A 56,805-nucleotide genomic window follows, 5' to 3' on the forward strand; every position below is an offset into this window, starting at 1 on the left:
TGGAAGAGCGCGATGAATCAATTTGCGATTCTGTACGGAGATCGATTTATCAGGCCAACCTGGTAAAGATAGGGCCTGCCTGACGGCAGGCCGTAACCGGCCCGAACACAAAAAATCTGACACTCTCGCAAAGAGCCGAGTTCCAAATGTGGCTCTTTTGCAAAAGTGACCCGTCGTAAGGACGGAACCCCTACCCGCCATCACCCAAATAACGGACATACACCCAATCAAGCCAACCGAGCCCGCATCACATCCCCCCACCGCCGCACCAGATAATTATGCTCATCCATCACCGAATTCCACACCGCGATATGCCCCATGCGCTGCTCATAACCGCCTCCATCACGCAGCTCCCCCACCTCGATCAGGGGCAGCCCGTCACTCCCCGGCAACTGCTCCCGCGCCGGCTTGCCGGCATACCAGTAATCCCACTCCGCCGCGCTCAAATGATCACGGCTGCGCGCCGGATTGCCAATGTAATACCCCTGCCGCGCCATCACCGCACCCGGCCAGCCCGACAACCACCAGTTGAGGTACGCATACGCCGCATCCAGCACCGGCCCCTGGGCGTGGCGCGACAGGGACAAACCGCCGAACCACGCGCGATAACCTTCACGCGGCACCGCCAGCCGGTACTTCACGCCGGCGCGGTGCAGGCGCATCAGGGTCGGCGACCACAGGCTCTGGATATCCACATTCGGGCTGAGCATCAATTGCGCCGCTTCTTCGTCGTCCGACCAGAACGCCGCAAAGTGCCCTGCCTTCTGTTTGCGCACGAGGATGTCAGCCAGCACATCGATCTCTTCGATGCTCATATTGCCAATGTCCTTGAAGTGCGCCAGGCCCGCGCCCTGCACCGCCAGCGCCGCGTCCAGCGCGCCGATGGCGGCATCGCTTTGCAGCGCGGTGCGCGCGCCCCAGGCCGGGTCGAGCAACCAGCCCCAGCTTTCATTGCCGTGACTGAACCCTTCGGGCACGCGCTCGGGGCGGTAGGCGAAACTGTCGGCATTGTGGGTCAGGGGCAGCATGCTGATGCGCTCGGTCACGCTGCTGCCCAGGCTGCCGTCGTGCTGCACGAACAGGCGCTCGCTGGGCACGCTGCCGCTGCCGAGACGATCGTCGGGCGACAGGCGACCGCGCTTGGGCAGGTCGTTGATCTCGTGCCACAGCGCGATGCGCCGCGTGTCGATGGGCTGGATCGCCCGCGCCGGCCACACGAAATCGACGTTGTGGAACCACTGGTCATACAGGTCGTAGCTGTCGGGCTGCATCACCGCGATGCGCTGCGCCTGGGCAACGTCGTGCACCTGGTACACCAGGCGAATACCCAGTTCCTGCTCCGCCCTCACCCGCAGGCATTCGAGCAGGGTCACCGACGTGCCGAGCACGCGCAGGGTGATCATGCCGCGAAGCGCCGCGAGAACACATCGAAGGAACGGCGCAGTTGCGCAGGGTCCAGGCCACGCAGGATAAACACCAGTCGCGACTGGCGGTCGCTGCCCGGCCACGCGGGCAGGTGCACCGGGGCATGCAGGCAGTGCTGCACGCCATGAATGACAATGGGGGCCGAGCTTGCGTTCACGTTGAGCAGTCCTTTGACGCGAAGGATTCGTTCGCCGTGGCATCTTAGCAGCATCGATAACCACACCCCGAAACCGACCCAGTCGAGCGGCTGCTCAAACGTGAGGCAGCACACTTGCGCGTCGCCATGGGTGACGGTGGTGGCCTGATGCAGTTGCCAGCGGCGCACTTCCACCGCCGGTTCAGCGCTGCGCAGGCCTTCGCCGAGCAGCAACTGGTCGCCGCTGTGGATCGTGTAGGTGTCGAGGATCGGCGTGCCGGCATTGAGCGCCTGCAGGTGCGCGCGCAGCGGTGCGCAGTCGTCCACCAGGTCGGTCTTGCTCAGCAGCAGACGGTCGGCCGCCGCCACCTGGGCCAGCCATTCCGGGTGCAGGCGTTCCTGCAGGGCGGCGTGGCTGGCGTCGACCAGGGTGATCACCAAACCAATATGAAAACGCCCGCGCAGTTGCACGTCGTTGTTCAGGGTGGCGAGGATCGGCGCCGGGTCGGCCAGGCCCGTGGTTTCCAGGATCACCCGCTTGAACGGCGGAATGTCCCCGCGCTCGCGACGTTGCAGCAGGCCGAGCAGCGCGTCTTTCAACTCGCCGCGAATCGAGCAGCACACGCAGCCACTGGGCAGCAGCACGGTGTCCGGCGCGACTTCTTCCACCAGCAGGTGGTCAATGCCCACATCGCCGAATTCGTTGATCAGCAGGGCGGTGTCGCCGAGGCTTTCACCTTGCAGCAGGCGCGTGAGCAAGGTGGTCTTGCCGCTGCCGAGAAAACCGGTGATGACGTTAAGGGCAATGCTCATGCTGACTCCAGATGGTCGAGCAGGCGTGGATCAAGCGGGTCCAGCGCTCGTCCGAGCATGGCCTCGGCCGCTTGCCACAATTGATCCAGACCGCTCGCCAGTTCCTGTTTGCCGGTGGCCCCCAGCAGCAGGTACGACGCGCCCTGGAAGTCTTCGACCTTGAGCCTGAACACCGCCAGCACCTGGTTGATCGCCGCGATCCGGCGCAGGCGTTCGCGGCGCCGGGGCACTTCGTCGCCCAGGGGGTCGCTCCAGTGCAGGTCTTCGCCGAGCAGTCCGCAGAGTCCGCACATGCTTACACCCCGCTCATGGCATGACGTCGCCGGAGTTCGGCCCGAGGGTCTGGCCGACGAACAGATTGCCACCCGGCTCGCTGGCCAGCAGCACGGCGGTGGGCGCCACTTCGTCGGCCAGGCCGAAGCGCCCCAGCGGCAGCTCGGCGGCCTTGGCGCGTTTCCAATCGGCGCTGATGCCGCCCACCAGCGGCGTTTCAATCGGCCCCGGGGCGATGGCGTTGACCAGCACGTTGTCCTTGGCCACTTCCAGCGCCAGGGACTTGGTGAAACCGATCACTCCGGCCTTGGCCGCCGCGTAGTGGGTCAACTCGGCGCCGCCCTTGATGCCCAACTGCGAGGCGACGTTGATAATCCGCCCCCAACGCTGCGCGAGCATGTGCGGCAGGGCGCGCTGGCTGGCGATGAACACGCTGGTGAGGTCGACGCGCAGCATGTCGTTCCACTGCTCGATGGACAGGTCGACGCAGCGCGCCTGGGTGAGCATGCCGGCGTTGTTGACCAGAATATCGATGCCACCGAAATGTTCGACGCAGCGGTCGACGCTGGCCTGGGCGCCTTCGACGGTGCCCACATCGGCCAGGCACTCGACCACTTCGGCGCCGAGGTTGCGGCAGGTGATCGCGGTTTCAGCGAGGCTCGCGGCGTTGCGGTCGGCCAGCAGCAGACGCGCGCCTTCGGCAGCATAAGCGCGCGCGATGGCGGCCCCGATGCCGCTGCCGGCGCCCGTGATGACGGCGCGGCGATTAGAGAGAGCGAGCATGTAAATTCTCCTCAAACAAACACAGGCCCCATGTGGGAGGGGGCTTGCCCCCTCCCACACTTGGATTGAGTACATCCCTCAGTCGGGCCAGCGCACGGTTAAACCGCCGTCGATGACGATGCTTTGCCCGGTCAGGTAGCTCGACGCTTCACTGGTGAGAAACTGCACCAACGACGCCACTTCATCCGCGCGCCCCACCCGCCCCAGCGGAATCGCCCGCGCCGCCCTGGCCAACCCCTCCAGCCCCAGCGAGTTCTTCGCGTCCAGCGATTGCGGCGTTTCGATCAACCCCGGAATCACCGCATTGCAGCGAATGCCCAGCGGCGCCAACTCCACCGCCAGCGACCGGCACAACCCCGGCACTCCCGCCTTGGCCGCAGCGTAATGGCTGTGGTCCTGCCAGCCATACACGCCGCCGGCAATCGAAGAAATCGCCACCAGCGCGCCGCCCTCCTTCATGTGGCGGGTGGCCGCGCGAAAGGTGCGCATCACCCCTGTCAGGTCGACATTGAGCATCTCGTTCCACAGCGCATCGGTCATTTCCAGCAACGGTGCGCGACGCAGCAGGCCGGCATTGGCCACCGCGTAATCAAGACGGCCGAAATGCTGCACCGCCTGCTCGGCCAGGGCGTCGACCGAAGCGGTGTTGCCCACGTCCAACGGCAGCATCAGGCACTCGCCGCCAGCCTCTTCCACCAGGGACACGGTCACGCCCGGGTCATGGGGATCAGCCGGATAATACCCGCCAACCACCGCCACCCCAACGCGGGCATAGGCCACCGCGAGCGCCTGGCCGATGCCGCTGGCGGCACCGGTAATCACAGCCACTTTGCGACTCATCGATCACTCCTTACTGAACGGTTTCCGGGCGCACATGGCGTGCGGCAAACATCAGCACACCGGACAAAAAGCACGGCACGGCGCCAAACCACAGGGCGGCGGTCTGCCAGTCGCTGCCGGCGGACAACACTTGTGTGGCGCCAAACCCTGCGACCACGGCTCCAATGGGCCCCATTGCGTGGATGATCGCGCCGCCGGTGGCGCGGATGCTGGTGGGGAAACTTTCACTGATAAAGAACAATGCCGCCGAATACGGCCCGATCAGGAAGAACAGGCCCAGGCTGTACAGCCCCACCACGGTCGGCATGTTGCTCGGGCCGTACAGCATGCCGGCGAACGACAGCCCGCCGAGCATCCAGCCCAGGCCGATCACGTTGCGCCGGCCAATCTTGTCGCCCATCCAACCGTGAGTCAGGTAGCCGCAGTACCCCACCAGATTCGACAGCACGAGGATGATCAGCGAGTTCTCGAACGAAACCTTGTGCACGCTGACAATGACCGAAGTCCCCAGCACGCTGAACACCTGGATCGCGGCCCAGTTGAGCAGCAGCGCAGCGCCGATCACCAGGGTGGCGCGACGGGCCGGACCACGGAAGGCGGCTTTGAGACCGGCCTTGCTGTGTTCGTCGTAGTCCACGCCGTAGGTGACGGCGACGTTTTGCGCCTCGGTCACCTGGCCGCTTTTGCGCAATTGGCTGATGCGCTGGTGAATCTGGAACTGCGGACTCTCCTTGAGTTTGCGCGCCATGATCGCAATGACGACGGCCGGGATGGCGGCGAAGACGAAGCAGCCCTGCCAGCCGATGACCGGCAGCAACAGCGCGGTCAATCCCGCCGCGATCAACGCCCCCACCGGCCAGCCACCCTGTACCAGGCTGTAGATAAAGCCACGGCGTTTGGTCAGCTTCGGATCCTGCAAGGCACCATACAGTTCGCTCAGGTAGGTGGCGTTGACGGTTTCCTCGGCATAGCCCAGGCCCGCCAGCGAACGGATCAGGATCAGCGGCGACTTGCCCCACGCGCCGCCGATGGCGGTGAGCGCCGAGCACAAGGCCGAGCCCGCCACGGTCAGGATGATGCCTTTGCGCCGGCCCAATTTGTCGACCACCGGGCCGACGGCAAAGGCCACCACCGCCGTGCCCACCGCCACCCAGGTCGCGATTTGCGCTTGCTCCACTTCACTCCAGCCAAAGTGCCGGCCGATCTCCGGCAGCAAGGTGCCGAACAGGATGAAGTCATACACCGCAAACACCCAGGCGAAAAACGCGATCCAGGTGGCGAAACGTACTTCCTGGGACGACAGTTGCCGGGGTTTCCAGCCAGTCAGGTCAAGCTTGTTGTAGATGGACATGGGTCGCGCCTCAAGGGTGGGGTGAAATCAGGTTCGGGGTTGGCGGCGGATAAAGTCGTCGGCGATTTCATCGAAGGTGACGAAGCGCACGCCGGCATGGCTCTGGATGTGTTCGATCAGGCGCTCGAGCATCAACAGCACTTGCGGGCGACCGGACACGTCGGGGTGGATGGTCATGGTGAACACCGCGTGTTCGTGTTCGCGGTAGACCCAGTCGAACTGGTCGCGCCACATTTCTTCGAGGTGACGCGGGTTGACGAAGCCGTGGCTGTTGGGGGCTTTTTTGATGAACATCATTGGCGGCAGGTCGTCGAGGTACCAGTTGGCGGGGATTTCCACCAGGTCGGTTTCTTCGCCGCGCACCAGGGGCTTCATCCAGGTATCGGGGTGCTGGCTGTAATCGATCCTGGTCCAGCTGTCGCCCTTGCGCACGTAGTACGGATGAAAGTCGTTGTGCATCAGGCTGTGGTCGTACTTGATGCCTTTTTTCAGCAGCAGCTCGTTGGTCACCTTGCTGAATTCCCACCACGGCGCCACGTAGCCGGTGGGGCGTTTGCCGGTGACCCGGGTGATCAGCTCGATGGATTTATCCAGCACGATTTCTTCCTGCTCGGCGGTCATCGCGATGGGGTTCTCGTGGCTGTAGCCGTGCACGCCGATTTCATGGCCGGCGTCGGCCACCGCTTTCATTTGCTCGGGAAAGGTTTCCATCGAGTGGCCGGGGATGAACCAGGTGGTGCGCAGGCCGTAGCGCTCGAACAGTTTGAGCAGGCGCGGCGCGCCGATTTCGCCGGCAAACAGGCCGCGGGAGATATCGTCCGGCGAGTCTTCACCGCCGTAGGAACCGAGCCAGCCGGCGACGGCATCAACGTCGACGCCAAATGCACAGAGGATGTCTTTAGCCATGGTGTGTCTCCTTAAACATTCAGTACGGATTCAACGGATAACGCGGCGCGCAACAGGCGTGCGTCTTCGCCGCTGGGGGCGCTGAGCAGCAGCCCGGTGGGCAGGCCCTGGGCATCGCGGCCGCTGGGCAAATTAACGCCGGGCATGTCGAGCAGGCTGCCGGGCATGGTCAGGCGCAAGATGGCGAGGTTGGTCTTGACGAACAACGCGTCGTCGGCTTCCAGCGCGGCCAACGGCGGCGCGACATGGGCCACGGTGGGGGTGATAAGGACGGCGCCGTCGAGGTCGTCGAGCAGTTGCTGTTGCAGTTGGCGGCGCGCGTCGGTCAGGTGGATCAATTGGCTGGCGGGCAGTGCACGCGCGGCTTCCAGGCGCCGGCGTACGCGGGGGTCGAGCTGTTCGGCGTCGGGGCTGTCGAGCAGCGCCTGGTGCAGGGCGAAGGCTTCGAAGGCGCCGAGCCAGCCGTGGTGTTTGATCAGGTCGAGCGTTGCCTGGAAGGGCGGGCATTCGCGCTCTTCGATCAGCGCGCCGCGGGCCTTGAGTTGCTCCATGGCGCGCAGCAGGTTGTTGCCCACGGCCGGTTCGACGTCCTGTGGTGCCAGCACAAAGCGCTGGCCCTTGAGGCTGCGGGCACTGTGCTGCCGAGTGCGGCCATGCAGCAGGTCGTCGAGGGTCAGCGCATCACGCACACTGCGGGTGAGCGGGCCGAGGCTGTCGAGGGTGTGTGCCAGCGGGAACACGCCGTCGCGGCTGTAGCGCCGGCTGCTGCTGCGGTAACCCACCAGACCGTTGAGGGCGGCGGGAATGCGAATCGAGCCTGCCGTGTCGGTGCCCATGGCAATCGGCACGATACCGGCGGCGACGGCCACGCCCGAACCGGACGATGAACCGCCGGGAATGCGCGGCTGATCAAGGCCATGGGGATTGTGCGGCGTACCGAAATGCGGGTTCAGGCCCAGGCCCGAATACGCCAGTTCGCTGAGGTTGGTCTTGCCCAGGCTGACCATCCCCGCGCGGCATAACAGGCCGACCACCGGCGCATCGAGCAGAGCGGCCGGCGCATGGCGACGGTAGGCGGCGCCCGCCGTGGTGACGCTGCCGGCGACGTCGAACAGGTCCTTCCAGGCCAGCGGCACGCCATCGAACCGGCTCAAGGGCTGCCCGGCACGCCAGCGCGCGACGGCGGCTTCGGCTTCGCGGCGCGCGCGCTCGGTGCTCAGGCTGATAAACACCGAGGGCGAGCGGGCGGCTTTTTCGAGCGCTTGTTCGAGGGCTTGCACCGGGTCGTTGCGGCCGCTGGCGAAATCCTCGGCCATTGAAGTGGCGTCTGACATCGGGATCAACCTCATAAACGTACATATTAATAAAATGTACATTTTATAAAGGCAGCTTTCGTGCCAGTCTCTGCGACGGCTTTTGCACTTTCCACACACAGTCACGGGCTAGATGCTTTGCAGTAGGATAAAAATACTGGCGCTGAGCGCCCCGAGGGTCTTGAATGAAATAATGTATCTTTGATTAAAAAGTACATTTTGGTGCAGAAAAGTAACATCGGCTCCAAAACAGCGCCGCCGACGTGGCGCAGAGTGACAGCTGCATCTATGAGAGAATCCGCCGCCCCCGTCCTACAAGGTCTTGAGAAACCGATGAAAGCAGTGTCCGCCCCGGCCTCTCGTTACGCGATGATTCACCAGGTATTGCGTGACTCGATCGTCAACGGCACCGCGCGTCATGGCCTGGTTTTGCTGGAGACGCCGCTGGCCGAACTGTTCGGCACCAGCCGCGTGCCGGTGCGCAAGGCGCTGGACCTGCTGCACGCCGAAGGGCTGATCTGCCGCTTCAACGGCCGGGGCTACCTGATCAACCCCGACGACCTGGCAACAGAGCCGCTGCGCCTGCCCCTGAGCCATGCACACCTGGGCCTCAACGGCGAAGCCGAGTTGGTGGATACACGGCCGCTGGGCGAGCGCATCGTCGAGGACATCGGCGCGGCGCTGTCCACCTGCATCGCCTTCGGCCATTACCGCCTGGATGAACAAGCAGCGGCCGATCATTTCAAGGTCAGCCGCGCGGTGGTGCGCGAAGCCTTGATGCGCCTGCGCGACCGTGGCCTGGTGGAAAAGGAGCCTTACTCGCAGTGGCTGGCCGGCCCGCTGACCGCGCGCGAAGTCACCGAAGACTACGAACTGCGCGCGTGCCTTGAGCCCGAAGCCCTGCGCCAGAGCGCGCCGAACCTCGACCGCGAGGAACTGCAGGCGATGCTGCAACGGGTGCTGGCAGCACAAGACAACCCGCAGTGCAGCCTGCAGGCCATCGAGCAGATCGAGGAGGACTTGCACCAGCGCTGCCTGGCGGGTCTGCAGAACCGCAAGATGGCCGCACTGATTCGCCAGGGCCAGAGCCCGATGATCATCAGCCGGATTTTCCATCGTCTGCTCGGCATCGGCGCCGACCCGGCGATGCTGGCCGAACATCGCCTGATTCTGGAGTTGTTGCTGCACGGCGCGGTGGATGCGGCCGCGTTGAACCTGCGCGAGCACCTGCAACGTGCCAGTCAGCGGATGTTGCAGCGTTTGAAAGTGTTGTCGGTACTGCCGGAACAGCCCCTGCCTGCCTACCTGCACAAAATCAGCTGACGGCGTCACGCCGGTTATTTTATGCAATATGTTGCTATCGCCACCGCGCCATTGAAACCCTCGCTGCCCCGCCCCATCTAAGCACCATACTTCCTTATGCAGGTGCCCCATGAGCGACCAGCAAGATTTCCCTGATGACGACATCAACGATTACGCCGACCCCGAAAACGCTGAATCCGCTTCGTCCAATACCGGGCTGGCGCTGCCTGGACAAAACCTGCCGGACAAGGTCTACATCATCCCGATCCACAACCGCCCGTTCTTCCCGGCGCAAGTGCTGCCAGTGATCGTCAACGAAGAACCGTGGGCCGAAACCCTGGAGCTGGTGAGCAAGTCCGATCACCACTCCCTGGCCCTGTTCTTCATGGAAACCCCGCCAGAAGACCCGCGCCACTTCGACACCTCGGCGTTGCCGCTGTACGGCACGCTGGTCAAGGTGCACCACGCCAGCCGCGAGAACGGCAAGCTGCAATTCGTCGCCCAGGGCCTGACCCGTGTGCGCATCAAGACCTGGCTCAAGCACCACCGCCCGCCCTATCTGGTGGAAGTCGAATACCCGCACCAGCCGAGCGAGCCGACCGATGAGGTCAAGGCTTACGGCATGGCGCTGATCAATGCGATCAAGGAGCTGCTGCCGCTCAACCCGCTGTACAGCGAAGAATTGAAGAACTACCTCAACCGCTTCAGCCCCAATGACCCGTCGCCGCTCACCGACTTTGCCGCCGCGCTCACGTCGGCCACCGGTAACGAGTTGCAGGAAGTGCTGGACTGCGTGCCCATGCTCAAGCGCATGGAAAAAGTGCTGCCGATGCTGCGCAAAGAGGTGGAAGTGGCGCGCTTGCAGAAGGAGCTCTCCGCCGAGGTGAACCGCAAGATCGGCGAGCACCAGCGCGAATTCTTCCTCAAGGAACAGCTCAAGGTCATCCAGCAGGAGCTGGGCCTGACCAAGGACGACCGCAGCGCGGATGTCGAGCAGTTCGAGCAGCGCCTGGAGGGCAAGGTGTTGCCCACCCAGGCAAAAAAACGCATCGATGAAGAACTGAACAAACTGTCGATCCTGGAAACCGGCTCGCCGGAATACGCGGTCACGCGCAACTACCTCGACTGGGCCACCTCGGTGCCGTGGGGCGTGTACGGCAAGGACAAGCTCGACCTCAAGCACGCGCGCAAGGTGCTGGACAAACACCACGCCGGGCTGGACGACATCAAGAGCCGCATCCTTGAGTTCCTCGCGGTGGGCGCCTACAAAGGCGAGGTCGCCGGCTCCATCGTGCTGCTGGTGGGCCCGCCGGGCGTGGGCAAGACCAGCGTCGGCAAGTCCATCGCCGAGTCTCTGGGCCGGCCGTTCTACCGCTTCAGCGTCGGCGGCATGCGCGACGAGGCCGAGATCAAGGGCCACCGCCGCACCTACATTGGCGCCCTGCCGGGCAAGCTGGTGCAGGCGCTCAAGGATGTGGAAGTGATGAACCCGGTGATCATGCTCGACGAGATCGACAAGATGGGCCAGAGCTTCCAGGGCGACCCGGCCTCGGCCCTGCTGGAAACCCTCGACCCGGAACAGAACGTCGAATTCCTCGACCATTACCTCGACCTGCGCCTGGACCTGTCCAAAGTGCTGTTCGTGTGCACCGCCAACACCCTGGATTCGATTCCCGGCCCGTTGCTGGACCGCATGGAAGTGATTCGCCTGTCGGGCTATATCACCGAAGAAAAAGTCGCCATCGCCAAGCGCCACCTGTGGCCCAAGCAGCTGGAAAAAGCCGGCGTGGCGAAAAACAGCCTGACCATCAGCGACGGCGCCCTGCGTGCGTTGATCGACGGCTACGCCCGTGAAGCCGGGGTGCGCCAGTTGGAGAAGCAACTGGGCAAACTGGTGCGCAAGGCGGTGGTCAAGCTGCTGGATGCGCCGGACTCGGTGATCAAGATCGGCAACAAGGACCTGGAAAGCTCACTGGGCATGCCGGTGTTTCGCAATGAGCAAGTGCTGTCCGGCACCGGTGTGATTACTGGCCTCGCCTGGACCAGCATGGGCGGCGCGACCCTGCCGATCGAGGCCACGCGCATCCACACGCTCAACCGTGGCTTCAAGCTCACCGGACAGTTGGGCGACGTGATGAAGGAGTCCGCCGAAATTGCCTACAGCTACATCAGTTCCAACCTGAAGTCGTTTGGCGGTGACCCGAAGTTCTTCGACGAAGCCTTCGTGCACTTGCATGTGCCGGAAGGCGCCACGCCAAAAGACGGCCCGAGCGCGGGCGTGACCATGGCCAGTGCGCTGCTGTCGCTGGCGCGCAACCAGGCGCCGAAAAAAGGCGTGGCCATGACCGGCGAACTGACGCTGACCGGGCACGTGCTGCCGATTGGCGGGGTACGCGAGAAGGTGATCGCGGCGCGGCGCCAGAAGATCCATGAGCTGATCCTGCCCGAGCCCAACCGTGGCAGTTTCGAAGAGTTGCCGGAGTACCTGAAGGAAGGCATGACGGTGCACTTTGCCAAGCGCTTTGCGGATGTGGCCAAAGTACTGTTCTGATCGTTATGCAGTGCCGGTAAGGGCCTCATCGGGAGCAAGCCCCCTCCCACACTTGAAGGTATTCACACTTCAAAATGTGGGAGGGGGCTTGCTCCCGATAGCGCCATCCGCCACACCACACACCTCGCCTGTCACACCTCGCTCCATCTTCGGTTATGCTCGCCCTTCGTCATGTACAACCGGAGCCCCCATGACCGTTGCCCGCCTGTTTCTCCCCTTGAGCCTTGCCTTGTTGTCCGCGTGCGCCAGCGCGCCGAAGCAAAACATCACCGTGGACGACCAGAGCGCCTGCCCGCTGCAGCTCAAATCCGGTCAGAACCTGATCGTCACCCTGCCGAGCAACCCCACCACCGGCTACCGCTGGGCCATTCAGGATTCGGCCGGCGGCGTGTTGCGCGCGTTAAGCCCCGAGGTTTACAGCAGCAGCGAATCTGGCGTGATCGGTGGCGGCGGCCAGTCCACCTGGCGGTTCCAGGCCTTCGCCGCCGGGCAGGGCCGTTTGCGCCTGACCTCCCAGCAACCGTGGGAGCCGGAAGCCGAGCCCATCGACACCTTCGACTGCGCCATTACGGTGAACTAGGCCCCCCATCAGACAACCCGCGCACCGACGGGCCAAGTTGGCTAAAATGCCGGCCCTTCCCTTTCGTCGCCGGAACAACCGTGAGCAAAGAACCCGATCGCCTATTCGCCCAGCCCTTGCCCCAGGTGCCGGACTTCGCCTTTAACGAGGACGTGGTGCGGGTGTTCCCGGACATGATCAAGCGCTCGGTGCCGGGTTACCCGACCATCGTCGAAAACCTCGGCGTACTCGCGGCGCAGTTCGCCCAGCCGAGCAGCGTGCTCTATGACCTGGGCTCATCCCTCGGCGCCGTCACTCAGGCTTTGCGCCGCCATGTGCGCACGGACGGTTGCCGGGTGATCGCGGTGGATAACTCGGCGGCGATGGTCGAGCGTTGCCGTGAATACCTCAATGGCCAGGACTCGATGTTCCAGGAGCTGCTGCCGGTTGAGGTGATCGAAGGCGATATCCTCGCTTTGCAGTTCCAGCCGGCGTCAGTGGTGGCCCTGAATTTCACCCTGCAATTCATCGCCCCGGACGAGCGCCTGGCCTTGCTCGCGCGCATTCGCCAGGCGCTGGTGCCGGGCGGTGCGCTGATCCTCTCGGAAAAGCTGCGCTTCAATGACGCGCAGGAACATGCGCTGCTCACCGACCTGCATATCGCGTTCAAACGCGCCAACGGCTACAGCGAACTGGAAATCGCCCAGAAGCGCAGCGCCATCGAAAACGTCATGAAGCCCGACAGCCTCGAAGAACACCGCGAACGCCTGCTGGCGGCCGGGTTCTCAAGCGTGGTGCCGTGGTTTCAGTGTCTAAACTTTGCCTCGTTGATTGCCTTGCCATGATTGATCTGTCCCCCCTCGCCCGCCACTTGGTCGGCACCCCTCTGGCCGTGTGGGCCCAGGGCCTGCAAGCGCAGCTCGATAGCAAGATGGAAAAAGGCCACGGCGACCTGGAGCGCTGGCAAAGTGCGCTGGATGCGCTGCCGGCCATCCAGCCGAGCACCGTCGACCTGTTGAACGGCCTGACGCTGGACACCGATTGCGACGACCAGACCCGCGCGCAGATGCACACCGCCCTGATGGGCCTGAGCCCGTGGCGCAAAGGGCCGTTCCACCTGTTCGGCGTGCACGTGGACACCGAATGGCGCTCGGACTGGAAATGGTCGCGGGTGGCGCCGCACCTGGACTTGAAAGCTAAACGTATCCTCGATGTGGGCTGCGGCAACGGCTACTACATGTGGCGCATGCTCGGCGCCGGTGCCGACAGCGTGATCGGCGTGGACCCCAACTGGCTGTTTTTCTGCCAGTTCCAGGCGGTGCAACGCTACCTGTCCGAACCCAGGGCCTGGCACCTGCCGTTCCCGTTCGAAGACTTGCCGGCGAACCTCGAAGGCTTCGATACGGTGTTTTCCATGGGCGTGTTCTATCACCGGCGTTCGCCCATCGAGCACCTGCTGGCGTTGAAGGACACCCTGGTCAAGGGCGGCGAACTGGTGCTGGAAACCCTGGTGGTGGACGGCGACCAGCAACAGGTGCTGGTGCCCGAAGACCGCTACGCACAGATGCGCAACGTGTGGTTCCTGCCCTCGGTGCCGGCCCTGATGCTATGGCTGCGCCGCGCCGGGTTCAGCGAGGTGCGCTGCGTGGATGTGAGCGTGACCACGGTGCAGGAGCAGCGCGGGACCGAGTGGATGAAGTACCAGTCGCTGAGTGATTTTCTTGATCCGCAAGATCACAGCAAAACCATCGAAGGGCTGCCGGCGCCGATGCGGGCGGTGATCATCGCCAGGAAATAAACCACAACGTCCCTGACTAATGAACATCACCTGTGGGAGCAGGCAAGCCAGCTCCCACATTGGTTTTCCCGGTGTCAGCCAGGAGAGGGTTTGGCTCGGCGGGCCTTGAAGAACTCGCTCAACACGGCTCCGCATTCCTCGGCCAGCACCCCACCTTCAAACAGCACTCGGTGATTGAGAAAGTCCTGGGTAAAAAACTGCCCCTGACTCTGCACAATCCCGGCCTTGGGCTCCAGCGCGCCATACACCACCCGCGCAACCCGCGAATGCACGATCAAACCCGCGCACATGCTGCACGGCTCCAGGGTCACATACAGCGTGCTGCCCACCAGTCGATAGTTGTTGATGGCCTGGGCTGCCGCGCGAATCGCGACCATCTCGGCGTGGGCGCTGGGGTCATTGCCGCTGATGGGGCAATTGAAGCCCCGGCCGATGATTTCACCGTTTTGCACCAGTACCGCGCCCACCGGCACTTCGCCGAGTGCCGCGCCCTGGGCGGCAAGGGCCAGGGCTTCGCGCATGAAGTGCTGGTCGCGGCTGCGATCAATGATCGCGGCGGGGCGAATCTGGCGCATCACGCCACCTCGATGGCGGCCATCAGGCCGGTTTCCATGTGGTCGATCACATGGCAATGGAACATCCACACCCCGGGGTTATCCGCCACCAACGCCACGCGGGCGCGTTCGTTCTTGCCCAGCAGGTAGGTGTCGGTAAAGTACGGCACCACCTTGTGGCGGTTCGAGGCGATCACCTTGAAGCTCATGCCGTGCAAGTGGATCGGGTGCTGGTACTGGGTCATGTTCTTCAGTTCAAAAATGTAGCTCTTGCCCTTTTCCAGCCTGGCAATCGGGCGGTCGGCGCAGGTCTTGTCGGTGATGTCCCACGCCTTGCCGTTGATCTGCCACAGGCTCGGCGGCTTGCCGTCATCCACCGACACCGTGCCCACCCATTCAAAATTGAAGTTGAGTTTCTCGGCATTGGCCAGGTCCGGCTCGCTGATCGGGTTGGCCGGCAACGCGGGCGGCCATTGGCCGGGCGCATCGGTATTGACCACCGAGCGGAAAGTGCCCAGGCGCACCGGCCCGTTACGGATCGACAGCTCTTCACCCGCTGGCGGCGCCTTGATCGCCAGACAAATGCGCATGCCGGGCCCCAGCCAGTATTCCTTGCCCAGCGGGCGCGGCTCGATGGGATTGCCGTCCAGCGCGTAGATCTGTGCGTCGACGTCCGGGATGTTGATGCGATAGGTCAGAGTGTTGTCGAGGTTGAGCAGGCGCACGCGGGTGATCTGCCCGGCCGGCAGGTCGATCACCGCCTGGGACACCCCGTTGATGGTCGACAGACGCCCCGCCGTACCGCCGCGCGCCGCTTCGCGTGGAATGCTGAACGCGACGAATGCACCGTCTTCGTCCACATGCCAGCTTTTCAGGCTGAGGGTGCGTTCGTGCTTGAAGCCGGTGGGCTCGCGCTCTTCGATGATCAACGGGCCGACCAGGCCACGGCCGAGTTCTTCGCTGCTGTTCACATGGGGGTGGTACCAGTAGCTGCCGGCATCGGGCACGCGGAATTTGTAGTCGAAGTATTCGCCGGGCAATACCGGCAGCTGCGAGACGTAGGGCACGCCGTCCATCTCCAGCGGCAGGCGAATGCCGTGCCAGTGGATGGTGGTGGCCACCGGCAGGTGATTGATGAAGCGCACCCGCAGCCACTCGCCCTGGCGCACCCGCAGCTCGGTGCCGGGCGCCGAGGGACCGAATGCCCAGGCCTGGGTGATATGGCCGGGCACCAGTTCCACGTCCAGAGGCGCCGCGATCAACTCGTAATCGTGCCCCGCCTCGGACTCGGCGACTTTCCCCAGCCAGTAGCGATAGCCGCCCCCGGCGCCGACGCCTACAACGGCCAGGCCTGCAAGACCACCCAGGATTTGTCGACGGGAAAAGGATCGGGACACAACAACCTCGCGTATCAGCCGCAGGCACAGGGCCTGCAAAGGGCGGATACGATACACCTGCGAGGCCTAAACAGTAAGACTTCGCATTGCCGCACAGTTGATTGCGATCAAAATGTGGGAGGGGGCTTGCTCCCGATAGCAGTGTGTCAGCCAGCCAATCCCTGCCTGACCCAGCGCCATCGGGAGCAAGCCCCCTTCCACACTGGATTTTCTGCGTTCTTCAGGCTCTGGAAGCGGCGAGGATCAGCGCCTTCATCTCGGCCACCGCGCCTTTGAAGCCGACGAACAGCGCATGGGCCACCAGCGCGTGGCCGATGTTCAGTTCGTTGATGCCCTTGATCGCGGCCACCGCCTGCACGTTGTGGTAGTGCAGGCCATGGCCGGCGTTGACGATCAGGCCTTGAGCGAGGCCGCAGTTCACACCGTCGATGACGCGCTGCAACTCGTCGGCGACTTCGGTGGGCGTGGTGGCGTCAGCGTAACGGCCGGTGTGCAGTTCGATGGCCGGCGCACCGACACGGCGCGAGGCTTCGATCTGGCGCTCGTCGGCATCGATGAACAGCGAGACTTCGCTGCCGATCTGCGACAGGCGCTCCACCGCAGCCTTGATCCGCGCTTCCTGGCCGGCCACGTCGAGGCCGCCTTCGGTGGTGAGTTCCTGGCGGGTTTCCGGCACCAGGCAGATGTGCGCCGGGCGGATGCGCTCGGCGAACGCCATCATCGCTTCGGTGACGCCCATTTCGAAATTCATGCGGGTTTGCAGCACATCCTTGAGCAGCAGCACATCGCGTTCCTGAATATGACGACGGTCTTCGCGCAGGTGCACGGTGATGCCGTCGGCGCCCGCTTCTTCGGCGTCCAGAGCAGCCTTGACCGGGTCCGGGTAGCGGGTGCCGCGGGCCTGACGCAGGGTGGCAACGTGGTCGATATTGACGCCAAGAAGAATGCGATTGCTGGTGCTCACGAAAGCGCTCCTGAAAGGGGAAAGAATCGGTGCACAGCATACACGGGGATGTCAGGGCTTTCGAAACAACTCGCGACTGACCAGCGGCTTGCCGCCCAGGTGCACCGCGAGGGCCTGTCGCATCAGGCGTTTGGCAGCGGACAGCGCGCCGGGCGCGGTCCAGTCCGCCTCGCTCATGGCCAGCAACTCGGCGCCCTGGAACAGACCCGGCTGCAGCAGGTAGACGCGCTCCAGGCCGGCATCGACCTGCAGCCGGTACATGCCGTCGGCGGCGACAGGCTCGCCGTGCACGTCGTTGCTCAGTTCGAAGCCGTAGCCCAGATCGTCCAGCAGGCGCCATTCGAACGCGCGCAGCAACGGCTCCAGCGGACGGCCTTCGGCGAGGGCGAGCAAGGTGGCGGCGTAGTGATCGAACACGCCGGGGTGCGGGTCTTCGGCGGGCAGCAGGCGGATCAGCAGTTCATTGAGGTAGAGGCCACTGAACAGCGCATCGCCATTGAGCCAGGCGGAGGTGCCGACGCTTTCCAGGCGGCCGACGTTCTTCAGCTCGCCCTTGCCACGAAACTCCACGTCCAGCGCCACGAACGGCCGGGCCAGTGTGCCGGCCTTGCCGCGCGCGCTGCGCAATACCGCGCGCAGCCGGCCCTGGGGCGTGAGGAAGTCCACCAGGGCGCTGGTCTCGCGGTAGGCGCGGCTGTGCAGGACGTAGGCGAGTTGGCTCAGAGGTGGGGATTGGGACATGGGGTCTCTATCTTGAAAACAACACAAACCTAATGTGGGAGGGGGCTTGCTCCCGATAGCGGTGGTTCAGTCACTTATCTATCAACTGACCCACCGCTATCGGGAGCAAGCCCCCTCCCACATTTTTGCCCTGCGGTGTCTTTACAGGTCGCCGTAGCCGAGGGAGCGCAGTGCACGCTCATCGTCAGACCAGCCGCCCTTCACCTTCACCCACAGGTTGAGCATGATCTTGGAGTCGAACAGCAGCTCCATGTCCTTGCGCGCTTCGGTACCGATGCGCTTGATGCGCTCGCCCTTGTCGCCAATGATGATTTTCTTCTGGCCGTCACGCTCGACGAGAATCAGCGCGTGGATGTGCAAGGTCTTGCCCTGCTGCTTGAACTCTTCGATTTCCACGGTGATCTGGTACGGCAGCTCGGCGCCCATCTGGCGCATGATTTTCTCGCGCACCAGCTCAGCAGCGAGAAAGCGGCTGCTGCGGTCGGTGATCTGGTCTTCCGGAAAAAAGTGCTCGTTTTCCGGCAGGTAGCCGGCAATCACGCGCTCCAGGGCTTCGAGGTTATGACCGTGCTGGGCCGAGATCGGCATGATCTGCGCGTTCGGCAGTTGCTCCTGTAGCCAGGTCAAGTGCGGCATCAGCTCGGCTTTGTCTTCGATGCGGTCGGTCTTGTTCAGCGCCACGATCAACGGGCCGGTGACGTACTGCACGCGCTCCAGGACCATCTGGTCTTCATCGGTCCACTTGGTGCGGTCAACCACGAAGATGACCACGTCGACGTCTTTCAACGCCGCCGAGGCGGTCTTGTTCATGTAGCGGTTGAGGGCTTTCTCGCCGCCCTTGTGCATGCCCGGCGTGTCGACGTACACCGCTTGCACCGTGCCTTCGGTCTTGATACCGAGCATGTTGTGCCGGGTGGTCTGCGGCTTGCGCGAGGTGATCGCAAGCTTCTGGCCGAGGATGTGGTTGAGCAGCGTGGACTTGCCCACGTTGGGGCGGCCGACGATGGCAACATAGCCACAGCGTGTTGCGGTTGAATCAGTCATGGCCATTCTCCACGCCCAGGGCAATCAGTGCTGCAGCGGCCGCTACCTGTTCGGCAATACGACGGCTCACACCCTGACCTCGGCTTTTTTCGTTCAATAAAGTGATTTCACATTCCACGAAGAACACGCGGCAATGGGGCTCACCCTGGATATCCACCACTTCGTAGCGTGGCAGTTCGCACCCGCGCGACTGCAGGTATTCCTGCAGGCGGGTCTTGGGATCCTTGTTGGTGTCGACCAGGGTCAGGCTCTCGATCTCCGAGGCCAGCCAGGCGACCACACGCTCTTTGGCGGTCTCCATGCCTGCATCCAGGTAGATCGCGCCGATCAGGGCTTCGAGGGCATCGGCCAGGATCGACTCACGACGAAAGCCGCCGCTCTTCAATTCACCGGACCCCAGGCGCAGGTACTCGCCCAGGCCGAAGCCACGGGCCAGCACGGCCAGGGTCTCGCCTTTCACCAGCCGTGCACGCAGGCGTGACAACTGGCCTTCGCGGGCCTGGGGGAAGCGCTCGAACAACGCCTCACCGGCGGCGAAATTGAGGATGGCATCACCGAGGAATTCCAGGCGCTCGTTATTGCGCCCTGCAAAGCTGCGGTGTGTGAGGGCAAGGACCATCAATTCCTGATCCTTGAAGGTGTAGCCGAGCTGGCGCTCGAGACGACTCAGAGAAACGGTCACGGTTTATCCATATCTAGTTGGTGGCACCGGCGGCCATCGACGATTGACGCAGTGTTCAAATTCAAATCCTGATAATTGCCGCGTGAGGCCGGACATTGTCCAGGCCCCAGAAAAGCATTCGGCGCTGTGTTCACAGCGCCGCCTGTATTACTTGATCAGCCCGACCCGCGAGAAGTTCGGCAGGTGGCTGAGCTTGGGTTCCGGCCAGCTCATCCAGACCGCGAAGGCCTTGCCGACGATATTCTGGTCGGGGACCATGCCCAGCAGCTCCTTGGGAATGCTCGGATCATCCCAGTAGCGGCTGTCGTTGGAGTTGTCGCGGTTGTCGCCCATCATGAAGTAGTGCCCGGCCGGCACTTTCCACTCGCCATCGGGCGTGGCGCGGTAGCGGCTCATTTCCTTGCGGATCTGGTGCTCCACCGCGCCGAGTTTTTCCTGATACAGCTCGGCGCTGCCCAGGGTATTCGGCTCGGCGCCCAGCAGCTTCTCGGCCACCGATTCACCGTTGATGAACAGGCGCTTGTCGCTGGTGTAGCGAATCACGTCGCCCGGCAGGCCGACCACACGCTTGATGTAGTTGACGTTCGGATCGCTCGGGTAGCGGAACACCATCACGTCGCCGCGCTGCGGGTCACCGACTTCGATGACTTTCTTGTCGACCACCGGCAGGCGAATGCCGTAGGAAAACTTGTTCACCAGGATGAAATCGCCCACGTCCAGGGTAGGCTTCATCGACCCCGAAGGGATCTGGAACGGCTCCACCAGGAACGAACGCAGCACCAGCACGATGAACAGCACCGGGAAGAACGACTTGCCGTATTCAACCAGCAGCGGTTCCTTGTTCAGCTTCTCGACCACGACCGCATCGGGCTGGCTGACGCTGCCCTGATACGACGCGATGGCCGCGCGCCGACGGGGTGCGAAGAACACCAGATCGAGCAACGCCAGGAGGCCGCAGACGGCGACGGCAATGACCAGCAACAGCGGGAAATTTAGTGACATAGGACCTAACTATCCAACCTGAGCACCGCAAGGAAGGCTTCTTGTGGAATTTCCACGTTGCCCACTTGCTTCATGCGTTTTTTACCGGCCTTTTGCTTCTCAAGCAGCTTGCGCTTACGGCTTACGTCACCGCCGTAGCATTTGGCCAATACGTTCTTTCTGAGAGCCTTGACGGAGGTTCGCGCAATGATCTGCCCGCCAATGGCGGCCTGGATCGCGACGTCGAACATCTGACGCGGAATCAGTTCTTTCATTTTTTCGGTCAACTGGCGACCTTTGTAGTGCGCGTTGTCCTTGTGCACGATCAGCGCAAGGGCATCCACTTTGTCGCCGTTGATCAGTACATCCAGTTTCACCAGATTGGCCGATTGGTAACGGTCGAAATGGTAATCCAGCGAAGCATAGCCGCGACTGGTGGATTTGAGACGGTCAAAGAAGTCCAGGACCACTTCGTTCATCGGCAAATCGTAGGTCACTTGCACCTGGGTACCGAGGAACAGCATGTCGTGCTGCACGCCACGCTTTTCGATACACAGGGTAATCACGTTGCCCAGGTGTTCCTGGGGTACCAGGATATTGGCGCGCACGATGGGTTCGCGCATGTCTTCGATGGAAGACAGGTCTGGAAGCTTGGAGGGGTTGTCGACGTAAATCGTTTCACCGGTTTTCAGCAACAACTCGAAAATAACGGTTGGCGCGGTGGTGATCAGGTCCAGGTCGTATTCGCGCTCCAGGCGCTCCTGGATGATCTCCATGTGCAGCATGCCGAGGAACCCGCAGCGGAAGCCGAAGCCCAGGGCGTCGGAGCTTTCCGGGGTGTACTGCAACGACGAGTCGTTGAGGGTCAGCTTTTGCAGGGCCTCGCGGAAGTCTTCGAAATCGTCGGAGCTGACCGGGAACAGGCCGGCGTAGACCTGCGGCTGGATGCGCTTGAAGCCCGGCAGCATGTCGACGTCAGGCGTGGAGCTGAGGGTCAGGGTGTCACCCACCGGCGCACCGTGAATGTCCTTGATACCGGCGATGATGAAGCCTACTTCACCGGCTTTCAGATCCGTGGTCGCGGTGTGCTTGGGGTTGAACACACCGACGCTGTCCACCAGGTGGATCTTGCCGGTGGACTTGACCAGGATCTTGTCGCCCTTCTTCACACGGCCGTGGCGCACGCGTACCAGGGAAACAACGCCCAGGTAGTTGTCGAACCAGGAGTCGATGATCAACGCTTGCAGCGGATCTTCGTAGTTGCCGGTAGGGGCTGGAATGGTCTTGACCAGGCGCTCGAGCACTTCGTCAACGCCCAGGCCGGTCTTGGCGCTGCACTCGACGGCGTCGGTGGCGTCGATGCCGATGATTTTTTCGATTTCTTCTTTCACGCGGTCCGGATCAGCCTGGGGCAGGTCGATCTTGTTCAGCACCGGCATTACTTCAAGGCCCTGCTCGATGGCGGTGTAGCAGTTGGCCACTGACTGGGCTTCCACGCCCTGGCCCGCATCCACTACCAGCAACGCGCCTTCGCAGGCCGCCAGCGAGCGGCTGACTTCGTAGGTGAAGTCAACGTGCCCCGGGGTGTCAATGAAGTTGAGCTGGTACCGGATACCGTCTTTGGCGGTGTAGTACAGGGTGACGCTGTGGGCCTTGATGGTGATCCCGCGCTCGCGTTCGAGGTCCATGGAATCCAGGACCTGGGCTTCCATTTCACGCTCGGCAAGGCCACCGCACATCTGGATGAATCGATCGGCCAGCGTCGACTTGCCATGGTCAATGTGGGCGATGATGGAGAAATTGCGGATATGACTCAAATCACTCACGGATCAACACTCAAAAAGGCTGCAGGCAGATTGCCCGCTGAAAAATAGCCGGGAATTGTACCTGAAGCTCGGGCCAGACGTCATCTTTGCTGTCCGGAACGCAAAAGGCCCCGTCAATACGGGGCCTTTCGCTTGCCGGGGCATCGTTACCCGGCGCGGCGCAGCAGCCAGAACCCTGCCAGGGCGCAGATGGCGGTTGGCACCAGCACCGCAAACAGCGGCGAGAAACCGAACACCAGGCTCGACGGCCCGAGCAGATCCTGGGCAATGCGGAAGGTAAAGCCCACCAGCACACCGGTGAATACGCGCTGGCCGAGGGTGACCGAGCGCAACGGACCAAAGATGAACGAAATCGCCATCAGCACCAGCGCGGCGGTGACCACCGGCTGCAACACCTTGACCCAGAATGCCAGCCAGTAACGGCCGTTGTTCAGGCCCTGGTCCTTGAGGTAATGGATATAGCTCCACAACCCGGAGATCGGCAGGCTTTCCGGGATCATCACCACGGTATTGAGCAGCTCCGGCTTGAGGGCGATGTCCCATTGCTCGGTCGGCACGTTGATCACTTCGGTACTGGCCTTGGTGCCCTGGCCGACATTGCGGAAATAGGTGGTGGTGACGTCGGTCAATTGCCACTGATTGGCGCTGTACTGCGCACGCTTGGCGAAGCTGGACGACAACATGTGGCGCTCTTTGTCGAACGTGTAGCGCGTCACCCCGATCAGCAGGCCGCCCGGTTGCACGGCGTTGATGTGGATGAACTCTTCACCCTGGCGGTGCCACAGGCCATGCCTGGCGCTTTGCGCATCCCCCGAACCCTGGGCCAGGGCGCGATTGGCCTGAGCGGTGGTTTCGGCCGGCGGCGCGACGTATTCACCGATCAGCACGCTGCACGCCATCAGCAGCAGCATGGGTTTCATCACCGCCCAGACGATACGACCGACGGAGACCCCGGCAGCGCGCATGATGGTCAGTTCGCTGTTGCTGGCCAGGCTGCCCAGGCCGATCAGGCAACCGATCAGCGCGGCCATCGGCATCATGTCGTAGAGACGGCGCGGCGCGGTGAGGGCCACGTAGCTCAGCACGTCGGTCACCGTGTAGGTGTCGCTGACATTGCTGACCTCATCAATAAAGGCAAACAGCGACGCCAGGCCGAGGATGATGCCCAATACCGCCAGGATGGCGACCAGTACACTTTTGCCAATGTAGCGATCGAGCTTAACCACGCGCCATCTCCTTCTGGCCACGACGGCTCTTCATTTTCAAGCGGATAGGTTCCCAGTACAGCAGCCCCAGGCCGATCACCAGGAAGATCCCGTGCACCCACCACAGGCCCAAGGTCGGCGACAGCTTGCCTTTCTCCAGGGAGCCACGGGCGGAAATCAGAATGGTGAGGTAGGCCATGTACAGCAGGATCGCCGGCAGCAGTTTGAGGAAGCGGCCCTGGCGCGGGTTGACGCGCGACAGCGGCACGGCCATCAGGGTCACGATAAACACCAGCAGCGGCAGGGAAATGCGCCATTGCAGCTCGGCGATGGAGCGCAGTTCGGTGCTGCCGAACAGCTCCTGAGTGGGGATCGCGTCGCGGTCGGTGACTTCGTCGCTGACGTCCGGCCGCGCGAGCATCACGCCGTAGGTGTCGTACTTGATGGCGCGGTAGTCGGCCTGGCCGGGGCTGCCGTCATAGCGGTAGCCGTTTTCCAGGATCAGGTAGCGGCTGCCGTCGGGGCGCACTTCCTGGCGCCCGGCATCGGCGACCAGCACGGAGATGCCGCGGTCCTTCTTGTCCTGGCCCAGGCGTTTTTCGGAGATGAACACCCCGCCGAGGTTGGCGCGGTCGTCGGTCAGGGTTTCGGTGTAGGTCACCCGGGTGCCGTCGTTGAGCGCCTGGAAGCGGCCCGGTTCGAGGGTATCGAACTCGGTCATGGCGTCCTGTTTGTTCAGCACCAGCTGAAATTGCATGGCGCCCTGGGGCGCCAGGCTCAGGCTCAGCCAGGCCACGATCAGCGCCACGCCGGCCGCCGGGATCATGGTCATGGCCAGCAGACGCTGCTGGCTCATGCCGGTCGCCGACAGCACGGTCATTTCGCTCTCGAGGTACAGCCGGCCATAAGCCAGCAGGATCCCGAGAAACAGGCCCAACGGCAGGATCAACTGCAAGAACCCCGGCAGGCGAAAGCCCATGATCAGGAACAGCGAACCGGGGTCGAGGGCGCCGGAAGCCGCCTGGGCCAGGTATTTGACGAAACGACCACTCATGATGATGACCAGCAATACCGCGCTCACGGCACTCAGGGTCAGCAGGACTTCGCGGGATAGATAACGGAAGACGATCAAACCAGACACTCCAGGGTTGTCAGGCTAAGGCGGCCAAACAAGCAAGCATACCGAGCGACCCGTTTACACGGGCCGGCTAAAAAGATGGCGCATTATCCTGTGATTGATCGCGCCTGTCACGGAGCAACCTCATGCGCGAGCACAAAGCGTGCGCCGAGGCTTGTCAGGCTTCGCCTGCGAGGTTCAAACTGCGGCCCTTGTCGCGGGCGGTTACACAGCTGCCTCGCTTTAAGCCTGGCTATACAGACGCCAGGCTCACCGACCTTTATAAGGGACCCGAACATGGAACTGGTTGTAAAAAGCGTTAGCCCCGAAACGTTGAAGACCGCCACCCTCGTGGTCGCCATTGGCGAAGGCCGCACGCTGGGCGTCGCCGCCAGCCAACTCGACGAATTGAGCGGCGGCGCCATCAGCGCGATCCTCAAGCGCGGCGATCTGGCCGGCAAAGTGGGCCAGAGCCTGCTGCTGCAAAGCCTGCCCAATCTCAAGGCCGATCGCGTATTGCTGGTGGGCGTGGGCAAGGACGCCGAACTGGGCGACCGTCCGTTCCGCAAGATCATCAGCACCCTGCTCACCACCCTCAAGGGCCTGGGCGGCACCGAGGCCGTGCTGGCACTCGATGAAATCGTCGTCAAGGGCCGTGACAGCTACGGCAAGACCCGCCTGCTGGCCGAAAGCCTGGTGGACGGCGGTTACGTGTTCGATCAGTTCAAAAGCCAGAAAGCCGAACCGCGCGCGCTCAAGAAAATCACCCTGCTGACCATCAAGGCCGCCCAGGCCGAAGTGCAGCGCGCCGTGACCCACGCCACCGCGATTGCCAACGGCATGTCGTTCACCCGTGACCTGGGCAACCTGCCGCCGAACATCTGCCATCCGACGTACCTGGGCGAACAGGCCAAGGCACTGGGCAAGGAGTTCAAGGGACTGAAAGTTGAAGTGCTGGACGAGAAAAAGATCAAGGAATTGGGCATGGGCTCGTTCTACGCCGTGGGCCAGGGCAGCGACCAGCCTCCACGCCTGATCGTGATGCAATACAACGGCGGCAAGAAATCCGAGAAACCTTACGCCCTGGTGGGTAAAGGCATCACCTTCGACACCGGCGGCATCAGCCTCAAGCCGGGTGCCGGCATGGATGAGATGAAGTACGACATGGGCGGCGCCGCCAGCGTGTTCGGCACCCTGCGTGCGGTGCTGGAGCTCAAGCTGCCGATCAACCTGGTGTGCATCCTGGCCTGCGCCGAGAACATGCCGAGCGGCGGCGCGACCCGTCCGGGCGATATCGTCACGACCCTGAGCGGCCAGACTGTCGAGATCCTCAACACCGATGCCGAAGGCCGCCTGGTGCTGTGCGACGCCCTCACCTACGCCGAGCGCTTCAAGCCCCAGGCCGTGATCGACATCGCCACCCTGACCGGTGCCTGCGTGGTCGCCCTGGGCGCGCATACTTCGGGCCTTTTGGGTAACAACGATGAACTGATCGAGCAACTGCTCAGCGCCGGCAAGGCAGCCGACGACCGCGCCTGGCAATTGCCGCTGTTCGACGAGTACCAGGAACAGCTGGACAGCCCGTTCGCCGATATCGCCAACATCGGTGGCCCGAAAGCCGGCACCATCACCGCGGCCTGCTTCCTGTCGCGCTTTGCCAAGAACTTCAACTGGGCCCACCTGGACATCGCCGGCACCGCCTGGACCAGCGGCGGCAAGGACAAGGGCGCCACCGGCCGTCCGGTGCCCCTGCTGACCCAGTATCTGCTGGATCGCGCCAAGGCCTGACACTGAAGACGCCGGGGCGGTGATCATTTCGCCGCTCCGGCCTCAGGAACCGCAATGACCCAAGTCGACTTCTATATATTGCCCAGCGCCGACCCGCTCGCGCGCCTGGACTTTGCCTGCAAACTCACCGAAAAAGCCTGGCGCATGGGCCACCGCATCTACCTGCATTGCAGCGATGCCGGCCAGCGCGATGAGCTGGATGCGCGCCTGTGGCGCTTCAAGGGCGAAAGCTTCGTGCCCCACGGCTCCGCCGAATCCGAACCCGACAGCCCTGTGGTGCTGGGGTTGGGCGACAGCTGCGGCGACCATCAGGACCTGCTGATCAACCTCGACCTGAAAGTACCGACCTTTGCCAGGGCATTCGCCCGCGTGGCGGAGGTGGTGGTGGAAGACCCGGCTGTTCGTCAGGCCGCCCGTGAGAGTTTTCGTTTCTATCGCGAACAGGGCTATCCTCTGCAGGATCACCGGCTACAACGACTTTGAGTAGATGATGGACACGCCAAACCCGATTAAAAAAGACGACCATTTACTGGACGACCTCGAGTCGATCCGTCAACTGCTGGGTGATGATGACCTGCAGCCGCCGTTGCTGACCGAAGCGGTCATGGACGAGGCACAGATTGCCATGGCGTTCGACACGCCAACGCCGCAACCTGCTGCCGCCACAGCGGAAAAACCGCAGGACGCCCTGTTGCTGCACCTGGACAACGAGCTGCGTGCCGCCGCGCAATTGATCATGCAGGACGTGATCGACGACTTCGCCCCGCACATCGAAACCGAGATCAAGCGCCGGCTGGATGCGCGAATGGAGCGGCTGCTCAGCCAATACCAGTCCTGAGCTTCACCCCTATCCCGTGTGGGAGGGGGCTTACTCCCGATAGTGGCGGATCAGCTATCAATTGATGACTGACACACCGCTATCGGGAGCAAGCCCCCTCCCACAGTTGATTGCGTACCCCTTAAGCCTGTCTTCGTCTCGCCCTCTCCCCTATCCCCCGTTATACTTGCCGGCTTTCCTGAATAAATGCCAACTAGGGTCCCGCCGCGCATGGATAAGACCTATCAGCCCCACGCTATTGAAACGTCCTGGTACAACACCTGGGAGTCCGAGAACTATTTCGCCCCACAAGGTGCGGGCGACCCCTACACCATCATGATTCCGCCACCGAACGTCACTGGCAGCCTGCACATGGGCCATGGCTTCAACAATGCGATCATGGATGCGTTGATCCGTTTCCGCCGCATGCAGGGTCGAGACACCCTGTGGCAGCCGGGCACCGACCACGCCGGCATCGCCACGCAGATGCTGGTGGAGCGTCAACTGGAAGCCACCGGCCAAAGCCGTCATGACCTGGGCCGCGAGAAATTCCTGGAAAAGATCTGGGAATGGAAAGACCAGTCCGGCGGCAATATCAGCCGTCAGATTCGTCGCCTGGGTTCGTCCGTCGACTGGAGCCGCGAGCGCTTCACCATGGACGACGGCCTCTCCGAATCCGTGAAAGAAGCCTTCGTGCGCCTGCATGAAGACGGCCTGATCTACCGCGGCAAGCGCCTGGTCAACTGGGACACCAAGCTGCACACGGCAATCTCCGATCTTGAAGTGGAAAACCACGACGAGAAAGGCTTCCTGTGGAACCTCAAGTACCCGCTGGCCGACGGCGCCAAAACCGCCGAAGGCAACGACTACCTGATCGTCGCCACTACCCGTCCGGAAACCATGCTCGGCGATGCCGCCGTCGCGGTTAACCCGAATGACGAGCGCTACCAGGCCCTGATCGGCAAATTCGTCGAACTGCCGCTGATCGGCCGCCGCATTCCGATCATCGCGGACGACTACTGCGACCCCGAATTCGGCACCGGCTGCGTGAAGATCACCCCGGCCCACGATTTCAACGACTATGAAGTCGGCAAACGCCACAACCTGCCGCTGCTGAACATCTTCGATAAAAACGCCGCCGTATTGCCGGCCTGCCAGGTGTTCAACCTGGACGGCACGCTCAACGACAGCATCGACGGCAAGATCCCGGCCGCATACGCAGGCCTGGACCGCTTTGAAGCGCGCAAGCAGATCGTCGCCGCGTTCGATGCCGCCGGTTTGCTGGTCAGCGTCGACGACCACGGCCTGAAAGTGCCGAAGGGCGACCGCTCCGGCACCGTGATCGAGCCGTGGTTGACCGACCAGTGGTACGTGTCCACCAAGCCGTTGGCCGAGCCTGCGATTGCTGCTGTCGAAGATGGCCGCATCCAGTTCGTGCCCAAGCAGTACGAAAACATGTACTTCTCGTGGATGCGCGACATTCAGGATTGGTGCATCAGCCGTCAACTGTGGTGGGGCCACCGTATTCCGGCCTGGTACGACGAGTCGGGCAAGGTCTATGTCGGACGCGACGAAGCCGAAGTGCGGGCCAAGCACAACCTCGGCCCGGACGTTGCGCTGCAGCAGGACAACGACGTACTCGACACCTGGTTCAGCTCGGGCCTGTGGACGTTCTCGACACTCGGCTGGCCGCAGCAGACTGAATTCCTCAAGAAATTCCACTCCACCGACGTGCTGGTCACCGGTTTCGATATCATTTTCTTCTGGGTTGCCCGGATGATCATGCTCACCCTGCACCTGGTGAAAAACGAGGATGGCACGCCGCAGGTGCCGTTCAAGACCGTGTACGTGCACGGCCTGGTGCGTGATGGCCAGGGCCAGAAGATGTCCAAGTCCAAGGGCAACGTTCTGGACCCGTTGGACATCATCGACGGCATCGAACTCGAAGCACTGGTAGAAAAGCGCACCTCGGGCCTGATGCAGCCGAAACTGGCGAAGAAAATCGAGAAGCAGACCCGCGACGAGTTCGCCGACGGCATTGCCAGCTATGGCACAGACGCCCTGCGCTTCACCTTCTGCTCGCTGGCGTCCACCGGCCGCGACATCAAGTTCGACATGGGCCGCGTCGAAGGTTATCGCAACTTCTGCAACAAGATCTGGAACGCCGCGCGCTACGTGCTGGACAAAGGCGAAGACTGCGGCCAGAACGGCGAAGCCTATGAGCTGAGCCTGGCTGATCGCTGGATCATCTCGCAGTTGCAGCGCACCGAAGCCGAAGTGACCCGCCAGCTCGACCAGTTCCGTTTCGACCTGGCGGCACAGGCCTTGTACGAGTTCATCTGGAACCAGTATTGCGACTGGTACCTGGAGCTGTCCAAGCCGGTGCTGTGGGACGAAAACGCGCCGGTCGAACGCCAGCGCGGCACCCGTCGCACCCTGGTGCGTGTACTGGAAGTGGCGCTGCGCCTGGCGCATCCGTTCATGCCGTTCATCACCGAAGAAATCTGGCAGCGCCTGGCGCCGCTGGCCGGTATCGACGGCAAGACCATCATGCTGCAGCCGTGGCCGGTGGCCAATGAAGCCCGCATCGATGAAGCCGCCGAAAGCGATATCGAATGGCTCAAGACCCTGATGCTCGGCACGCGCAACATCCGCGCCGAAATGAACATCGGACCGGGCAAACCACTGGCAGTGTTCGTCAAGAACGCCAGCGCCGAAGATCAGCGTCGTCTCGATGAGAACGATGCGCTGCTCAAGAAACTGGCGAAGCTGGAGTCGATCACCGTGTTGGCTGATGGCGCCGAAGCACCGCTGTCGGCCACCGCACTGGTGGGCGACATGGAAGTGCTGGTGCCGATGGCCGGGCTGATTGACAAGGGCGCGGAACTGGCCCGTCTCGACAAGGAAATGCTGCGCCTGCAAGGCGAAGTGCAACGGGTGGGCGGCAAGCTGTCCAACGCGGCCTTCGTCGACAAGGCGCCGGCTGAAGTGATCGACAAGGAACGCGCCAAGCTGGCCGAGGCTGAACAGGCCCTGGGCAAGCTGGCGGAGCAGCATGCGCGGATTTCCAGCCTGTAAGGCTTGAGCCGTGTGAGAAAAGAGACCTTCGGGTCTCTTTTTTTATGTGGCAAACCTGAGCAAGCCCCCTCCCACATTTAACCCAGGTAGACAGGGGGAATGTGTGACAATACCCACCACTTTGAGCCAACACCAGAATCAACATGACCGCCCCCACTACGCCCAAACCTCCGCGCAAGAAGCCCAAAACCGCCGCCACGGCCAAGCCCGTCGCACCGCGCAAAGAGGCTACCCTGCACCCGCGCAACCGCCACACAGGCCGTTACGACTTCCCGGCGCTGATCAAGACCACGCCGGAACTGGCGCAATTCGTGATCATCAATCCCTATGGCAAGGAAAGCATCGACTTCGCCAGCCCCGACGCGGTGCGCGTCTTCAATCGGGCATTGCTCAAGTCGTTCTATGGCATCCAGCATTGGGATATACCGGCCGACTACCTGTGCCCGCCGGTGCCGGGGCGCGCCGACTACGTGCACTTCCTCGCCGACCTGCTGGCCAGCGGCAATGACGGCAAGATCCCGCGTGGTTCGATCGTCAAGGTGCTGGATATCGGCATGGGCGCCAACTGCGTCTACCCGCTGATTGGCTACATGGAATACCGCTGGAACTTCCTCGGCTCCGAGGTGGACCCTACCGCCGTCGCAGCGGCCAAGGCCATCGTGCAGTCCAACGACCTGAGCAAGGTCATCCAACTGCGCCTGCAACCCAACCCGAAGCAGATCCTGCTCGGTCTGCTGGAGCCGGGCGAGCGTTTTGACCTGACCCTGTGCAACCCGCCGTTCCACGCCTCCATGGATGAAGCCACCAAGGGCAGTGAACGCAAATGGCGTGCCCTGGGCAGGGCCGATCCGAAGCGCAAGCTGCCGGTGCTGAACTTCGGTGGCCAGTCGGCCGAGCTGTGGTGTGAAGGCGGCGAAGCGCGCTTTGTGACGCAACTGATCGCCGAGAGCGCGCATTTTGCGCACAAGGTGCTGTGGTTCAGCACCCTGGTGTCAAAAGCCTCGAACCTGCCGGCCATCGAAACGGCCCTGAAAAAAGCCGGCGTGCTGGAGAGCCAGGTGGTGGAAATGTCACAGGGGCAAAAGCAGAGCCGGTTCGTGGCCTGGACTTTCCAGACCAAAAACGAACAGCAGCTGTGGCGCCAGCGCTGGGTGCGCTAGGACTGAATCGCAGGCAACAAAAAACCGTGCCCGGATCGCTCCGGAGCACGGTTTTTTTTGCTGCGTCTTACTTGTTAACAGCGTCGGTCAGGCCTTTGGCCACAACCAGCTTGATAACTTTTTTGGCAGCGATTTCGATGGCAGCGCCAGTCGAAGGGTTACGGCCAGTACGGGCAGGACGCTCGGTCACTTTCAGTTTGCCAACGCCTGGCAGAGTGATTTCGCCGCCGTTTTCCAGCTGATCGGCAACAACCTGGCTCAGTTGGTCCAGCAGAGCGCGCACGGTGGTTTTCGGTGCGTCTACTGCTTCAGCCAGGTCAGCGATCAGTTGGTCTTTAGTAATAGCCATTGTGGTGTTCCTTCCCTATCAAATTCATATGGATTGCAGAGTGCAGTGTCAGCCATCGAGCCCTGCCATCTAGGCCTGGCACCCCTGGCTTATAACCGTCGGAGATCGGGGTTATAGATGCTCTAAACAGGGATTGGTTCGACCTGACAGATGCTGAATGCACGCTTAACGCCGAGACTTGGCGCAAGACCGGGCAAAACTAGCACAGAGACGGGGAAATATCCGCCTCTACCTACCCATTTGGTCAGCTTTATCGCTCTAAACCGTGAAAAAAAGGCATATGGCCTGTAAGCGGGCGTGCAAAACAGCTTCCAGGCGCGCCCCGACCAATGGGTGCGGTACACTGGACGACTTTTTGGGGAGGCCCACCGCTCCCCCTCAACCAGCCGAGAAGCCTATGCCGATCCGTCATTGCATCGTCCACCTGATCGACAAAAAACCCGACGGCACACCTGCAGTTCTTCACGCGCGCGACTCGGAGCTGTCCGAATCGGTCGCCATCGAGAACATGCTGGCCGACCTCAACGAGAGCTACAACGCCAAGCAGGGCAAAGCCTGGGGGTTTTTCCATGCCGAGTCCGGCGCGCACCCGTTCAGCGGCTGGTTGAAAGAGTATTTCGACGGTGGCCAGGATTTCACCACCTTCAGCCGAACAGCGGTCGAGCATCTGCAAAAGCTGATGGAAGAGTCCAACCTCTCCACCGGCGGCCATGTGCTGTTTGCCCACTACCAGCAAGGCATGACCGACTACCTGGCGATCGCCCTGCTCCACCACAGCGAAGGCGTGGCGGTGACCGACGAGCTGGACGTGACCCCCTCGCGCCATCTTGACCTTGGCCAGCTGCACCTGGCGGCGCGCATCAACGTGTCCGAGTGGCAGAACAACAAGCAGTCCAGGCAGTACATCTCGTTCATCAAGGGCAAGAACGGCAAGAAGGTCTCGGAGTACTTCCGCGACTTTATCGGCTGCCAGGAAGGCGTCGACGGCCCCGGCGAAACCCGCACCCTGCTCAAGGCGTTCAGCGACTTCGTTGAGAGCGAAGACCTGCCGGACGAGTCCGCCCGCGAAAAGACCAAGACCCTGGTGGACTACGCCAGCAGCCAGGCCAAGCTCGGCGAGCCCATGGGCCTGGAGGAACTGTCGGGCCTGATCGACGAGGATCGGCCCAAGGCGTTCTACGACCACATCCGCAACAAGGATTACGGCCTGTCGCCGGAGATTCCGGCCGATAAGCGCACCCTTAACCAGTTCCGCCGCTTCACCGGCCGCGCCGAAGGCCTCTCGATCAGCTTTGAAGCGCACCTGCTGGGCGACAAGATCGAGTACGACGAAGCCGCAGGCACGCTGATCATCAAGGGCCTGCCGACCCAACTGACCGACCAGCTCAAGCGCCGCAACTGATGCTCGGCGGGGTCTTTAAAAAAGTCCTGCTGGTGTTGCTGGTCGTGGTGGTGATCCAGAACTGGGGCAAGATCGAGCGGGTGTTCAACCCGTCCCAGGTGGTGTCGGAGCAGGTACGCACGTCGGCGCGCGTGGTGCTTTATTCCACGCAATGGTGTGGCTACTGCAAGCAGATCCGCCGCTTCCTCGACAAGAAAGGCATTGCGTACCAGGCCTTCGATATAGAGAAGGACGCCCAGGCCCGCACGGCGTACGAAGCGCTGGGCGGCGGCGGCATTCCGTTTGTGGACGTGAACGGCACGTTGATTCGGGACTACAACCCGGACGCAATCATGGCGGCGCTGAAATAATCAGCGCACCACGATCACCCGGCCCAGCAGGCTGTGTTGCTCAAACCCCAGCACGGCCTGCAAAGCCGTCAGCACGGCCGCCGGGTCCTTGCTGGGAAAGCTGCCGCTCACGCGTTTGGCGCCCATCTCCTCGTTGAGCAACAGGATGCGTCCCGGATAATAACGGCCCAAGTCGTTGATCACCTCGGCCAACGGCGCCTTGTAATAATTGAGCCAACCCTCGCGCCAGGCCAGGCGTGATTCGCTGTCGACCGCATGCAGGGGCTCGGCCCGCCCATCGGCATAAGCCACTTGCTGGCCGGCCGTCAGGATCTGCTGCGGGCCTTGCTTCGACGCGGTGACACCGACCCGCCCGGACAACACCGTTACCTCGGCGCCCGCCGGTTGCAGGCGCACTTCGAACTGTGTGCCCAGCACCCGCGCTTCTCCACTGGCCGCCTCGACCACAAAGGGCTCGCCGGTGTGGCTGACCTTGAAAAAACCGGCACCGCGACGCAGCCGGATATGCCGCTCACCGTGGCTGAAATCCACGGCAATCGCGCTGTCCGCATCGAGGGTGACGCTGGACTGATCGGCAAGGGTAAAAGTCTTTACCTCCCCCGGCGCGGTCACGTAATCGGCGCCCAAGTCATCGACCCAACGCGACGGCTGCCAGCCGGCGCCCATCGATACCATCAGCAGCAGACAGGCGGCCATCGCCAGCGCGCCCGACCAGCGCGCCACCCGCGAGCGCCTGGAGGTGGCCATGGCGTTCAGGTAGCCCTGCAACGCCAGCGCCTCTTCATCCGCCAGTGTTCGCGCAGGCCCTTCGCTCAATTCCCACAGCACCTGGGCCTGGGAGTAGGCCTCGGCATGGGCGGGGTCGGCGCGCAGCCAGTGGCTGAACCTGAACTGGTCGCCGCTGCTGGGCTCATCGTGCAGCAGGCTCAGCCAGGCGAGCGCGGCCTGTTGCTGGGCGGGGGTCGGTTGGACGTTCACGGTGCTTTCCCTGGCGTGCGTGGAGGCGGTGGCTCGCGAAGGCTGGCCTTGCAGGCTTCGAGGGCGCGCATCATATGTTTTTCCACGGCACTTTGGGACAGCCCCATGGCCTTGGCGATCTGCGCGTATTTGCGCCCGTGGATGCGATTGAGCAGGAAAATCTGCCGTGTGCGCTCCGGCAGGCTGCGCAGGGCGGCTTCGACGTGGCGCAGGTCGTTGCCCGCCTCCAGCGCGGCCTGGGGTTCGGCGCCGTGATTGTCCTGTTGCTCCGGCAGCCAGCCTTCGCGGCTGCGCACACGGGCGCCTTCGCTGCGCAGGTGGTCAATGGCGATATTGCCGGCGCAACGCAGCAGGTAGGTGCTGAGTTCTTCGACCTGCACCAGCGGTCGGCGCCAGAAGCGCAGGAATAAATCCTGCACCAGGTCGGCCGCTGTCGCGCGGCAACCGACGCGCCGGCTCACCAGGGCTTCCATCTGTGAACGCTGGGACAAAAACACCTGCAGAAAATACGCACGGCCGCACACCGCATCAGCGGGCGAGCTGTCTTCGGAATCCGGTGGCGTGCTGATTATCATGGCGCGGGCTCAGAGGGTCACAAACGCCGCAACGGGGCAGGCCAACAACCCGGCACCCGCCAGGCCCAAGGCCAACCTTGGCCGGTAGGGCAACAGCAGCACCAGCAGCAGTGCGCTGAGCATCAGCACCGCGCACCATTCCACCAGGCCCTGGCTCCAGCCGGCAACGGCGACGGCCGGCCAGATCGAGCCGGGCAACAGCAGCCAGCCGCTCACGCGCAAACCGAGACGGCGCCGTGGCGTTGGCTTGCTGTGCAGCAGCTCGCCGTGGTGCCGGTCGGTGGACAGACACAGCGCAGTGAACCCGGCGTAGCACAACAGCAGCGCGAGCAGCATGTCAGTGAGCCTCCTGCTTGAGGTTCAGCCGATGGGCGCGTTCGGCCTTGGGCTGAGGCGCCGTGCGGTGCTGCATCTTCCATGCGGCCCAGGCCAGGAAGGCTCCGCTGCCCAGGCATGTCAGGTCGAAGCCGGCCATGGCCCAGTCGCCCCTGGCCAGTGACACACCCAAGTGTTGATCGGTGGTGAGGGCGTTCAACAGCGGCACGGCCGCAAACAACAGCGCCGCGCAGCTCAGTTGCTCGACCCAGCCCTGGCGCCCGCGGCGCAGCGCGGCATGCAACAGACTCAGGCCCCAGGCAATGAAGAACGCCTGCACCTCCCGGTCGGAACGCTCGGCGAAGCTCGCCGGCAGCAGGCGGTTGGCCCAGAAGAAGGCGCCGATGGCGAGCAACAACCCGGACATGCTGGCGATGTTCAGCGTCTCCACCAGTCGCAATTCGAACGGCATGACGCCGGTCCTGGCGTGTTTGAGCTGGCGCTTGCCCAGCCACATTACCAGCCCGGTGCCGATCATCGCCGTGCCGGCCAGGCCACAGATGAAGTACAGCCAGCGCAGCATCGGGCCAGCGAAATGGCCGATGTGCAGGCCATAGAACGTGCCGCTGACCAGCGTCGGCAACGACTGCCCGCCGCCCACCCGCAGCAACTCACCCGTGGCGCCGTTAAACGACACCACGCTGCCAAAATCCTGTGCCACACGGTCGGAGCCTGAGCGGAATATGTTCACCGATGCGTTCACATCGCCCGGGTTGTTCACCGCCAGCCGGCCGACCTGCCCGCCCGCCCAGTGCGCGCGTGCCTGCGTGTACATCGGCACCAGCGACTGCAACGGCGCCGGCTGCCCGAGGGCCGGCGCGTTGTCGGTGGCGGGGAACAGCTCGCTGAAGAACGCGCGGCTGTCGTCGCCGTAGGACGCCATGATGGGCGCCGGCATGACCATGCTCATGAAGATCACCAGGCTGCTGTAGGTGATCATCAAGTGGAATGGCAGCACCAGCACTCCCACCGCGTTATGCCCGTCAAGCCACGAACGCTGGCCCTTGCGCGGGCGGAAGGTGAAGAAGTCCTTGAAGATTTTCTTGTGGGTGATGATGCCGGTGATCAGCGCCACGAACATCACCATGGCCGCGAGGGTCGACAGCCAGCGGCCCCAGGGATAAGGCATTTGCAGCTGGAAATGGAAGCGGTAGAAAAACTCGCCGCCTTTGCTGTCGCGGGCCTGCACGGCTTCGCCGCTGACCGGATCAACGACCTTCTGGACGAAATTGCCGCGTTTGCCGGGGTCGAGCTTGTCTTGCCACATCACCGACAGGCCGGGATCGCGGCTGTTGGGCAAGGTGATAAACCAGCGCGCGGCGTCGGGTGCATGCTGTTGCAGGTAGGCCTGGGCGACGGTGAGGCTGCGCGCATCGTCCAGCGGATGCGCCTGCACTTCGGGCTGCATCCAGTGGGTAGTCTCGTCCTTGAAATAGGCCAGGGTACCGGTCAGAAAAATCGCAAACAGCAGCCAGCCAAAAATCAGCCCGGCCCAGGTGTGCAACCAGGCCATGGCCTGACGAAAGCCCTCTTTCATGTGCGCGCCATCCACAAACCCACGCCCGCCAGGGTGGCAAACGCGGCAGTCGGCAGCATCACGCCGAACCAGGCCCGCCAGGCGGTGCGGCAGGCGAAGCACCAGAGCACCGCGAGCAGGTAGAACACGAAGGAGCTCATCATGCCGGTCACCACCGCATCGGCGCGTGACGTGGGCAGCCACAGCGCCAGGCACACGGCGGCCAGGGACGCCATCAGGTAGCCGCCGACCACGGCCGCCAGCACGCGCGAGGTGACGGCGAGGCGGTAGGAGACGGGCAGTGTGGTTTTGCTTTTCATTGCGGCGGCGCCAGATTATCCAGCCGGCGATATTAATGATAAATATTCTCATAAGCAAAACAGAACGGATGAATCACCTGCCCTGGCGCATTGCCGAACCCACGTGAGCGCCCTACAATGAGAACAATTCTTGTTCTCTAAAGCTTGCTCATGCTTGCGGAGTGTTTGCGTTGAGCCCGTCCACCACCGTCGAAGTCTTGTATCAGGACCATCACCACTGGCTCAACGGCTGGTTGCGACGCAAGCTCGGCTGCCCGGAAAGTGCCGCAGACCTGGCGCAGGACACCTTCATGCGTGTGCTCACCGCGCCGCCAACACCCACATTGATCGAGCCGCGCGCGTTCCTCACCACCGTCGCCAAGCGCGTGCTGTTCAACTTCTACCGCCGCCAGGACCTGGAGCGCGCCTATCTTGACGCCCTCGCGCAGATGCCGGAACAGGTCGCGCCGTCGGAAGAAGAACGCGCGATCATCCTGCAAACCCTGCTGGAACTTGACCAGTTGCTGGACGGCCTGCCAACCCCCGTTAAACGTGCGTTCCTGCTGGCCCAGCTCGATGGCCTCACCTACGCGCAGATCGGCGCCGAGCTGGGCATCTCCCTCGCCACCGTCAAACGATACCTCAACAAAGCGGCCATGCGCTGCTACTTCGCCCTATGAATTTCTCGACCCAGGTGGCCGAACAAGCCGTGCACTGGCTGATGGAAATGCAGCAAGGCACGCTCAACCCGCGCCAGCAGGCCGCCTGGCAACAATGGCTGAATGCCCACAGCGAACACCAGCGCGCCTGGGACCACATCCAGCGCGTCAACCAGCGGCTGCGCGGCATGCCTTCGCCTCTGGCCCATGCCGCGTTGAACGCGCCCACATCCAGCAGCCGGCGTCAGGCGCTTAAATTGCTGTTGATTCTCGGCGCCGGCTCGGCGGCGGCCTGGGGCCTGCGTCAGCAACATGTGCTGCCGCCGCTGAGCGCCGATTACCGCAGCCCGGTGGGTCAGCGCCGCACGGTGCAACTGGCGGACGGCAGTCAGCTCACACTCAACACCGGCAGTGCGGTGGATGTGCATTTTGATGGCCAGCAGCGCCTGATCCGCCTGCTCGAAGGGGAAATCCTGCTGACCGCCCGCGCCGGCGACACACCGCTGCGCGTACTGACCGGCCAGGGCCTGCTCATCAGCCAGGCAGCGCGCCTGAATGTGCGCCAGTTCAATGACCATACACAACTGGCGGTCTTCGACGGCCATGTCGAGGTCATGCCCAACCGCTACAGCGGCCTGCCGTTGACGGTGGATGCCGCGCGCCAGGTCAATTTCACCCGCAAGGGCTGGGACACACCACGGCCCACCGACGCCAACAGCGGCGCCTGGGCCGACGGCATGCTAATGGCCGCGCACATGCGCCTGGAGGATTTCCTCGGTGAACTGGGCCGCTATCGACGCGGCCAGCTCCATTGCGACCCGCAGGTGGCCAACTTGCTGATCTCCGGCAGTTATCCACTGGACGATAGCGAGCGCATTCTCGACCTGCTGGAAGTCAGCCTGCCGGTAAAAGTGCGGCGCTTTACCCGCTACTGGGTCACCGTGCAGGCGCGCGCCTGAAAATATTTTCATACCGAGTGAGCCGTTTTCCATACCTCGCGTGACAGAGAAGGAAAGCCCCCTTGATCCGCCTTCTCAGGACCACGTCCCATGCCCCAGCAACCCACCCTGCTTGCCCGCACCCTGCGCCACTTGTTACTGGGCGCCAGCCTCAGCTTCACCCTGCTGCCGCCCGTCATGGCGGCCGAGGCCAAGCCCTATCACATCGCGCCCAGCTCGCTGGAAACAGCCCTGAACCAGTTTGGCCGCGAAGCCGGCGTGCTGATTTCCTTCGGTTCCGAAATGACGGCCGGCATGCAGAGCCGTGGTTTGACGGGCAATTACAGCGCCGCCGAAGGCCTGCAGAAACTGCTGGAAGGCACCGGCCTGCAAGCTCGCGCTGAAGGCAACAACGCCTTCAGCCTGCAACCGGCAGACGCGCCGGCCACGCTGGAGCTGGCCACCTCCAGCGTGGTCGGCGACTGGCTCGGCGATGCTGCGCAGACCAACGTCTTCGAACACCCCGGCGCCCGCGATGTGATCCGCCGCGAGGAATTCGAACGCCAGGGCGCCACCCAGGCCAAGGACGTGCTCAACCGTATCCCCGGCGTCAACGCCCCGGACAACAACGGCACCGGCAGTCATGACATGGCGCTGAACTTCGGCATTCGCGGCCTCAATCCACGCCTGGCATCGCGCTCCACCGTGCTGATGGACGGCATTCCGGTGCCGTTCGCGCCCTATGGCCAGCCGCAGCTGTCGTTCGCGCCGATCAGCATGGGCAACATGGACGCCGTCGACGTGGTGCGCGGCGGCGGTGCAGTGCGTTACGGCCCGCAGAACGTGGGCGGCGTGGTCAACTTCGTGACCCGCGCGATCCCGGATGCGCCCACCGTCAAGGGCGGCCTGCAGACCGAAACCAGCCCGTCTTCCAGCCACGACGGCTTCAAGACCACCGGCAACCTGCTTGCTGGCGGCACCGCCGACAATGGCCTGGGCGGCGCCCTGTTGTATTCGGGCACCCGCGGCGGCGACTGGCGCGAAAACAGCGACACGCGTATCGACGACCTGATCCTCAAGGGCAAATACCAACTGGACGACGCCAACAGCTTCAACGCCATGGCGCAGTACTACGAAGGCCAGGCCGACATGCCCGGCGGTTTGAGCGTGGCCGACTACAAGGTCGATCCGTACCAGTCCACCCGCGCCTACGACAAATTCTGGGGCCGCCGCACGATGTTCAACGTCGGCTACCGCTACGAGCAGGACCGCCGCGAATTCACCATCAACAGCTTCTTTACCAAGACCCTGCGCAGCGGTTACCTGGACCAGGGCAGCTTCCTTTCCCTGTCGCCGCGCGAATACTGGGTACGCGGCATCGAGACCCGCTTCGCCCAGGGCTTCGACCTCGGCCCCACCAGCCATGAAGTGGGTGTGGGCTACCGCTACATCAACGAAGCCGGTCATGAGCTGCGCTACCGCACGCCGATCTCGGCCAACAACCAGCAGATGCCCACCACCAACAGCCGCAACGACCGCGACACCCGTGGCGGCACCGAAGCCAATGCGTTCTTTATCGATGACCGGATCGATATCGGCAAATGGACCATCACCCCGGGCATTCGCTACGAGATGATCGAGTCGCAGCAGACCAACAACCTCAGCAACGTCAAGTACAAGGGCGACTACAATACCGCGCTGCCGGCGCTGAACGTGCTCTATCACGTCACCGACGAGTGGAACCTGTACGCCAACACCGAAGGTTCGTTCGGCAGCGTGCAATACAGCCAGATGCCCAACCGCGTGAGCAGCGGCGAAGTCAAACCGGAGAAGGCCCGCACCTGGGAACTGGGTACGCGCTATGACAACGGCAACCTGCGCGCGGAAATCGGCGCGTTTTTGATCAACTTCGACAACCAGTACGAAAGCAACCAGACCAACGATTCGGTGATCGCTCGCGGCGAGACGCGTCATCAGGGCGTCGAGTCGAGCATCAACTACGCCCTCGACGGCTTGAGCCCGGCGCTGGCCGGCTTTGATGTGTACGTCAGCTACGCCTATGTCGACGCCACCATCCGCGAAGACGGTCCGAACAAGGGCAACCGCGTGCCCTTCTCGTCCAAACACAAAGGCACCCTGGGCGTGGGCTACACCGAAGGCCACTGGAAGCTCAACCTGGACAGCAGCTATCAGAGCAGCCAGTTCGCCGACAACGCCAACACCCGCGCCGAAAGCGCCGACGGTGCCAACGGGCGCATTCCCGGCTACATGTTGTTCAGCAGCCGCGCGGCCTACGATTTCGGCCCGCAACTGTCGGATTTGAACGTGGCAGTGGGCGTGAAAAACATCTTCAACAAACAGTACTACACACGCTCGTTTGACGATAACAACAAGGGCAAATACGTCGGTGAGCCGCGCACGGTGTACGTGCAAACCTCCATCGCATTCTGATCGACGCTTGAACGAAAACGGGCCTGCATCTGCAGGCCCGTTTTATCAGGGGGGTGAAAAACCGTCAGCTGTTGATCGCGGCGTTTTCGTTTTCCAGGAATTCCTGTTCCAGCGCGTCTTCATTCACTTTATTGATCGGCTGGTTTTTCGCGGCAGCGCGGGGCTTGCCTTGCAGTTTGCCGAACAAGTGCTCCAGCGCGTGATCGAGCTTGGTGGCTGCACCGTCGATTGCCTGTTCCAGGGTATCGGCCTTGTGCAGGACCGACAGCGGCTGGTGGCCCTTTGGCCGTGCTTCCAGGCGGCAACTTAAATCGTGGGGACCGGGCTTGTCGCCGTTCTCATCGCGCAGGTAAACCTCAACGCGGGTCAGGTCTTCTTCATAACGTTCGAGCGTGCTTTCGATGGTAGTACGTACCCACTCCTCCAGTCGGATGCTGCTTTCAATATGGTTATCGCTATTGACTTGGATTTGCATAGTTCTTCCCTTATTTCAGCTAGCTCGCCAGAGATCACAAACTGCAACACCGGGGTGGTGAAACCATGACCTCCTGCTTACACAATTGAGCACCCGCTGAAACAATTCAACCCCTTTTCAAAGATAAATCCTACATTACAAATTAACCCTGACGACGAGCAGAAACGCTGTTAGGGTGGGGAGTTGGTTACATCTTCTTACGACCACATTTCCTCATGATTGCCCCTCGCCCAGCGGGTGCAACGCGCGAAAATTCCCTGCTTCCTCCACCAGCCAGTCATGCACCGCGCGCACGCCCGGATGATTCAGCGCGCCCGGCGCGTACAGCAGCACATAGCGTTTATGGTTGGGCACAGCCAGGCCGAATGGCACGATCAAGGTGCCGCGTTCCAGCTCATCATTGAGCAAGGTGCGCCGCGCGATGGCCACGCCCATGCCGGCGATGGCGGCCTCGATGGTCAGGTGATTGCGGTTGAAGGTGTGCCCCCGGCGCACATCGGCGTGGTGATAGCCGATTTCATTCAGGTAGAACTCCCACTCCGCGTACTCATAACTCCCACGCCAGGCGGTAATGTCGTGCAGCAACGGAAAGTGCACCAGATCCGCCGGCCCGTGCAGCGGCGGGCGGCCACGCAGCAGGCTGGGGGCACACACCGGAAAAATCTGCTCATCCAGCAGGGCTGTGGATAACAGGCCGGGGTAGCTGCCGTCATTGAGGTCAATGGCCAGGTCAAAATCGCCTTCATGCAGGGCGACGCTGCTGTCTTCAGCAACCAGACGCAGTTGAATGTCCGGAAAACGCTGCTGCAGCCGTGGCAGGCGCGGCGTCAGCCATTTGCCGAGAAACGACGGGATCGAACGCAGCCGCAGGGTACCGCTGATCATGCCCGCATCCAGCCGCTGCAGTTCGGCGTCGATGCTGCCGTACGCCTCCCCCACCGTGGTCGCCAGCCGCTGCCCCTCGGCACTGAGCTCCACGCCCCGAGCCCGTCGATGAAACAGCCGAAAGCCCAGGCGCTCCTCCAACTGGCGGATTTGCTGGCTCACCGCCCCCGGCGTGATGTGCAGCTCCTCAGCACAGCGGGTAAATGACAAGTGCCTCGCGGCGCAGGAAAACACGTGCAGCCACATATAGGTCTGGCCATGGAGGGGACGCGGCATAGGGTTTAGTCCTGCTAAAGGGTTTCTTAGGATAATTCGTTGGTCAGCACCAATCCACAGGCTCAGTATCACGCCAATTGCGCTCGTCCCACAAAAGATGGCAGCGATTTCTGTTCCATTGCTTGTAAGGGTTTAGCATGGCTATCAGTGTTTTTGATCTATTCAAGGTGGGCATCGGCCCTTCCAGCTCCCATACCGTCGGCCCGATGCGGGCGGCGGCGACCTTTGCCCAGGCGCTGATCGACCAGCAGGTGCTGGCCGAAACACGCCGCGTCGAAGTGCGCTTATACGGTTCGCTGTCCGCCACCGGTGTGGGTCATGCCACCGACCGCGCCTGTGTCATGGGCCTGATGGGCGAATGGCCGGATCAGATCGATCCCACCTCGATCAACCCACGTATCCAGCAATTGCGCGAGTCCGGCCGACTCTTGCTGGCAAGCCAACAGGCAATCGCCTTCGACTGGCACACCGACCTCCTGCTGCTGGACGAAAGCCTGCCCTACCACCCCAACGCCATGTCCCTGCACGCCTACGGTGACAACGGGCTATTGAGCGAACAAACCTACTACTCGGTCGGCGGCGGCTTCATCATTGACGCGGCTGAAGCGGACTCGGGCATTGCGCCGGCCAGCGATGTTGAATTGCCCTACGACTTTTCCAGCGCCGTCGAACTGCTCACCTTGTGCAACACACACGGCCTGCGGGTTTCCGAATTGATGATGGCCAACGAGCGCGCCTGGCGCAGTGACGAACAGATCCGCAGCGGCCTGCTGCATATCTGGTCGGTGATGCGCGAGTGCGTGGAGCAAGGCCTGCGCGATGAGGGCATTCTGCCCGGCGGCCTGGATGTGCCGCGCCGCGCGGCAAAACTGCATCGCAGCCTGCTGGAGATCGGCAAGCCCAACGTCATCACCTCGACGTTATCGGCCATGGAATGGGTCAACCTGTTCGCCCTCGCCGTCAACGAAGAGAACGCCGCCGGCGGGCGCATGGTCACCGCGCCGACCAATGGCGCGGCGGGTATCATCCCGGCAGTGCTGCATTACTACATGAAGTTCAACCCCGACGCGTCTGACGACGATGTGGTGAATTTCTTCCTGGCCGCCGCCGCCGTCGGCATCCTGTGCAAGAAAAACGCCTCGATCTCCGGTGCCGAAGTCGGCTGCCAGGGCGAAGTGGGCTCGGCCTGCGCTATGGCCGCCGCAGGCTTGGCCGACATCCTCGGCGCCACGCCCGAGCAACTGGAAAACGCCGCCGAAATCGGCCTGGAACACAACCTCGGCCTCACCTGCGACCCGGTCGGCGGCCTGGTGCAAGTGCCGTGCATCGAGCGCAATGCCATCGCGGCGGTCAAGGCCATCAACGCCACGCAAATGGCCTTGCGCGGGGACGGCAAGCACTTCATCTCGCTGGACCGGGTGATCCGCACCATGCGCGACACCGGTGCCGACATGCACGACAAATACAAGGAAACCTCACGCGGCGGCCTGGCGGTCAACTGGGTGGAGTGCTGAATGCGCTGCAAGCGACCGTTTTATCGGCGCTGCCCTGAAACAGGTCACCCGTACCCCCACACCAGCGACCCCCTATGGGAGGGCGCTTGCTCCCGATAGCGGTACATCAACCAAGTATCCATTGGCTGATACACCCCTATCGGGAGCAAGCCCCCTCCCACAGTTGCATCTCCTTGTAACAGCGACCGTTGTACGGCACGCCCTTTGCTGTACAGCTATTGAGGAAAACGGACCTTGTGAACCCTCAGCGACGGAGTGACCGGCGGTCAGGCAATGCGAACCAATCCCGACACCGGTCGTCAATGACTGCATGTTCTTATCAGGCGGTAACGCACCATGGACAATCCTTTTCAGATCATCACCGACACCTTCAGCCCTCAATACCGCGTCAACCTGAGCATCCAGCGGCTGGACGGCAGCATCATGCTCACCCTCTCCAATGAGGATGGCGTGGTAGCCAAACGCATGATCAGCGCCGAACAGCGCAACGACCCGAAACGACTCAAACGCCTGGTGCAGAGCATCCAGTTCGGCATCGCCATCGAGCAGGGCCACAGCGCCATGGATATTCTGGCAGTGATGACCGACGGCGACAGCCCCAAACTGCTGCAGCCACCGCCCCCTCATAACCAGCCCTTCAGCGCCGGGCTCTAGAGCTCGCCCTTCTCGGTCTCCAGGCTCGCCTCGCCTTTGCGACGCGGGCCTTCAATCTTCATGGACGGAAAGGCCGACGAGGCGTAGCGCACCACCAGAATCGCGAACGCCAGCAACAGAATGCCGCCACACAGGTAGATGATGCCCAGGTCCGGCGGGTTGTGGTGGGACACGTTGGAGATCAGCAGGCGCGTCAGCGCGGTGATCGCCACGTAGATCAGGAAGCGCACCGGCATGTGGTTGGTCTTGAAATAAATCCCGACCATCGCGCCCAGTTCCAGATAGATGAACAACAGCAGGATGTCATCGATCTTGATGTGCCCGTTCTCCAGCATCCCCAGAAACTCCATCACCGCTGCCCAAGCGGTCACCGCACCAATGGCGAACAGCGCCAGATAGTGGAAGGTTTCGACAAACAGATTGCCCAGCGACTCGGCCAGCCCGTGTACCTGCCGGCGCAGCCTTTCGGCACAGTTGATTTTCACGATGGTGCTTCCTTAGGTCGATTCGACCGGATAATGCGGGATGGACGTGACGGTTGTTCTGCATGCAGAAAAAAGGCCAGTGCTGATGAGAGGGTGGCAGCGTGATATGAGGCACAGATTGATCACTCGATGCTATTTCCTGACTACTATAAAAAACCTGCTATCCAAACCGTTGCGTTTGGCTTATGCTTTTCGCTGTATATAAATACAGTAGTCGCAAAAGACATCTATCGTGAAGGCATGTGAGGTGGTGAATGGCCGTCGAAGTGGTATACCGCAGCAGCCGAGATCTGGAGCGTTTGTTCATGGATAAAGCCGAAGCTGACCGTCATGACAAAATGCTTGAACTCGCTGAGTTGCTGGCAGAAGTGTTGCAAAAAGCCGTGCCGTCCCTGAGCGAGCAGCAGGTGGAGGAAGCCGGTATCTACATGGCGAAGAATCGCGATGTGTTTGCCAAGGCGTTCAAGAGCCAGCCGGACGCGTTGTCCGAGTTGCTCAACGCAGCGGCGGAATAAGCCCGAATTGAACAGGCCCTGAATCCTTGATTCAGGGCCTTTTTAATGCCCGGTCAGCGGTAGAGCAGGCGCTCGGCCAGTTCATCGGCCACGCGTGCGGGTGAGCGTTTTTCGGCCTGGGCATGGGCGAAAATTTCGGTCAGGCGCGTGCCGATGTTGGAAAGGTGCGCGGTGATGGTCGGCAATTGCGCGCCGCTGTGCTTGAGGGCAACGTAGATCAGCCCCCCGGAGTTGATCACGTAGTCCGGTGCGTAGAGGATGCCGCGCCCTTCCAACTGGTCGGCGATCTGCAGGTTGGTCAGTTGCGCGCTGGCCGAACCGGCCACGGCGGCGCAGCGCAGTTGGGCGACGCTCTGGCGATTGAGCACGGCACCGACGCCGCAGGGCGCGAGGATATCGCAGGGCGTGCTGAGCAAGGCATCGTTGGCGATGGGGTGCGCGCCGAGCTGTTCCATGGCCAGTTGCACCTTGCCGTGGTCGATGTCGCTGACCAGCAGTTCGGCACCGGCGGCGTGCAGTTGTTCGGCCAGCGCGTAGCCCACATTGCCCAGGCCCTGGATCGCCACGCGCAAGCCCTCAAGGTTGTCGCTGCCCAGGCGCGCCATGGCGGTGGTGCGAATGCCGGCGAACACGCCCATGGCCGCATGGGGCGAAGGATCCCCGGCAGCGCTGGTGCTGGTGACGAAACGGGTGTGCTGGGCGATGCAGTCCATATCGGCCACCGAGGTCCCGCTGTCGGTGGCGGTGATGTAGCGACCGCCCAACTGCTCGATGCAGCGGCCAAAGGCTTCAAACAGTGCCGCGCGGTCTTCCACATGGGCAGGCCGCAGGATCACTGCCGTTGCGCCGCCCACCGGCAGCCCGGCCAGGGCTGCCTTGTAGCTCATGCCCTGGGCCAGGCGCGCAGCATCCGCCACGGCGCTTTCGTCATCGGGATAGGCAAGGTAGCGACAACCGCCCAGGGCAGGACCGAGGCGGCTGTTGTGAATAGCGATGATCGCCTTCAGCCCGGTCACCGGGTCGATGCTCAGGTGCAGCGATTCAAGGCGGGTGTCATGCATGAGAGCAAACATCGTCAAGCTCCCGGATCACGTCTGGTCGTGCGCCAAGTATAGGCTCACGGTAAAAATCCGCTGAAGCGTGCTGGAATAAGCAGGCAGATTTCGTAGGCGTTCCGACATAAGCAAGTAGGATATTTCTCAAGGCACTGGACGTACATGCGCAGCAAGGCTAAAACGGGGCATCTGCCGGAGAATGCAATGACTCCCCGCCAAGCCTTTTTCGACTGCCTGCACCGCTCGCCGCCTGCGCTGTTTGAAGCTGCGCTGTGGATTGCCGCCGAGCACGACCCGGCCGTGCAACCGGCGGCGATCCTGCGTGACGTTGCCTTGCTGCAACAGCAGGTCAGTCAGGCCATGCCCATAGTGCCGATGGATGAACTCGGCCAGCCGCTGCTGCGACGCATGAATGACCTGGGCTTTGCTCAGGACGACTTCACCCCGCTGCGCCCCGCCGCAGCCCTGCTGGACAAGGTGCTGCAACGCAAGCGCGGGCAACCTCTGGCCATGGGCCTGATCGCACTGGAGCTGGCGCGGCGCCTGGAAATCCCCATGCAGGGTGTGAACTTCCCTGGTCACTTCCTGCTGCGCGTGCCCGGTGCCGATCATCTGCTCGACCCCTGCGGCGGTCGACGCCTCTACCCCAACGACTGCCGCGAACTGCTGCAACGTCAATACGGCCCCAACCTCACGCTGAAATCCGAGCACCTGCACACCGCCGAGCCGCGTGCGATCCTGCAACGGCTGTCACGTAACCTGCGGCAGTTGCACCTGTCCAACGATGAGTACCTGGCCGCGCTGGTCGACGCCGAGCGCGTGCTGGAACTGGGCAACGCCAGCGCCGCCGACTACCTGGCGCGGGCCAGTCTGTACCAGCGTTTGGACTGCCCCAGCGCCGAGCGGTTCGACCTGGAACATGCGCTGCTGCTCAGCGAAGACCCGATCCAGCGCCTGCGCCTGGCCGAACGACTGGGTCACCTGCCACCCAAATCGGTCGTGCACTGAACACGTGCATTCCTAATGGCGATAGGGCCTGTTGTGGCGAGCGGGCTTGTCGTGGCGAGCGGGCTTGCCCCGCGTTGGGGTGCGAAGCGCCCCCAATCAATAAACACGCGGTGTACCTGATACTGCTCAGCGCCTGGTTTTGGGGCGGCTTCGCCCCCCAACGCGGGGCAAGCCCGCTCGCCACAAAAAGCCCGCCCGCCACAATGAGTCCGCTCGTCACAGAGCCTTCCGCATTTGAAACTAAGGCGCGTCAGCCTGACTGCCGGGATGCGCCTGGATAAACGCCGGATGCTGCGCCGCCAACGCCACGACCCGCTGAATCCGCGGAGACGCCGCCAGCGACACCTTGAAGCGCTGCGCGGCATACACCTGCGGAATCAAAAACACATCCGCCAACCCCGGCTGCTCGCCCAGGCAATACCCCTCATCGCCAATCAACTGCTCCACTGCCGCCAACCCTTGGCTGATCCAGTGACCGATCCATTCCAGCAACTGCGCCTCATCGTGCCCCCATTGCCGCAGCAGGTTCTGGGTGCTGGAGTTGTGCAACGGGTGAATATCACAGCCAATAATCGACGCCACGGCACGTTCGCGGGCACGGGTCGCCAGATCCCTGGACAGCAGCGGCACCTGTGGATAACGCTCCTCCAGGTACTCAATGATCGCCGGTGACTGAATCAACAGTTCGCCGTCATCCGTGCGCAACGCCGGAACGCGCCCTTGCGGGTTGATCGCAAGGTACTCGGGCTGATGATTCGCGCCGCCCGGCGGCACCAGAAGATTGACCGGCACCGCATTGAACGTCAGGCCTTTGAGCGCCAACGCAATACGCACCCGGTACGACGAGGTGGAACGGTAATAGGTATAGAGTTGCATCGCCCTGCCCTCTCAGCGCGCCGCGATAACAGTACCCCGGCATTCTCCGAATCCGATGGACGCAAACCCGTCACGGCGGCAGCGTGCGCGCAGGATGATTTCATCGCCGTCCTCAAGGAATTTGCGCACCTCACCGTTCGGCAATTCGACCACCCGTTTGCCGCCTTCGGTCATCTCCAGCAGGCTGCCGAACTGTCCCGCTTCGGGCCCGGACAGGGTGCCTGAGCCAAACAGGTCACCGGCCTGCAACTGGCAACCATTGACGCTGTGATGCGCCACCAACTGCGCGACGGTCCAATACATGTGCAGGCTGTTGCTCAGGGCCAGACGGTGCGCCGGCAGATTCTGCTCGCGCATGGCCTGCGTGAGCAGCAGCACTTCGAGTTCGATATCCAGGGCGCCGGCGGCCTGATCGCGGGTGTCCAGCAGGTAGGACAGCGGTTGCGGGTCGCCTTCGGGTCGTGCCGGCTGCGCCTTGCGAAACGGCTCAAGCGCTTCCACCGTCACCACCCAGGGTGAAATGGTGGTGATGAAGCTCTTCGACAAGAACGGCCCCAGCGGCTGGTATTCCCAGGCCTGGATATCGCGCGCCGACCAGTCGTTGAGCAAACAGAAACCGGCGATATGCTCGGCCGCATCGCCGATGGCAATCGCGTCGCCCATGGCATTGCCCTGGCCGATCCAGATGCCCAGCTCCAGTTCGTAATCGAGCCGCGCGCAGGGGCCGAAAACCGGTTCGGTGTGGCCGGCCGGCAAGGTCTGGCCCTTGGGACGACGCACCTCGGTGCCCGACGGGCGAATGGTCGACGCACGGCCGTGATAGCCGATAGGCACGTACTTGTAATTGGGCAGCAGCGGGCTGTCGGGGCGGAACAGTTTGCCGACGTTCTGCGCGTGCTCGATGCCGACATAGAAGTCGGTGTAGTCGTTGATCCTGGCCGGCACGTGCATCTGGCAGTCGGCGGCGCGATGCAGCACCTGGGCCTCACGCGCCTGCAGTGAGCTGCCTTCGGCCAGCAGCTCCAGCAGGCGTTCACGCAGCGCCACGCGCGGGCCACGGCCGAGTTCGAAGAAGGCATTCAACTGGCCGCCAGCGGTGGCCTCGACGGCGCGGCGCGCCTGGCCCTCGAACGCATCCAGGGCGGCGTGCAGGTCGAGAATGCAGTCACCAATCGCCACGCCACTGCGAGGGGCAGAACCGTTGACGCTGAACACGCCCAGGGGCAGGTTCTGCAACGGGAAATCAGGGTGACCGTTGGCGGAGGCGACCCAGCTGCGGGTGAAGGTTGGCTGCGTCATGGTTATCTCCGATTCGGGTTGAAGGTGGCGGGCAGCGAGGCCCAGCACGCGTCATAGGAAGGTTGCAAGTGTGCGCACTCAAGGGCGAACCGGGTGGGCCGCAGCACCTGGCTGGTCTCGAACATGAACGCCATGGTGTTATCGATCTTGTGCGGCGCCAGGTCAGCGTTGATCGCTTTGGTGCAAGTCTCGCCGTCCGGGCCGTGGGCGCTCATGCAACTGTGCAGCGACGCGCCGCCGGGCAGGAAGCCTTCGGCCTTGGCGTCGTACGCGCCCTGGATCAGGCCCATGTATTCGTTCATCAGGTTGCGGTGGAACCACGGCGGGCGGAACGTGTTTTCGGCCACCATCCAGCGCGGCGGGAAGATCACGAAGTCGAGGTTGGCCAGGCCGTGGGTGCTGGTGGGCGAGGTCAGGACGGTAAAGATCGACGGGTCGGGATGATCGAAACTCACGGTGCCCAGGGTGTTGAAGCGGCGCAGGTCATATTTGTACGGCACGTTGTTACCGTGCCAGGCCACCACGTTCAGCGGCGAATGGTCGAGCTCGCAGGCCCAGAGTTCACCGAGGAACTTCTGCACCAGCGTTGTAGGTTTTTTCAAGTCTTCGTAGTGCGCCACCGGGCTGAGAAAGTCGCGCGGGTTGGCCAGGCCATTGCTGCCGATCGGGCCGAGGTCCGGCAGGCGCAACGGCGCGCCGTGGTTTTCGGCAACGTAGCCGCGTGCCTGTGCATCAAGCAGTTCGATGCGAAATTTGAGGCCGCGCGGCAGCACGACAATTTCCAGCGGTTCCACGTCCAGCACGCCGAGTTCGGTGGCGATGCGCAGGCCGCCCTGCTCGGGAACGATCAGCAGTTCGCCATCGGCGTTGAAGAACACACGCTCCATCGAACGGTTGGCACGGTAGGTATGAATGCTGATGCCTGATGGTTTTTCCGACGCCGCGTTGGCAACCATCCCCACAAGCCCATCGATAAAATCCGTCGGTTCATCCGGAATATCCAGGGGGTTCCAACGCAACCGGTTAGGCGTCACCGCGCCCAGTGGCCCGCCGGCCAACTGCCGGTCCAGCTTGACGAACGCCGGGTGATTGGCCGACGGCTGAATGCGGTACAGCCAGGTGCGCCGGGCTTCACTGCGCGCCACGGTAAAGGCGGTGCCGGAGAACAGTTCGGTATACAGCCCGTAGGGCGCTTTTTGCGGGGAGTTCTGGCCGACGGGCAAGGCGCCGGGCAAGGCTTCGCTGGCGAATTGATTGCCGAAGCCCGACAGATAGTCCAGATGCATGGATCGTCCTCTGCAAGGAAGTTGTTTTTATCGTAATCCAGTTACGCACAACGTAATTTGATCACTGTCGAGCGTCAAGCTATAAAGACGCCCACTCATCTCTCGGATTCTCGCCCTTCCATGGAAAAGCCCCGCGACACCGGCAAACAGAAAGTCCGCTCGGCCGAAGTGGGCACCGATATCCTCAAGGCCCTCGCCGAGCTGTCACCGGCCACTTCGCTGTCGCGCCTGGCCGAGCATGTGCACATGCCGGCCAGCAAGGTGCACCGCTATCTCCAGGCGTTGATCGCCTCGGGGTTTGCCGAACAGAACGCCGCCACCAACCATTACGGCCTGGGCCGCGAAGCCCTGCGCGTGGGCCTCGCCGCACTGGGCAGCATGGACGTGCTCAAGGTGGGCGCCCAGCCCCTGGCCGAACTGCGCGATGACTTGAACGAAACCTGCTTCCTGGCGGTGTGGGGCAACCAGGGCGCGACCGTGGTGCAGATCGAACCGGCGGTGCGCGCGGTCACGGTGGTGACGCAGTTGGGCTCGGTGCTGCCGCTGCTCGGCTCGTCCACCGGACTGGTGTTCAGCGCCTACCTGCCCGCGCGCGAAACCGTGGACTTGCGTGAGCGCGAAATCCAGGCCGGCATCGCCCACGTACTGGCGGACGATCAGGCTTACGCCAGCACCTGCGCGCAGATCCGCAGCCGCGGCCTGCATTTTGTACATGGTTTGCTGATGCCCGGTGTGGATGCGCTGTCGGCGCCGGTGTTCAACGCGGTCGGGCAGGTGGCGGCGGTGATGACCGTGGTCGGCCCCACTTCGGTGTTCCACGCCGATGAAGACGGCCCGGCGGCGCAGCGCCTGCTGGCGGCGACCCGGGCCGTGAGTTGGCGGATGGGCTACCAGCCGTGAATCAGTCGTGCCACTGGCTCAGCGCGACGGCCAGGCGATCTTCCAGGGCGCGAATCGGCGCCGCATCGCTGACGTGGTTGTTGCTGATCATCGAGAACACCAGGCGCCGCCCGCCGGCGTCGGTGATGTAGCCGCTCAGTGACGACACCCCGGCCATCGAGCCGGTCTTGGCGTGCAGGTTGTTCGCGGCGGCGGTGCCCCGCAGGCGATAACGCAGGCTGCCGCCGGTGAGGCGGTCGGCATTGCCGGCAATCGGCAAGGCGTTGTACCAGGCGTCGAACCAGGGCTGTTTTGCGGTCGCCAGCAGCACGTCCGTGAGGTTCTGCGAAGACAGCAGATTACGCCGCGACAACCCCGAACCATCGACCTGACTCAACGTTGCCGGGTCCAGGCCCTGGCGTTTCATGAACGCCGCCACTGCTGCCACACCGGCCTGCGCGGTGCCCGCATTGGCGGTCTTGCGCCCCATGGCCTTGAGCAGCGCTTCGGACATATTGTTGTTCGAGAGCTTGAGCAGCGGCGTGATCAGTTGCTGCAACGGTGCCGAGTGGTGCTCGGCCAACAGCAACGCGGTGGTCGGACTGGCGCCACCGATCACCCGCCGGCCGAGCACTTGAATGCCCTGCTGCGCCAGCGCCTGTTCAAACAGATTGGCCACCAGTTGCGTCGGCTCCCATACACTGACCCACTGCCGGCTCTGCTTGCCCGGCGCCAGGGCGCCGCTCAGTTGCAGCAGATTGGTGCCGTGCTGGCGGGTGATGCCGTAGGTGTTGCCCGGCCCGCTGACGGCGCGATTGCTCAGTTGCACGTAATCGGTGGCGGGGCTGATCTCCACGCTCACCGGCTGCCCGACCACTGCAGGGGCCCTGGCGGTAACCAGCAAGGTGCCTGCATCAAAATCAGTATTGGGCGACACGGTCAGCGCCGAAATCTGCGCGCCGTAGTAGGTGGACTCATCATCCTGGGCCCAGTCGACGCCCAGGCGCTCGGCGTCGAACCAGGTGTCGTCGACCACCAGGTCACCCTGCACCTGGCGCACACCCAGGCTCGCCAATTGCGCGGCCAAGGCCTGGTAATCAGCGAACTGCATAGTGGGATCGCCCAGGCCACGCAGGTACAGGTTGCCCGTCAGGCGATCACCCTGCTGCGCGCCGTTGCTCAACAATTGCGTGGCAAAGCGGTATTGCGGCCCCAACACATCCATCGCCGCCGCCGTGGTGAGCAGCTTGAGATTGGACGCGGGAATCAGCCGTGTACGCGGGTTATGCTGGTACAGCGTGCTGCCGCTGCGGGCGTCGCGCACCATCAGCGACACGGTGGCGCCATTGAGCGCAGGATCCGCCAGCAGGTGGTCCAGCGAGGCCATGGACGTCTGCGAGACGCTCGCGCAGCCGCCCAGTAAAAGGCTCAGGCCCGCCAGCAGCGTGAGGGGATGTAACCATCGTCCAAAATGCATCGCCAGGGTGTATCCGCAAAAAAGTTGCGGCAACGCTACCAGTTCGCCTCCCTTGTGGCGAGCGGGCTTGCCACAACAGCTACCCCATCAGCCCTTTTCGCAGTAAACCCGCCCCGTGCTAGAACTCCAGCGTACTGGACACCGACACCTGCCGCGCATCGCCCATCGACACAAACAGACGGCTCGCCGCCGAGGTGGAGTAAGTGCGATCGAACAGGTTCTTCACGTTGAACTGGAACTTGACCTTCTGCCCTTCGATCCGCGTGTCGTAGGTGGCAAACGCGTCGGCCACGGTGTAGCCCGGCAGGTTGAAGCTGTTATTCGCGTCGCCTTCGCGCTGGCCCACATAGCGTGCGCCGGCGCCCACGCGCAGGTCATCACCGCCCACCAGGCTGCCGAAGTCGTACACCGCCGACAGTGAGCCGGTGTGCTTGGCCACGTTCTGCAGGCGCTTGCCTTCCAGGGCCGGGTCCTTGGTCACTTCGGCGTCGGTGTAGGCATAGCTGCCGATCAGGCTCCAGTTGTCGCTGAGCTGGCCGGTGGCATCCAGCTCCAGGCCGCGCGAGCGCACTTGGCCGGCGACGCTGTAGACCGTGTCCAGCCCGGTGCCCACCGACACCAGCACATTGCGCTTGTTGATATCGAACAACGCGGCGCTGGCGGTGATACGCCCCGGTATATCCAGCTTGGCGCCCAGCTCCCAGGCTTTGGACTCTTCCGGCGTGAGGCTGCCGCTCAGGGTGCTGCCATCGGCCAGCGCCGCGATGGTGGAGTTGGGTTTGAACGACTCGGTGTAGCTGCCGTAGAACGACAGTTCATCGGTGTAGCGGTACACCAGGCCGGCACGCGGCACCCACTTCTGGCCGTTGCCGTCGGTATTGGCCTTGAACGGCACGCCTTTGCCGGCGTACTGGTCGTACATCTGGTAGCGCGCGCCGCCCACCAGAATCCATTGGTCGGTCAGATGGATGGCGTCCTGGAAGAACAGCGAGTCGCTGCGCAGCAGGTCGGTCTGGGCGCTGTCCGGGGCACTGACGGTCGAGCCCGCCACTTCGTTGCCGTACACCGGGTTCAGGTAGCTGAAAACACCGCGCGACTTCTGCCGAATCAAATCGGCGCGATAGACCTTGCGGTACTCGTCATCCAGGCCGAACACCAGGTCATGTTGCAGCCCGCCGGCCTGCACCTTGCCTTCCAGGCTGGCCGTGGTGAAACGGTCGGTGGTGATCGCGCCCTGGGTGCCGTCCATGCTGCGGGTCAGGGTGCCGTTGGCGTTCACCGCGCTGACACGCACCTGGCTGGCGTCGTAGGTCTCGCGGTTCCAGCTGTAGCCGAAGTGGGCCTTCCAGTCGTCGTTAAGATCGTGGTCGACTTCCAGACGGTACAGGTCGGAGCGCCCTTCCATGTTGTTGAACGGCTCATCCAGGCGTCGGGTTGCGGGGATGTTCAACGGGTGGTTGGTCTTGGGGTCGATGGCGGTGCCACGGTCGAACGGCGAGAGAAATTCGCGATGCTCGTAGGCAAACACCACCTTGGTGGTGTCGCCATACCAGGCCAGGGACGGTGCCACCAGTGTCTCGCGATGGGTGCCGAAATTGCGCCAGTAGTCTTCGTCTTCATGGTCGACGATCAAGCGGTAGGCCAGGCCCGAGTCACCGATAGGCCCGGTGGTGTCGAGGCTGGCGCCGCTGCCGTTCTTGCCGTCACCGAAGGTCGAGCCGCGCGCGGTCAGGGAGGTGGACTGCACCAGTGCGGGCTTCTTGCTGACGATATTGACCACACCGCCCGGGTCCTGGATGCCGTACAGCAATGACGATGGGCCCTTGAGCACTTCGACGCGATCGGCGGTGGCGTTCAGCGCACGCCCCTGCACCACGGGCATGCCGTCCTGCATGATCGAGCCGTTTCGGTTATCGCCAAAACCGCGCAGCATGACCGCATCCTGAGTGCTGCCGAGGGTGTTGGCCTGGGTGATGCCGCTGATATTGGCCAGGGCGTCGTCGAGGTTACGCGGGGTCTGGTCGCGCAACACCTGGGCGGGCACCACGTTGACGGTCTGCGGGGTTTCCAGCAGCAAGCCCTGGGAGCGCATCACCGAACTGGTGGGCGGCGGCTGGTAGCTGGTGCTGTCCTGGGCCAGGCCGGCGCCACTGATGGTGGTGGCGCCGAGGTTGACCGCGCCACGGGTGGGCACAGGTTCCAGGGCCAGGGTACGCGCATCGATCTGGCGGAAGGTAAACCCTGAGTTGCCCAGCAGGCGTTGCAGCGCCTCGGTGGCGCTCATCTGCCCACTGACCGCAGGCGCGTTGAGGCCATAGGGCGCTTCGTCGGTGTAGATCACACTGAGCCCGGTAACCCGGCTGAAATCGCTCAGCGCCTGGGGCAGCGGTTTGGCTGCCAGGGCAAAGGTGAACCGCGCGTTCTGCTGCTCTTGCGCCTGCGCCACCGCCAGGGGCAGCAACGCCAGCCCCGAGACCGCCAATACCGAGGCTCCCAGCCACTGTTTAACCCAACTGCCCGCCGTCGACTTCATGCTCAAAGGAACCCGTATAGAAAAGCTGGTAATGCGAATAGCTCGCAGTTTCAAGCACTACACGGATGGGCCGCAGGTTTACCTCACATTGGTTTGCAAATATTTTTCAGTTATTGCGCCTGAAGGCGAAAACCCCAGCGCGGGAAGTGCACGTGCACGGTGCCGGCGCGTTCGTCCGTGCGGCGCAGGATCAGCTCTTCGCGCCCGGCAAACAGCAACTCGCCGGCTACCGGGTCCACGCCATAGTCAATCGCGCTGACGGTAACGGCCTGCCCGGCGTGGAAGCCATTCA

54 protein-coding genes (1 of these 54 only partly in view) are annotated in these 56,805 nt (G+C 62.9%); 20 read left to right on the forward strand and 34 right to left on the reverse strand.

Going from position 1 to position 56,805, the window contains the following annotated elements; all coding sequences use genetic code 11:
* Positions 1 to 227: 227 nt before the first annotated feature.
* From TU79_RS03380 to TU79_RS03415, 8 genes are all read right to left on the reverse strand, one after another.
* Entirely contained in the window at positions 228 to 1,403 is a 1,176-nt protein-coding gene (locus tag TU79_RS03380) for an ABC transporter substrate-binding protein (RefSeq protein WP_057006724.1), read from the reverse strand.
* Complete coding sequence (locus tag TU79_RS03385) at positions 1,400 to 2,374, reverse strand: CobW family GTP-binding protein (protein ID WP_057006725.1); 975 nt, start codon at positions 2,372 to 2,374, stop codon at positions 1,400 to 1,402. Before TU79_RS03385 ends, TU79_RS03380 begins: the two co-directional genes overlap by 4 nt.
* On the reverse strand, positions 2,371 to 2,667 hold the full coding sequence (locus tag TU79_RS03390) for a hypothetical protein (RefSeq protein WP_057006726.1): 297 nt from the start codon (positions 2,665 to 2,667) through the stop codon (positions 2,371 to 2,373). The genes TU79_RS03385 and TU79_RS03390 overlap by 4 nt, the downstream gene beginning before the upstream one ends.
* 13 nt (positions 2,668 to 2,680) lie before the next feature.
* Positions 2,681 to 3,430 carry an SDR family NAD(P)-dependent oxidoreductase gene (locus tag TU79_RS03395; protein WP_057006727.1) on the reverse strand — a complete coding sequence of 250 codons (750 nt, stop codon included), beginning with the start codon at positions 3,428 to 3,430 and terminating at the stop codon, positions 2,681 to 2,683.
* 78 nt (positions 3,431 to 3,508) lie between these two features.
* Complete coding sequence (locus TU79_RS03400) at positions 3,509 to 4,270, reverse strand: SDR family NAD(P)-dependent oxidoreductase (protein ID WP_057006728.1); 762 nt, start codon at positions 4,268 to 4,270, stop codon at positions 3,509 to 3,511.
* A 10-nt stretch (positions 4,271 to 4,280) separates the two neighbouring features.
* Positions 4,281 to 5,621, reverse strand: a complete 1,341-nt coding sequence (locus TU79_RS03405; protein WP_057006729.1) for an MFS transporter — start codon at positions 5,619 to 5,621, stop codon at positions 4,281 to 4,283.
* 27 nt (positions 5,622 to 5,648) lie between these two features.
* Positions 5,649 to 6,527 carry a polysaccharide deacetylase family protein gene (locus TU79_RS03410; protein WP_057006730.1) on the reverse strand — a complete coding sequence of 293 codons (879 nt, stop codon included), beginning with the start codon at positions 6,525 to 6,527 and terminating at the stop codon, positions 5,649 to 5,651.
* Between the two features lie 11 nt (positions 6,528 to 6,538).
* Positions 6,539 to 7,861, reverse strand: coding sequence for an amidase (locus TU79_RS03415; protein ID WP_057006731.1), 1,323 nt, complete (start codon positions 7,859 to 7,861; stop codon positions 6,539 to 6,541).
* A 312-nt stretch (positions 7,862 to 8,173) separates the two neighbouring features.
* Here TU79_RS03415 and TU79_RS03420 point away from each other — a divergent pair, with 312 nt between their 5' ends.
* From TU79_RS03420 to cmoB, 5 genes are all read left to right on the forward strand, one after another.
* Entirely contained in the window at positions 8,174 to 9,163 is a 990-nt protein-coding gene (locus tag TU79_RS03420) for a GntR family transcriptional regulator (RefSeq protein WP_057006732.1), read from the forward strand.
* 109 nt (positions 9,164 to 9,272) lie between these two features.
* Positions 9,273 to 11,693 (forward strand): endopeptidase La, encoded by a 2,421-nt coding sequence (lon, locus tag TU79_RS03425; RefSeq protein WP_057006733.1) that lies wholly within the window; start codon positions 9,273 to 9,275, stop codon positions 11,691 to 11,693.
* Between the two features lie 190 nt (positions 11,694 to 11,883).
* Positions 11,884 to 12,273 carry a protease inhibitor I42 family protein gene (locus tag TU79_RS03430; protein ID WP_057006734.1) on the forward strand — a complete coding sequence of 130 codons (390 nt, stop codon included), beginning with the start codon at positions 11,884 to 11,886 and terminating at the stop codon, positions 12,271 to 12,273.
* Between the two features lie 80 nt (positions 12,274 to 12,353).
* Positions 12,354 to 13,097 carry a carboxy-S-adenosyl-L-methionine synthase CmoA gene (gene cmoA / locus TU79_RS03435; RefSeq protein ID WP_057006735.1) on the forward strand — a complete coding sequence of 248 codons (744 nt, stop codon included), beginning with the start codon at positions 12,354 to 12,356 and terminating at the stop codon, positions 13,095 to 13,097.
* Complete coding sequence (gene cmoB, locus TU79_RS03440) at positions 13,094 to 14,050, forward strand: tRNA 5-methoxyuridine(34)/uridine 5-oxyacetic acid(34) synthase CmoB (protein WP_057006736.1); 957 nt, start codon at positions 13,094 to 13,096, stop codon at positions 14,048 to 14,050. Before cmoA ends, cmoB begins: the two co-directional genes overlap by 4 nt.
* 74 nt (positions 14,051 to 14,124) lie before the next feature.
* Here cmoB and tadA read toward each other — a convergent pair whose 3' ends face one another.
* From tadA to lptF, 10 genes are all read right to left on the reverse strand, one after another.
* Positions 14,125 to 14,625, reverse strand: a complete 501-nt coding sequence (gene tadA, locus TU79_RS03445; RefSeq protein WP_057006737.1) for a tRNA adenosine(34) deaminase TadA — start codon at positions 14,623 to 14,625, stop codon at positions 14,125 to 14,127.
* Entirely contained in the window at positions 14,625 to 16,001 is a 1,377-nt protein-coding gene (locus tag TU79_RS03450) for a multicopper oxidase family protein (protein ID WP_057007052.1), read from the reverse strand. The genes tadA and TU79_RS03450 overlap by 1 nt, the downstream gene beginning before the upstream one ends.
* 220 nt (positions 16,002 to 16,221) lie before the next feature.
* The gene (gene pdxJ / locus TU79_RS03455; RefSeq protein WP_057006738.1) at positions 16,222 to 16,965 is read right to left on the reverse strand and encodes a pyridoxine 5'-phosphate synthase; all 744 of its coding nucleotides are present in this window, start codon (positions 16,963 to 16,965) and stop codon (positions 16,222 to 16,224) included.
* 51 nt (positions 16,966 to 17,016) lie between these two features.
* Entirely contained in the window at positions 17,017 to 17,706 is a 690-nt protein-coding gene (gene recO, locus TU79_RS03460; protein ID WP_057006739.1) for a DNA repair protein RecO, read from the reverse strand.
* Positions 17,707 to 17,847: 141 nt separating this feature from the next.
* A complete protein-coding gene (era, locus tag TU79_RS03465) occupies positions 17,848 to 18,750 on the reverse strand; it encodes a GTPase Era (RefSeq protein WP_043204836.1) in 903 nt (300 codons plus the stop codon).
* A complete protein-coding gene (gene rnc / locus TU79_RS03470; protein ID WP_003188856.1) occupies positions 18,743 to 19,432 on the reverse strand; it encodes a ribonuclease III in 690 nt (229 codons plus the stop codon). Before rnc ends, era begins: the two co-directional genes overlap by 8 nt.
* A gap of 147 nt (positions 19,433 to 19,579) precedes the next feature.
* A complete protein-coding gene (gene lepB / locus TU79_RS03475; protein ID WP_057006740.1) occupies positions 19,580 to 20,434 on the reverse strand; it encodes a signal peptidase I in 855 nt (284 codons plus the stop codon).
* A 5-nt stretch (positions 20,435 to 20,439) separates the two neighbouring features.
* On the reverse strand, positions 20,440 to 22,239 hold the full coding sequence (lepA, locus tag TU79_RS03480; protein WP_057006741.1) for a translation elongation factor 4: 1,800 nt from the start codon (positions 22,237 to 22,239) through the stop codon (positions 20,440 to 20,442).
* A 146-nt stretch (positions 22,240 to 22,385) separates the two neighbouring features.
* Entirely contained in the window at positions 22,386 to 23,465 is a 1,080-nt protein-coding gene (gene lptG / locus TU79_RS03485) for an LPS export ABC transporter permease LptG (protein ID WP_057006742.1), read from the reverse strand.
* Complete coding sequence (gene lptF, locus TU79_RS03490; protein ID WP_003234122.1) at positions 23,458 to 24,576, reverse strand: LPS export ABC transporter permease LptF; 1,119 nt, start codon at positions 24,574 to 24,576, stop codon at positions 23,458 to 23,460. Before lptF ends, lptG begins: the two co-directional genes overlap by 8 nt.
* A 282-nt stretch (positions 24,577 to 24,858) precedes the next feature.
* On the opposite strand from lptF, the gene TU79_RS03495 reads away from it, so the two are divergent.
* From TU79_RS03495 to rlmF, 5 genes are all read left to right on the forward strand, one after another.
* A complete protein-coding gene (locus TU79_RS03495) occupies positions 24,859 to 26,349 on the forward strand; it encodes a leucyl aminopeptidase (protein WP_057006743.1) in 1,491 nt (496 codons plus the stop codon).
* Between the two features lie 54 nt (positions 26,350 to 26,403).
* Positions 26,404 to 26,832 (forward strand): DNA polymerase III subunit chi, encoded by a 429-nt coding sequence (locus tag TU79_RS03500; RefSeq protein ID WP_057006744.1) that lies wholly within the window; start codon positions 26,404 to 26,406, stop codon positions 26,830 to 26,832.
* A gap of 7 nt (positions 26,833 to 26,839) precedes the next feature.
* Complete coding sequence (locus tag TU79_RS03505; RefSeq protein WP_057007053.1) at positions 26,840 to 27,187, forward strand: hypothetical protein; 348 nt, start codon at positions 26,840 to 26,842, stop codon at positions 27,185 to 27,187.
* Between the two features lie 210 nt (positions 27,188 to 27,397).
* Complete coding sequence (locus TU79_RS03510; protein ID WP_057006745.1) at positions 27,398 to 30,244, forward strand: valine--tRNA ligase; 2,847 nt, start codon at positions 27,398 to 27,400, stop codon at positions 30,242 to 30,244.
* A 143-nt stretch (positions 30,245 to 30,387) separates the two neighbouring features.
* Positions 30,388 to 31,404, forward strand: a complete 1,017-nt coding sequence (gene rlmF / locus TU79_RS03515; RefSeq protein ID WP_057006746.1) for a 23S rRNA (adenine(1618)-N(6))-methyltransferase RlmF — start codon at positions 30,388 to 30,390, stop codon at positions 31,402 to 31,404.
* 67 nt (positions 31,405 to 31,471) lie between these two features.
* On the opposite strand, the gene TU79_RS03520 is transcribed toward rlmF, so the two are convergent.
* Positions 31,472 to 31,753, reverse strand: coding sequence for an HU family DNA-binding protein (locus TU79_RS03520; protein WP_003188840.1), 282 nt, complete (start codon positions 31,751 to 31,753; stop codon positions 31,472 to 31,474).
* A gap of 397 nt (positions 31,754 to 32,150) precedes the next feature.
* On the opposite strand from TU79_RS03520, the gene yejK reads away from it, so the two are divergent.
* Both yejK and TU79_RS03530 read left to right on the forward strand, forming a co-directional pair.
* Entirely contained in the window at positions 32,151 to 33,155 is a 1,005-nt protein-coding gene (yejK, locus tag TU79_RS03525; protein ID WP_057006747.1) for a nucleoid-associated protein YejK, read from the forward strand.
* Positions 33,155 to 33,505 (forward strand): glutaredoxin family protein, encoded by a 351-nt coding sequence (locus TU79_RS03530; protein WP_057006748.1) that lies wholly within the window; start codon positions 33,155 to 33,157, stop codon positions 33,503 to 33,505. Before yejK ends, TU79_RS03530 begins: the two co-directional genes overlap by 1 nt.
* Here TU79_RS03530 and TU79_RS03535 read toward each other — a convergent pair whose 3' ends face one another.
* The 5 genes from TU79_RS03535 to TU79_RS03555 are packed head-to-tail and all read right to left on the reverse strand — an operon-like array spanning position 33,506 to position 37,269.
* Positions 33,506 to 34,483: a FecR family protein gene (locus TU79_RS03535; RefSeq protein ID WP_057006749.1), complete on the reverse strand. Its 978-nt coding sequence runs from the start codon at positions 34,481 to 34,483 to the stop codon at positions 33,506 to 33,508.
* Positions 34,480 to 35,058 carry an RNA polymerase sigma factor gene (locus tag TU79_RS03540; protein WP_057006750.1) on the reverse strand — a complete coding sequence of 193 codons (579 nt, stop codon included), beginning with the start codon at positions 35,056 to 35,058 and terminating at the stop codon, positions 34,480 to 34,482. The genes TU79_RS03535 and TU79_RS03540 overlap by 4 nt, the downstream gene beginning before the upstream one ends.
* A gap of 9 nt (positions 35,059 to 35,067) precedes the next feature.
* Positions 35,068 to 35,394: a DUF3325 domain-containing protein gene (locus tag TU79_RS03545; protein WP_057006751.1), complete on the reverse strand. Its 327-nt coding sequence runs from the start codon at positions 35,392 to 35,394 to the stop codon at positions 35,068 to 35,070.
* A gap of 1 nt (position 35,395) precedes the next feature.
* A complete protein-coding gene (locus tag TU79_RS03550; protein ID WP_057006752.1) occupies positions 35,396 to 36,970 on the reverse strand; it encodes a PepSY-associated TM helix domain-containing protein in 1,575 nt (524 codons plus the stop codon).
* On the reverse strand, positions 36,967 to 37,269 hold the full coding sequence (locus TU79_RS03555; protein ID WP_057006753.1) for a DUF3649 domain-containing protein: 303 nt from the start codon (positions 37,267 to 37,269) through the stop codon (positions 36,967 to 36,969). The genes TU79_RS03550 and TU79_RS03555 overlap by 4 nt, the downstream gene beginning before the upstream one ends.
* A gap of 170 nt (positions 37,270 to 37,439) precedes the next feature.
* On the opposite strand from TU79_RS03555, the gene TU79_RS03560 reads away from it, so the two are divergent.
* From TU79_RS03560 to fecA, 3 genes are all read left to right on the forward strand, one after another.
* The gene (locus TU79_RS03560) at positions 37,440 to 37,928 is read left to right on the forward strand and encodes a sigma-70 family RNA polymerase sigma factor (protein ID WP_057007054.1); all 489 of its coding nucleotides are present in this window, start codon (positions 37,440 to 37,442) and stop codon (positions 37,926 to 37,928) included.
* Entirely contained in the window at positions 37,925 to 38,866 is a 942-nt protein-coding gene (locus tag TU79_RS03565; protein ID WP_057006754.1) for a FecR domain-containing protein, read from the forward strand. Before TU79_RS03560 ends, TU79_RS03565 begins: the two co-directional genes overlap by 4 nt.
* A 90-nt stretch (positions 38,867 to 38,956) precedes the next feature.
* Positions 38,957 to 41,296 carry a TonB-dependent Fe(3+) dicitrate receptor FecA gene (gene fecA / locus TU79_RS03570; RefSeq protein ID WP_057006755.1) on the forward strand — a complete coding sequence of 780 codons (2,340 nt, stop codon included), beginning with the start codon at positions 38,957 to 38,959 and terminating at the stop codon, positions 41,294 to 41,296.
* A gap of 64 nt (positions 41,297 to 41,360) precedes the next feature.
* On the opposite strand, the gene TU79_RS03575 is transcribed toward fecA, so the two are convergent.
* Both TU79_RS03575 and TU79_RS03580 read right to left on the reverse strand, forming a co-directional pair.
* Positions 41,361 to 41,771 (reverse strand): HPF/RaiA family ribosome-associated protein, encoded by a 411-nt coding sequence (locus TU79_RS03575; protein WP_057006756.1) that lies wholly within the window; start codon positions 41,769 to 41,771, stop codon positions 41,361 to 41,363.
* Between the two features lie 213 nt (positions 41,772 to 41,984).
* A complete protein-coding gene (locus TU79_RS03580) occupies positions 41,985 to 42,932 on the reverse strand; it encodes a LysR substrate-binding domain-containing protein (RefSeq protein WP_057006757.1) in 948 nt (315 codons plus the stop codon).
* Between the two features lie 137 nt (positions 42,933 to 43,069).
* Here TU79_RS03580 and TU79_RS03585 point away from each other — a divergent pair, with 137 nt between their 5' ends.
* The gene (locus tag TU79_RS03585) at positions 43,070 to 44,446 is read left to right on the forward strand and encodes an L-serine ammonia-lyase (protein WP_057006758.1); all 1,377 of its coding nucleotides are present in this window, start codon (positions 43,070 to 43,072) and stop codon (positions 44,444 to 44,446) included.
* Between the two features lie 336 nt (positions 44,447 to 44,782).
* Positions 44,783 to 45,100 carry a DUF3509 domain-containing protein gene (locus TU79_RS03590; protein ID WP_057006759.1) on the forward strand — a complete coding sequence of 106 codons (318 nt, stop codon included), beginning with the start codon at positions 44,783 to 44,785 and terminating at the stop codon, positions 45,098 to 45,100.
* Here the strand turns inward: TU79_RS03590 and TU79_RS03595 are convergent.
* The gene (locus tag TU79_RS03595) at positions 45,097 to 45,585 is read right to left on the reverse strand and encodes a phosphate-starvation-inducible protein PsiE (protein ID WP_057006760.1); all 489 of its coding nucleotides are present in this window, start codon (positions 45,583 to 45,585) and stop codon (positions 45,097 to 45,099) included. The genes TU79_RS03590 and TU79_RS03595 overlap by 4 nt on opposite strands.
* A 254-nt stretch (positions 45,586 to 45,839) precedes the next feature.
* Here TU79_RS03595 and TU79_RS03600 point away from each other — a divergent pair, with 254 nt between their 5' ends.
* The gene (locus TU79_RS03600) at positions 45,840 to 46,100 is read left to right on the forward strand and encodes a YebG family protein (RefSeq protein WP_003171979.1); all 261 of its coding nucleotides are present in this window, start codon (positions 45,840 to 45,842) and stop codon (positions 46,098 to 46,100) included.
* Positions 46,101 to 46,153: 53 nt separating this feature from the next.
* Here the strand turns inward: TU79_RS03600 and TU79_RS03605 are convergent, their stop codons facing one another.
* On the reverse strand, positions 46,154 to 47,173 hold the full coding sequence (locus tag TU79_RS03605; RefSeq protein ID WP_057006761.1) for a Leu/Phe/Val dehydrogenase: 1,020 nt from the start codon (positions 47,171 to 47,173) through the stop codon (positions 46,154 to 46,156).
* A 186-nt stretch (positions 47,174 to 47,359) separates the two neighbouring features.
* On the opposite strand from TU79_RS03605, the gene TU79_RS03610 reads away from it, so the two are divergent.
* Complete coding sequence (locus TU79_RS03610) at positions 47,360 to 48,163, forward strand: SirB1 family protein (protein ID WP_057006762.1); 804 nt, start codon at positions 47,360 to 47,362, stop codon at positions 48,161 to 48,163.
* A 240-nt stretch (positions 48,164 to 48,403) separates the two neighbouring features.
* Here TU79_RS03610 and maiA read toward each other — a convergent pair whose 3' ends face one another.
* The 3 genes from maiA to hmgA are packed head-to-tail and all read right to left on the reverse strand — an operon-like array spanning position 48,404 to position 51,624.
* Positions 48,404 to 49,039, reverse strand: coding sequence for a maleylacetoacetate isomerase (gene maiA, locus TU79_RS03615; RefSeq protein ID WP_057006763.1), 636 nt, complete (start codon positions 49,037 to 49,039; stop codon positions 48,404 to 48,406).
* A gap of 12 nt (positions 49,040 to 49,051) precedes the next feature.
* Entirely contained in the window at positions 49,052 to 50,338 is a 1,287-nt protein-coding gene (gene fahA, locus TU79_RS03620; protein ID WP_057006764.1) for a fumarylacetoacetase, read from the reverse strand.
* Positions 50,339 to 50,340: 2 nt separating this feature from the next.
* On the reverse strand, positions 50,341 to 51,624 hold the full coding sequence (hmgA, locus tag TU79_RS03625; protein ID WP_057006765.1) for a homogentisate 1,2-dioxygenase: 1,284 nt from the start codon (positions 51,622 to 51,624) through the stop codon (positions 50,341 to 50,343).
* Between the two features lie 120 nt (positions 51,625 to 51,744).
* Between hmgA and TU79_RS03630 the strand changes: the two genes are divergently transcribed.
* Complete coding sequence (locus tag TU79_RS03630; protein WP_057006766.1) at positions 51,745 to 52,524, forward strand: IclR family transcriptional regulator; 780 nt, start codon at positions 51,745 to 51,747, stop codon at positions 52,522 to 52,524.
* Position 52,525: 1 nt separating this feature from the next.
* On the opposite strand, the gene dacB is transcribed toward TU79_RS03630, so the two are convergent.
* The 3 genes from dacB to TU79_RS03645 all read right to left on the reverse strand — a co-directional run.
* Entirely contained in the window at positions 52,526 to 53,980 is a 1,455-nt protein-coding gene (dacB, locus tag TU79_RS03635) for a D-alanyl-D-alanine carboxypeptidase/D-alanyl-D-alanine endopeptidase (RefSeq protein ID WP_057006767.1), read from the reverse strand.
* Between the two features lie 118 nt (positions 53,981 to 54,098).
* A complete protein-coding gene (locus TU79_RS03640; protein WP_057006768.1) occupies positions 54,099 to 56,513 on the reverse strand; it encodes a TonB-dependent siderophore receptor in 2,415 nt (804 codons plus the stop codon).
* Between the two features lie 110 nt (positions 56,514 to 56,623).
* Positions 56,624 to 56,805, reverse strand: the 3' end of a protein-coding gene (locus TU79_RS03645; protein ID WP_057006769.1) for a glutathione S-transferase family protein. The gene runs 754 nt beyond the window's last position; 182 of the gene's 936 nt are visible here — the last part of the coding sequence; its start codon lies off the right edge, out of view; the stop codon is at positions 56,624 to 56,626.

It is taken from the genome of Pseudomonas trivialis (assembly GCF_001439805.1).
Lineage (GTDB): Bacteria > Pseudomonadota > Gammaproteobacteria > Pseudomonadales > Pseudomonadaceae > Aquipseudomonas > Aquipseudomonas trivialis.

What these genes read in the sequence shown, in the direction of transcription:
- TU79_RS03380 (WP_057006724.1), bottom strand. Translation starts at nt 1,403, where the DNA reads ATGATCACCCTGCGCGTGCTCGGCACGTCGGTGACCCTGCTCGAATGC.
- TU79_RS03385 (WP_057006725.1), bottom strand. Translation starts at nt 2,374, where the DNA reads ATGAGCATTGCCCTTAACGTCATCACCGGTTTTCTCGGCAGCGGCAAG.
- TU79_RS03390 (WP_057006726.1), bottom strand. Translation starts at nt 2,667, where the DNA reads ATGTGCGGACTCTGCGGACTGCTCGGCGAAGACCTGCACTGGAGCGAC.
- TU79_RS03395 (WP_057006727.1), bottom strand. Translation starts at nt 3,430, where the DNA reads ATGCTCGCTCTCTCTAATCGCCGCGCCGTCATCACGGGCGCCGGCAGC.
- TU79_RS03400 (WP_057006728.1), bottom strand. Translation starts at nt 4,270, where the DNA reads ATGAGTCGCAAAGTGGCTGTGATTACCGGTGCCGCCAGCGGCATCGGC.
- TU79_RS03405 (WP_057006729.1), bottom strand. Translation starts at nt 5,621, where the DNA reads ATGTCCATCTACAACAAGCTTGACCTGACTGGCTGGAAACCCCGGCAA.
- TU79_RS03410 (WP_057006730.1), bottom strand. Translation starts at nt 6,527, where the DNA reads ATGGCTAAAGACATCCTCTGTGCATTTGGCGTCGACGTTGATGCCGTC.
- TU79_RS03415 (WP_057006731.1), bottom strand. Translation starts at nt 7,861, where the DNA reads ATGTCAGACGCCACTTCAATGGCCGAGGATTTCGCCAGCGGCCGCAAC.
- TU79_RS03420 (WP_057006732.1), top strand. Translation starts at nt 8,174, where the DNA reads ATGAAAGCAGTGTCCGCCCCGGCCTCTCGTTACGCGATGATTCACCAG.
- lon (WP_057006733.1), top strand. Translation starts at nt 9,273, where the DNA reads ATGAGCGACCAGCAAGATTTCCCTGATGACGACATCAACGATTACGCC.
- TU79_RS03430 (WP_057006734.1), top strand. Translation starts at nt 11,884, where the DNA reads ATGACCGTTGCCCGCCTGTTTCTCCCCTTGAGCCTTGCCTTGTTGTCC.
- cmoB (WP_057006736.1), top strand. Translation starts at nt 13,094, where the DNA reads ATGATTGATCTGTCCCCCCTCGCCCGCCACTTGGTCGGCACCCCTCTG.
- tadA (WP_057006737.1), bottom strand. Translation starts at nt 14,625, where the DNA reads ATGCGCCAGATTCGCCCCGCCGCGATCATTGATCGCAGCCGCGACCAG.
- recO (WP_057006739.1), bottom strand. Translation starts at nt 17,706, where the DNA reads ATGTCCCAATCCCCACCTCTGAGCCAACTCGCCTACGTCCTGCACAGC.
- era (WP_043204836.1), bottom strand. Translation starts at nt 18,750, where the DNA reads ATGACTGATTCAACCGCAACACGCTGTGGCTATGTTGCCATCGTCGGC.
- lepB (WP_057006740.1), bottom strand. Translation starts at nt 20,434, where the DNA reads ATGTCACTAAATTTCCCGCTGTTGCTGGTCATTGCCGTCGCCGTCTGC.
- TU79_RS03495 (WP_057006743.1), top strand. Translation starts at nt 24,859, where the DNA reads ATGGAACTGGTTGTAAAAAGCGTTAGCCCCGAAACGTTGAAGACCGCC.
- TU79_RS03500 (WP_057006744.1), top strand. Translation starts at nt 26,404, where the DNA reads ATGACCCAAGTCGACTTCTATATATTGCCCAGCGCCGACCCGCTCGCG.
- TU79_RS03505 (WP_057007053.1), top strand. Translation starts at nt 26,840, where the DNA reads ATGGACACGCCAAACCCGATTAAAAAAGACGACCATTTACTGGACGAC.
- TU79_RS03510 (WP_057006745.1), top strand. Translation starts at nt 27,398, where the DNA reads ATGGATAAGACCTATCAGCCCCACGCTATTGAAACGTCCTGGTACAAC.
- rlmF (WP_057006746.1), top strand. Translation starts at nt 30,388, where the DNA reads ATGACCGCCCCCACTACGCCCAAACCTCCGCGCAAGAAGCCCAAAACC.
- TU79_RS03520 (WP_003188840.1), bottom strand. Translation starts at nt 31,753, where the DNA reads ATGGCTATTACTAAAGACCAACTGATCGCTGACCTGGCTGAAGCAGTA.
- yejK (WP_057006747.1), top strand. Translation starts at nt 32,151, where the DNA reads ATGCCGATCCGTCATTGCATCGTCCACCTGATCGACAAAAAACCCGAC.
- TU79_RS03530 (WP_057006748.1), top strand. Translation starts at nt 33,155, where the DNA reads ATGCTCGGCGGGGTCTTTAAAAAAGTCCTGCTGGTGTTGCTGGTCGTG.
- TU79_RS03540 (WP_057006750.1), bottom strand. Translation starts at nt 35,058, where the DNA reads ATGATAATCAGCACGCCACCGGATTCCGAAGACAGCTCGCCCGCTGAT.
- TU79_RS03545 (WP_057006751.1), bottom strand. Translation starts at nt 35,394, where the DNA reads ATGCTGCTCGCGCTGCTGTTGTGCTACGCCGGGTTCACTGCGCTGTGT.
- TU79_RS03550 (WP_057006752.1), bottom strand. Translation starts at nt 36,970, where the DNA reads ATGAAAGAGGGCTTTCGTCAGGCCATGGCCTGGTTGCACACCTGGGCC.
- TU79_RS03555 (WP_057006753.1), bottom strand. Translation starts at nt 37,269, where the DNA reads ATGAAAAGCAAAACCACACTGCCCGTCTCCTACCGCCTCGCCGTCACC.
- TU79_RS03565 (WP_057006754.1), top strand. Translation starts at nt 37,925, where the DNA reads ATGAATTTCTCGACCCAGGTGGCCGAACAAGCCGTGCACTGGCTGATG.
- fecA (WP_057006755.1), top strand. Translation starts at nt 38,957, where the DNA reads ATGCCCCAGCAACCCACCCTGCTTGCCCGCACCCTGCGCCACTTGTTA.
- TU79_RS03575 (WP_057006756.1), bottom strand. Translation starts at nt 41,771, where the DNA reads ATGCAAATCCAAGTCAATAGCGATAACCATATTGAAAGCAGCATCCGA.
- TU79_RS03580 (WP_057006757.1), bottom strand. Translation starts at nt 42,932, where the DNA reads ATGCCGCGTCCCCTCCATGGCCAGACCTATATGTGGCTGCACGTGTTT.
- TU79_RS03585 (WP_057006758.1), top strand. Translation starts at nt 43,070, where the DNA reads ATGGCTATCAGTGTTTTTGATCTATTCAAGGTGGGCATCGGCCCTTCC.
- TU79_RS03590 (WP_057006759.1), top strand. Translation starts at nt 44,783, where the DNA reads ATGGACAATCCTTTTCAGATCATCACCGACACCTTCAGCCCTCAATAC.
- TU79_RS03600 (WP_003171979.1), top strand. Translation starts at nt 45,840, where the DNA reads ATGGCCGTCGAAGTGGTATACCGCAGCAGCCGAGATCTGGAGCGTTTG.
- TU79_RS03605 (WP_057006761.1), bottom strand. Translation starts at nt 47,173, where the DNA reads ATGTTTGCTCTCATGCATGACACCCGCCTTGAATCGCTGCACCTGAGC.
- TU79_RS03610 (WP_057006762.1), top strand. Translation starts at nt 47,360, where the DNA reads ATGACTCCCCGCCAAGCCTTTTTCGACTGCCTGCACCGCTCGCCGCCT.
- maiA (WP_057006763.1), bottom strand. Translation starts at nt 49,039, where the DNA reads ATGCAACTCTATACCTATTACCGTTCCACCTCGTCGTACCGGGTGCGT.
- fahA (WP_057006764.1), bottom strand. Translation starts at nt 50,338, where the DNA reads ATGACGCAGCCAACCTTCACCCGCAGCTGGGTCGCCTCCGCCAACGGT.
- hmgA (WP_057006765.1), bottom strand. Translation starts at nt 51,624, where the DNA reads ATGCATCTGGACTATCTGTCGGGCTTCGGCAATCAATTCGCCAGCGAA.
- TU79_RS03630 (WP_057006766.1), top strand. Translation starts at nt 51,745, where the DNA reads ATGGAAAAGCCCCGCGACACCGGCAAACAGAAAGTCCGCTCGGCCGAA.
- dacB (WP_057006767.1), bottom strand. Translation starts at nt 53,980, where the DNA reads ATGCATTTTGGACGATGGTTACATCCCCTCACGCTGCTGGCGGGCCTG.
- TU79_RS03640 (WP_057006768.1), bottom strand. Translation starts at nt 56,513, where the DNA reads ATGAAGTCGACGGCGGGCAGTTGGGTTAAACAGTGGCTGGGAGCCTCG.